The following is a 57,671-nucleotide window of genomic DNA, read 5'->3' as shown; positions in this document are numbered from 1 at the left end:
CAGCATCAGCAGCATGATGTTTTTGAACTGATCCCACAAAATTTCCCAGGGGCTGCGGGTGGCCCTCTCCTGAAGCTCGTTGGGGCCATAGACCTGCTGCCGACGCTCGGCTTCGCTGGGGCTGAGCCCCTGGGGGCTGGTTTCTAACAGCGCGATCGCCCGCTCGGGGCTGAGGGTATGCCAAAGGTTTGCAGACGCAGGGGCGGAAACGCTTTGGCCGGGGAGAGTACTGTGGGCCACGGGGGGAATTTTCCTCAAAAGAATGGGGTGCTACTATCCGAGAGTGCCTAGCTCTCACTTATAGCACTAAAAAATAGTGCTCATGCCAAAATGATTAATCCGTTTGTGCCCCAGGCCCTAGTTTGCCGAGAAAACGAACTGGAGCAAGTCTGCGCTCTGCTGCGTCAAGACAGTGATTTTGTGGTGATTGGGGTGCCGGGCATTGGCCGCCGCACCCTAATTCGCAATGCTGCCCGTCAGGAAAAATCACGCTGTCTCGAAATCGATTTGCTGCGCTGCCGCAATGCGAGTCAGTTTCTGCGATTTTTGGCCGATGGCATCATGGGGGCATTCTCAGAACCAGGCGAAATTGCTCAAATTCAGCAGTGGAGTCTGAATCAGCCCCTGAGTGTTGATTGCACCCTGGGGGCCGAGGCGCGGCTGGTGTGGCCTAAGCCCCCAGGCAAAGAGTGGCCCCTGTTTCAGTGCCTGCTGGCGCTGCCCCAATACCTGGCAGAATGGCTCGACTGCCAGGTGGTGATTATGTTTCACAACTTTCCCCACATGCGTTCGTGGGATCGTCAGGGCAAGTGGGAGAGTCATCTACGTCAGGAGGTTGAGTACCAGAGCCGGGTCAGCTACGCCCTGATTGCCACGGTAGCCGAACCCTGGATGATCGCCAGCCAGCTGCCGGTAATTGCCCTCACCCCCCTGAGCGATCGCGACCTGCAACCCTGGGTAATCAGCACCTTAGCCACGGCGGGCCTCAAGTTCGACCCTGAAAGCCAAGCCCTGGAGCTATTTCTCAGCTACGTGCAGGGTCACATGAAAGATGCCATTACCCTGGCCCAGCGCCTGTGGCTCACCTGCACTGCGATCGCCTCGCCAACGCCTGAGCTCATTCAAGCGCACCAGGTGCACAGCACCATGCTGGCCCTGGTGCAAGATATGGCGGTCACCTTTGAAGCGCTGCTGCTGTTGCTGCCCCCCACCCAGGCCCGCGTGCTCGAAAGCCTGGCCCTCGACCCCACCGGTAGCCCCCAGTCCAGCGCCTACATCAAAAAACACCAGCTTTCACGGGGCGGGGGCTTGCAGGGGGCGCTCACCAGTCTGGAGCAAAAGGGTTTGATCTATGGCCCTCAGTTTGGCTACCGAATTGCCCTACCGATGCTCCATTTTTGGCTGAGGCAGCGCCTCCGCTGAGGATCGATCGTCATCATCAACTCTGCCAAGTAGTCCCAAGTCAAAAGTTGTGCTGGGCCAATAGAATCGCGAAGCCATTGCTCTGATGGGGCTTGACTGCAGCAGAGACTTCCCAAAGAGCCATACCTGGAGGTGTAGCCTGTCTTGTTGGTGCAGACCATTGGGTCGATGGAAAGCCCAATCCAGGAAGAATGGCGGGAACTTCGAGATGAAAACGTTCTCATACAACCTTCACCTAGGCCTTAGAGACGGCCAATAGTCTAAAAATACTTAATCTTGACTTAACCAGAAACCTGCTGGCCTAAGGTTTTGGGGAGCCAGGGCAAAAGTCCCTGCCATGCTCTGAGCACAGTCAGTTTGTAATTTGGAGAGCCTTCTCCTTAACCTTACTTGTCCACTGAATGTCGAATTGCGGATAGTCCCCAAGCCATTTTGTCTACTGAGCCGTAAAGGAGCATCCCTTGTTTTCAATCAACTCGACTAGACTTTCCCTTGCCGGGTTGCTTCTTCGTACCGGGGAAAATCCTGACTCCTCACTGTTGTCAGATATTAAGGGGAAATCCGACGCTCCTTCGAGTGGCAATCAGGGGCGGCGGCGGTGGCGCATCGTGCTCTATTCCCACGACACGATGGGGCTAGGTCACAAGCGACGAAATTTACTGATTGCTCAAACCTTAGGCAGCTCAACCATTGACTCCGACATTTTGATGATCAGTGGCATGCGCGACGCCAGCGATGTACCCACGCCCGATGGGGTGGACTGCCTGACTCTGCCCGCGCTCCAGAAACGTGAGGATGGGCAGTATCAGTCCCGACGGCTGGGGTTGGAACTGAAGGAGATGATCGGGCTGCGATCGCAACTCATCCGCACCGCCGTCAAAAGCTTTCAGCCCGATGTGCTGATTGTGGACAATGTGCCTCGCGGCGCTATGCGAGAACTGGATCCCACCTTAGACTATGTGCGATCGCAGCCCCACATCCGCTGTGTTTTAGGATTGCGGGATGTGCTAGATACCCCTGACACCGTGCGACGAGACTGGCGACGGGCTGACAGTCTCGCTGCTCTGCGCCACTACTACGACGCCATCTGGATTTACGGCGACCCTAGCCTGTACGACCTGCGGCAAGAATACGACCTACCAGCAGATATCGTCGCCAAGATGCGGCCCCTGGGGTACCTCGATCAGCGCCCTCGCCTGAGCTATATGCGTCCCAACCTACGGGCTAGTCTAGAAGCGCTCAACCTGCCCCAAGACAATCTGGTGCTGTGCTTGGTGGGGGGCGGTCAGGATGGCACTGCCCTCGCCCAGGCGTTTGCCCAGACTACCTTTCCCGCAGGCATGACCGGTGTGCTGGTAACTGGGCCGTTTATGCCGCCCGCCGTTCAGCAAACTCTCTTCGAGAGAGCATCCCACAATCCCCAACTACGCATTGTAGATTACCTCGAAGAGCCAACCCTGCTGCTAGAACAGGCCAGTCGGGTCGTTGCCATGGGCGGCTACAATACCACCTGCGAAATTCTGTCTTTCCAAAAACCTGCCCTATTGGTGCCTCGTATCACCCCTCGTCAGGAACAGTGGATTCGGGCCGAGCGACTGCAACAGATGGGCCTGATAGATGTGCTACATCCCGATCACCTCAGCCCTACCGCGTTAACTGAATGGCTTCACCAGCCCGTTGCGCCTAACCAGGTGCGCCCCTCGGTAAACCTGAATGGTTTGGACAATCTGCTGGTAGAGATGCGACACCTGCTGAGCGCCCAACCGATATCCACCCCAAGGGCATCTTGAATTGAAACCATGACTACTCCCAAAATCGCCTACATCGTCAAACGCTACCCGCGTTACTCCGAGACCTTCATCGTCAATGAAATTCTGGCCCATGAGGCGGCAGGCTTAGACCTACACATTTTCGCCCTGCGCCCCCCGGCAGACACCCATTTTCAGGACAAAATTGCCCGAGTGCGAGCGCCGGTAAGTTACCTAAAAAAGCCTGTCCAGGGGCGCATGAATGCTTCGATCGCCACTCTGGCCCCCAATGCGGCCACCTACTTTTGGGCCGAACTGCAACAAGCGGCTAACGTGATGCCGGATTTATGGCCAAAGCTGGGCTATGCCGCAGGCGAGCGATCCAGTGTGGTGTATCAGGCGGCCTGGTTAGCTCAGGAAATTCGGCAGCGGGGCATCACCCATCTGCACGCCCATTTTGGCAGCGTCGCCACCAGCGTCGCCCGGTTGGCCGCCCACTTTGCCGATGTGCCCTACAGCTTTACAGCCCACGCCAAGGACATTTTTCACAATGACGTGGATCCGGAGGATTTGCGGCGAAAGCTGCGGGATGCGGCAACGGTGGTGACGGTCAGCGATTATAACGTGGCTTATTTGCGGCAGCAGTTTGGGCCAGATGCCAGGAACGTCCGTCGCATCTACAACGGTATGGACTTAAGTGAGCTGCACTACCAGCCCCCGGTGCAGCGGGCACCGCGCATCCTATCCGTATGTCGGCTGGTGGAGAAGAAAGGGCTGACCTACCTAATTGAGGCCTGCGGACTGCTGAAACAGCGGGGCTGTGAGTTTACCTGCCAGATTGTAGGCAGTGGGCCGATGGCGGAAGATCTGCGATCGCGTATTACTGCCCTTCACCTCAATGATTGGGTAGACATCGTCGGCCCCCGTCCCCAGGGAGACGTGTTTGCCTTGATGCAGCAAGCCGCCGTGTTTGCCGCCCCCTACGTGATTGGAACTGATGGCAATCGGGATGGTTTGCCCACGGCCCTGCTTGAAGCCATGGCCCTGGGCACTCCCTGCGTGGCCACCGAGGTCACCGGCATTCCCGAAATTATCCGAAACGGAGAAACGGGGCTGCTGGTAGCTCAGCGAAACGTGGAGGGGTTAGCAAACGCTTTGCAAACGCTGCTGACTCAGCCAGACCTGAAAACCGCGATCGCTACCCAGGCCCGACACCTGATCGAAACTCAATTCGACATTGCCCACAATGCAGCCGTGCTGAGAGATTGCTTTCAACCTTCCACCGCTGCCGCACCCGCACTACAGGAGGTCTAGAGTGATGCACATTGCCTACATCTGCGCTGATCCGGGGATTCCTGTGTTTGGCCAGAAGGGCTGTTCTATTCATGTTCAAGAGGTGATTCGTGCCTTCCAACAGCAAGGGGCAACGGTGGAGCTGTTTGCTGTGCGATGGGGTGATCAAACTCCGGCAGATCTGGCGGGCGTAAAGGTGCATCGCCTACCCCCCATCCCCAAAGGAGAGGCGGGGTTAAGGGAGCAGGTTGCCCTCACGATCAATCCCGATTTGCAGGTTGAGCTAGAACTCAGTGGCCCCTTTGATCTGATTTATGAACGCTACTCTCTCTGGAGCTACAGCGCCATGGAGTTTGCCCAAACTGCGGGAATTCCCGGCATTTTGGAAGTCAATGCGCCTCTGATTGAAGAGCAGGCCGAGCACCGTGGCCTAGTGCATCGGGAGCAGGCGGAACGCGTAGCTGAGTGCGTGTTTCGTGCTGCCCAGGGGATCGTGGCCGTATCTAAGGAAGTCAAAGGTTATCTGAGCCGTTGGGGCATGGCCGATAAAGTGCAGGTTATTCCCAACGGGGTGAATCACCAACGCTTTACCACCGATCTAGAACCTGCCATTCCCAAGGGTTCAGATGCCTTCACCATTGGCTTTATCGGTTCTCTGAAGCCCTGGCACGGGCTCTCCCATCTGGTGAACGCCTTCGCCAAACTGCATCAACGGGTTCCTCAGGCTCGGCTACTGATAGTGGGAGATGGCCCCCAGCGAGATACCCTGCAAACCGATTTGGAGCAAAGAGGCTTGCTCCCCTTTGCCCACTTGACTGGAGCAGTATCCCCTGAGCAGATTCCTGCTTTCCTAGCGTCGATGGATGTAGGCGTCGCGCCCTATCCAACCCATTTAGATTTCTACTTTTCCCCTTTAAAGGTAGTGGAATACATGGCGGCGGGGTTGCCGGTGGTGGTCAGCGATATTGGGCAGTTGTCCCATCTGGTCACCCACCGTCATACCGGGTGGCTGTGTCCTTCGGGGGATGAGGGTGCGTTGGCAGCTGCTCTAGAGGAGCTGTGGCAGTCTCCGGAACTGCGGCAACAACTCGGACAGGCGGGGCAGCAACACATCCTTGCCCATCACACCTGGGAGAAGGTGGCACAGCAAATTTTGGCCATGGCTTTTGGACAGGGGTCTCCTGAGCACCAAAATCAAATCCCAGAGCCAGAGCAAGCCCCTCTTGGGAGGGGCAGGGGTGGGTGCGCCCAGTCTCTGCAACCCACCCCGCCCTCGGGGCACCCCTCCACCAAGGGAATGGTTTACCAAGAGAACGTGAAACGATGAACCGAACGGCTCCGATTCAACAAGCGATTCCTGGGCTGTGGCGCGTTGTGCGTCATTTCTGGCCTGATATTCGTCCCCAGTGGCCGCTGCTGCTGGTCTCTGGCATAGCGCTGCTGGCTGAAGTGGGGCTGCGAGTCCTGGAGCCCTGGCCCCTGAAGGTCATCTTTGACTACGTGCTGATGTCGCCCCAGGGTGGTCGAGTGCCCTGGCCCCCGCTAGAAGCCCTGGATCCGGTGCTTCTGTTGACGGTAGCAGTCGCGAGCATGGTCGCGATTACTGGACTGCGGGCGATCGCAGCCTACTGGAGTACCGTCAGCCTAGCGATCGTGGGCAGTCGGGTGATGATGCGGGTACGCGATCGCATTTACCGCCATCTGCAGCGGCTTTCCCTGGGCTATCACCACCAGGCTCGCAGCGGCGATTTAATTATCCGAGTCAGCAGCGATGCCAGCCGATTACAGGAAATTTTGCTGACAGCCGCTCTACCCCTGGTGTCCAGCCTTCTGACCCTGACCGGCATGGTTATCGTCATGGTCTGGCTCGATTGGCAGCTGACCCTGCTCTCCCTGGTGACCTTTCCTCTGTTCTGGCTGACAGCCACCCGGTTGAGCCAACGGATTCGCCACGCCTCCTACCAGCAGCGACAGCAGGAGGGAGCCGTAGCGGCGACAGCGGCAGAATCGTTGGCGGCGATCAAGCTGGTGCAGGCGCTGTCTTTAGAAAATGCCTTTGCCGATATCTTTGCCCAGCAAAACCGCCGCAGCCTGGAAGACACTGTCGAAACCAAACGTCTCGCTGCCAACCTGGAGCGCACTGTGGATGTGCTGATTGCCCTGGGAACCGCCCTGGTGCTCTGGTACGGTGCCCACCTGGTGATTCAAGATGCCCTTACCCCAGGAGATGTGCTGGTGTTTATGACCTATCTGAAGAACGCCTTTAAGCCAGTGCAAAACTTTGCTAAATACACCGGCCGCCTGGCCAAAGCCGCCGCTTCCGGGGAGCGTATTTTGAATGTACTGGAGCAAACCCCAGAGGTGGATGACCTGCCCCATGCCCAACCCGCTCCCATCTTCCAGGGAGCGGTGCGGTTGGAAACTCTTCATTTCGGCTACGAACCAAGCCATGAGGTGTTGAAGGGCATCACCCTCTCGGTACGCCCCGGACAGCAGGTGGCGGTGGTGGGGCCTTCCGGCAGCGGTAAATCTACCCTGATGAGCCTACTACTGCGGCTCTACGATCCGACAAAAGGACGGGTGCTGATCGACGGGCGCGATATCCGCGACTACACCCTAGATAGCCTGCGCCCCCAAATCAGCGTCGTACTGCAAGAGAGCCTGCTATTTGCCGCCACCATTCGGGAGAACATCACCTACGGCATTGCCAGGGTCAGCGATGCCGACATTGAAGCGGCTGCCCGGTCAGCCAATGCCCACGAGTTCATTACCGCTTTGCCCCAGGGTTACGACACGGTAGTGGGGGAACGGGGGGCAACTCTGTCCGGTGGGCAGCGGCAGCGGCTTGCGATCGCACGGGCCGCCATCCGTCACACCCCCATCCTGATTCTCGACGAACCCACCACCGGCCTTGACAAAGCCAACGAGCAGGCCGTGGTAGATGCCCTGCGAAAACTGGCTCAAAATCGCACCACTTTTCTCATCACCCACGACCTCAACTTGGCGACTCAGGCCGATCAGATCCTCTACCTCGAACAGGGGCAGGTGCTGGAACAGGGCACCCACCAGGACTTGATGCGACGAAATGGGGCCTACGCGGCTTTGTTCAAAATGCAATCTGCAATTCGAGAGGACGCTGTGGGGACGTTTGGCCCAATGCCCCCACAAAACACCCACTTTGAATAGGGGTTTTTCCATGCCAGATTCGTCGCTAGATCCGAAGATTCCTTTTTTGCAGGACGCCCTCGACTCACACCAGGCTCAGGGGCAACTGCAATCCACCCTTCCTAACCTGCGTGCAGTCACGGCCTCCACCCTGGTTCGCCACAAGCCTGGACGACGCGCTTTGATCGAGTACCAGATCGACACACTAGATGGCCCCCTCACCCTCCTGGGCAAAATTCGCGCCAAAGGCACCGACTGGAAGAGCTACGAAGTCCAGCAAGCCCTATGGAATCAAGGCTTTGCCGCCGATAGCCCTGACGGTTTCTCCGTTCCCGAACCCCTGGGCGTCGTCCTTGACTGGCAGATGTGGCTACAGCGAAAAGTCCCCGGCATTCCCGCTACAGATATACTGCCCACGCCTGCTGGCATCCCCCTCGCCCGTAGCATGGCTACCTTGGCCCGCAAACTTCATCACACCGCCATCCCTACCACCCAAGCCCACACCCTAGCCGACGAACTCCGCATCCTTCACGATCGCCTTCCCCTGGTAGCTGACCAGCATCCCCAATGGCGATCGCGCATTGAAATCATCCTTCAGCACTGCGACACCTTCGCCACCACACTCTATCCAACCAGCCAGCCGCCCACCCTCATCCACCGCGACTTCTACCCCGATCAAATTCTCGTAGACCACCACCGTCTCTGGCTCGTAGACCTCGATCTCTGCTGCCAGGGAGATCCGGCCCTCGATATCGGCAACTTCATGGCTCACATCACCGAGCAGAGCCTGCGGCAGATGGGCGATTCAGCGGCCATGGATGCTCAAGTAGCCACATTGAGAGATACATTTATTCAAGCCTGGATTTCCTCCAGTGCGGCTGACCCTACTGCTGACCCAAACCAACTTCCTATGGCCATTGAGCTTTACAACGTACTGAGCTTAGTTCGTCACATTCATATCAGTACCCGCATCCCTTCTCGTCGCCATTTAACTGAAGAAATTTTGATTCTCTGCGAAATCCGGCTGCAAAAACTTGTGTTGGCCTAAACTCACCTTAAGTTTTGGCTGCAAACTCTTCAAAGGGACAATCGATGGGGCCAAGGGATGGGATCGTTAGACTAAATTCTACAGACTTCAAAGCAAGTCGACGGTGGCAAATTTTTGGAGCAGCCCGTACCCGCATTCTCATTTGGTACCTGGTGCTGATGTCTCTTTCTAGCTTCACCTCAGTACTAGTGGTTCGACAGATTTTGATTGCTAGACTGGAGGAACGGGTTCAGCAGTCTCTACAGCAAGAAATTGAAGAATTTCGCCAGCTTAGAGGTGGGAACAATCCGGGCACTGGACAACCTTTTAATGACGACATTGAAGCGATATTTGATGTCTTTTTATCTCGGAATATTCCTGAAGATGGCGAGTATTTAATCACCATTGCCAACGAAGAGTTTTACCGGGCCAGTTCTCTAGCATTACCAGCTGCCGTCAAACCCAATGCGCCCCTAGTACAACGGTGGGCAGGGTTGACCATGCCCAGCAAAGGGATCGAAATGACGCCCTCGGGCCTGGTGCTATACCAGGCAGAACCAGTACGGCTATATTCTGAATCTGAACTGAACTCGACAACCGGACAAATCGGCGGCGTTTTTGTCGTGGCCTACCTGACATCAAGAGCACGGAATGAAGTAGATGAGGCAGTGCAGATTGTCACTCAGGTATCGCTGATGGTGCTGGCGATCGCATCTCTGCTGGCGTGGCTTGCTGCTGGTAAAGTACTGGCCCCCCTGCGACTCCTCAGTCAAACCGCTAGATCTATCAGCGAATCAAACCTGACGGAGCGTATTCCAGTTCGCGGCAGCGGCGACATTGCCGAACTGGCCGTCACTTTCAACGACATGATGGATCGCATTGAAGCTATCTTCAACAGCCAGCGGCAGCTCCTCAACGATGTTGGCCACGAATTGCGCACCCCCATCACCATCATTCGAGGCCATCTAGAACTGATGGGCTCTACCCCTGAAGAGCAGCAAGAAACCCTCGATATTGTGCTAGATGAGCTGGATCGCATCAGCCGATTTATCAATGAGCTAATGCTGTTGGCTAAAGCCGAACGTCCTGATTTCTTAACTCCTGAGTTAATTGACCTGACCCTCTTCACAGAAGAACTCTTCACCAAAATCACGGCACTGGCGGATCGTCGCTGGCGGCTTGACTTCCTGGGAACTGGCCAGTTCATTGCCGACCGCCAGCGCCTGACGGAGGCAATCGTCAATCTGGCACAGAACGCCACCCACCACACCGAACCGGGGGATACGATTGCCCTCGGATCAGCGTTGCGCCAGGGACAGGTTTATCTCTGGGTGAAAGACACCGGTGAAGGCATTGACCCCGCCGACCAACAGCGGATCTTTGAACGCTTTGTTCGTGGCAACAGCCGCAAACCTCATCCAGAGGGCACTGGCCTAGGCTTATCCATTGTGCAGGCCATTGCCCAAGCCCATGGCGGTAAGGTTGATCTAAACAGCCAACCCGGCCAGGGGTCTACCTTTACCCTGGCTCTACCTGACAAGCTAGCCCGAGAGTTGCCATTGTGAGCCGAATCTTAATTGTGGAGGACGAGCCCCGGATCGTCTCATTTTTAGCCAAAGGGCTACAGGCCAACGGATTTACTACCACCCATGCGGTCAACGCAGCTCAGGCTACTGACTTTGCCCTCAGTGGCGACTTTGACCTGATGATTCTCGACCTGGGCTTACCTGATAAAGACGGCATGGTGCTGTTGAATGAGCTACGGGGACAGGGTTTTAGCCAGCCCATCATCGTGCTTACGGCAAGGGATGACATCCACGACAAAGTGAATGGGTTCGAAGCCGGAGCCGACGATTACGTCACCAAGCCCTTTCGGTTTGAAGAATTGCTGGCCAGGGTCAAAGCCCGGCTGCGCAATATTCAACCGGCAGGAACCTCAAACGACAACATTCTAACCATCGGCCCCATTGTGCTAGATCGGCTCACCCGGCAAGTGCAGGTTTCAGGCAAACTAGTCGATCTGTCAGCCCGAGAATTTATCCTGACCGAAACCTTCATGCGCCATGCCGGGCAGGTGCTTAGTCGAGAGCAATTGCTCGACCTAGTGTGGGGCTATGACTATGATCCGGGTTCTAACATTGTGGATGTCTATGTGGGCTATTTGCGCAAGAAGCTCTACAGCGATTGCATTGAGACCATACGGGGCATGGGATATCGGATGCTGACCTCTTCGATTAAAGACTAGCCCAGTTACATCTCTTGCTAAATCTGCTGCTCTAATGTGATTCTATGTATGATTATCCGCGCATCAGGGCAGCAGCACAATCTCTCGGCAGATCTTTCGTGCAACGTACCAAAATTTGTCCAACACTGCGCTGGACAATTACCACGCAGCTACGTCAGGGCCTCCTATGGGCATAGGTGTAAGGTAAGCCAGAAAGGGTAGTTGCGCGTGCAGGCAACTACTCAACCCACAAGCCTTCAGCAGGTTAAGCTCCTTGCGCACTCGGCTTAATCGATGTCACCTCAGCTACCTCCCAGCAGTGTCATTCTGTCCGTTCAAAGTTAAAACGCGTGAATTTGACGCCGTTTGATGCAGCAGCACCCTAGGCTTACTGACGATTGCCCTCAACCGGACGTAGCTGCGGTAGGCGGACGGTAAACGTTGTGCCCTCTGCCGCCGTCGAAGCGACCTCTACCGTTCCTCCGTGGGCAACGACAATTTCGTGCACAATGTACAACCCCAGCCCGATGCTACCCGGAACGCGCTGCGCTGTCGATTCTGGCATGATGTGGCGCATGAGCGGATCGAAGATTGTGTCCAGCATCTCTGGCGGGATTGGCGACCCTTGGTTATGTACGCTCAAGACCACGGTAGATCCTTCTGAGGTGACCGATAGTTCTACCGGTTCCTCAGCTGACCTGTGCTGCATCGCGTTACCCATCAGGTTGGAGACGACCTGGCGGAGCCGGGCCGCATCCCAGTCGCCTATGAGGTCGTCAGCCGAGTGAAAGCGCAGCGTACGCTGAGGGTAGGCAAGGCAGAATCCTTCAAAGACGTTGCGACAAAGTTTTTCCAGATCGACCGCATCGCGCGTTAGCGGCATTGCGCTGCCTATCCCCGTCGAGGCGAAGTCAATCAGGTCGTCCATCAACCGTGTGACCACCTCCGTGTTCTTCTCGATTATCGACAGCGTTTTGGCAGAGCCTGAGTCTTGATTTGCAGTGCGCAAGACAAGTTGTGTAGCCATGCTGATGCAGTTCAGCGGGTTGCGTAGGTCATGACTGAGGATTGCCAGAAACATGCGCCGTGACTGATCGACGCGATCGGTGTAACTGCCAACGGCTGCGGTGAGCGATTGATCGATCGACTCGTTGAATCGGGTGATGTCGTCGAGGTCGTTGATGTCGATCTGCGGGCAGCTCAAACGCCACAGGCGGAGCACGCTGGCGCGTAGGGCGCGGTATTCAGAGACGACCTCCATAATGTCAAAACCCGAGCCCACACGGGCCGCGCCGTGCAGTACCGAGGCATGGTCGAGCGGGTCGCTCTCCTCGCTACCAGCGCCGCCGTGGCCTTTAGACTTGCTCGACTGCTGGGCAAGGCTTTGGCCGGTCTGCATGTCCAGCGCCGTCCCCCGCAACATCCCCTCGGCGTCGTCACGCAGGGCGAGTTTAGTCATCTTCATCCCAGGCGCGAGACTACGTGCAAACGCTTCCCAGTCCACGAGAATGGGCTCGATGTTCCCAAGAATGAATTCTGCCAATCGCATCAATTGTTCCGTTGAGAACTTCTTAAGAATAGGGGCATGATACGGCTGGGGGTGGTCAAAAAAACGTCAGCCTAGGGTATTTCAGCTTTAGCTTGCTTTAGCGCCCTATTTTGAGCCCTCCGAGATTTCAAAGATCAAAATGAACTCACTACACTAATGGAGTGTTTGTTCCCCACGGCTCCAGCGCTTGGGAGTAGCCCTGATCAGGCCATATTGGCCTGGAGTAGCTGCCCCATGCTACAAAGCAGCATCACAATCTCTCTCGGCAGCCCTTTCGTGAAACGTTCCAAACTTTGTCCTACACCACGTAGGACAATTACCCTCTAGGTGCATCAGCGTAAGCCAGATCGGCGAGCTGCGCGCGCAGGCAACTAGCTTAGGCCACCATACCCTTAACCCGACATTCTGCAGCTTAACGAAATGAAGATTGAATAGAGTGTGCAGCTAGCATTGGGAACGCGCGTTAAAGATCGAGAAGCTGAAGCACTTGGGGTTGATGGTGGTGTTAGTGGAGAAGGTCGAGCTAGCCGAATTGGCACCGCTTGTGAAAATGCACCATCTCTAGACTCGCTTGGGCTTGAGCAGGGTTACAATCTCGCTGACGAATCGTTCTGGCTCTAACGGTTTCGTCAAGTGTGTTTGAAAGCCAACTTCGAGGGCTCTCTTTTGATCGATTTCGGCGGCATAAGCCGTGAGCGCGATCGCTGGCACCGTCCCTCCCTGAGCGGGTGGACGCGAGCGAATCTGCTGCATTAGCCTGTAGCCATCCATGTCTGCCATGCCAATATCGCTGACAATCACATCTGGAATAAGCTGCTCTAACGTTTGCAGCGCTTCTACACCTGAAGCAACGGCTGCTACGGTTGCCCCGTGCTGCTCCAGCAGGAAAGCCTGAAACTCACGAGCATCGGCATCGTCCTCAACGAGCAAAATTTGCACGTTGTCTAAGCGTGTTTCTGAAGCGGATTGAAGCTGGTTTTGTTCAAAAAGGATCGGCGGTGCCTGAGGCAGAGCCGGTAGCTGCACGATGAAGGTCGCACCTTGATGCTCACCGCTGCTCTCTGCGTTGACCTTACCGCCGTGCAATTCCGCAATTTGCCGCACGATCGCTAGTCCCAATCCCAGACCGCCAAATTTGCGAGTCGTGGAGCCGTCTTCTTGGCGAAAATACTCAAACACATGGGGCAGAAATTGCGGGCTGATTCCTTTACCCGTATCGATAACTCGAATTTGGGCCACCGCATTTCCCCTGCCTGCGGCAGCGACTTGCCGTAGTTGAACCGTTACCTGTCCACCATTGTCTGTGAACTTGACCGCATTGCTGAGCAGGTTCCAGACTATTTGTTGCAGTCGAGCAGCATCGCCCGAGACCGGAGCAACGTTTGGGTCAAGATCAAGTGTGATTTGAATATTTTTCGCGTCTGCCGCTAACCTCACGGTTTCAACGGCAGCAGCAATGACAAATGCCAAACTAACTGGAGCGGCTGTTAAAGTGAGCTTGCCCTGCATGATGCGGGAAACGTCAAGCAAGTCCTCAATTAGTTGCGATTGTAGTTTGGCGTTGCGCTCAATCGTGGCTAAGGCATCCATTTGACGGGAGGAGGCGAGTTTACCGTTTCGCAGCAGTTGTGTCCAGCCCAAAATTGGATTCAGGGGCGATCGCAACTCGTGGGACAGCACTGCCAAAAATTCGTCTTTGATCCGGTTGGCGCGTTCTGCTTCTTCTCGTGCCGCTTGTTCTCGCTTTAGCAGGTGCTCTTGTTCTGATTCAGCTTGCTTTTGCTTTGTGATGTCGCGCGAGATTGATAACAGTTGTGCAACCCTTCCCGATGCATCTCGGATGGGAGTGACGATGACATCCCACCACCTCAAGTTGCCCTTTGCCGTGGGGCAGCAGCCTTGAAGTTGACCGGCATTGCCTGCTTGGGCAGATGCAAGCGCGGCTTCTGCACTTTGGCGGTCTTCGTTTTTCCAGAAATCGAGCCATTGGCTGTTCAAAACAGAGGCCGGATCGTCAATTTCTAGGAGATCCAATCCGCCTACATTTAGGTAGAGAAGTCGTCCCTCTAACGTTAAAACTTTGATGCAGTCTTGACTGCTTTCTAGAATGCGTCGCTTCAGTTCTTCACTCTCTTGCAGGTTGGCTTCTGCCTGTTTGAGATCGGTAATATCAGTGTTCGTGCCAAACCAGCGCAAAATCTGTCCTTGCTCATCTCGGATCGGGATGGCACGAGACAGAAACCAACGATAGGTTCCGTCTCTGCTTCGGAGCGGAAAGGTGTCTTCCCATTGCTCACCCGTTTCAAGACAGTAGCGGAAATGCTCAACCACGCAATCGACATGATCCGGATGATGCACCTGTTGCCAGCCCCAACCCTGCATCTCCTCTAAGGTCGTTCCCGTGTAGTCGAACCAGCGCTGGTTGTACCAGAAGATCCAACCAGCCTCGTCTGCCATCCAGGCGAATTGAGACATATTATCTGCCAGAGTGCGGAAACGCTCCTCGTTTTCCCGCAGAGCAATCTCCATCCGTTTGCGTTCGCTGGTGTCGCGAGATGAACCGACAACAGATTCTACGGTGTCATCGGCGGCAAACACTGGGCTCAAAATATATTCAAAGTAGCCCTCGACTCCGGCTGGATTAGTGTAGGCAGCTTCGTTTTTAACGGTATCTCCGGTCTTAAAGACTCGTCGCATATCGTTCAGCACTTGCTGCTCAACGGCTGGGGGATAATCAAGTTCAGCCATTGTCTTGCCAATCGCCTCTGCTGCAGTGATTCCCCACAAGTCGAGCAATTCTTGATTGACGTAAAGAAACCGCCCATCTTGATCAAAGCTAAATATCAATTCAGTGAGGGTCGAAAGCGTTGCATCAAACTTTCGCACTTGACGTTCGAGGTCGGCTGAGGTTTGCCGCAACGCTGCTTCTGCCTGTTTGCGATCGGTGATATCTCGCGTTACTCCTGCGACGGCCTCGACTGCGCCAGTCGCATCAAACATTGGCGCAAAAATATACTCGTAGGCTCTGGTTTCAATCGCGCTCGTGTAAGGCATTTCATCTTTAAGCGGTTGGCGCGTCTCGATCACTTGCTGAATCTGATGTTGCAATCGAGCCGCTAAATCTTCGGGGTAATCTAACTCAAAAAAGTTTTTTCCCAGTGCTTCAGCCGATGCTTTTTGCCACAGGTCGAGTAACGCTTGACTAATGTAAGTGAATCGTCCAGACAAATCGAAGGTATAAATAAAATCGGGGACGGTAGCGGCGATCGCGTCCCACTTTCGCACTTGTCGTTCGAGTTCAGCAGAGGTTTGTTGCACCGTATTTTCCGCTCGTTTGCGAGCGCTGATATCAGTCGATACGATCGCTACCTGACGCATTGCGGCATCGCCGATCCGTGAAACCAAAACGTCGAACCAGCGATCAAGCGCGTCAGCTCGCTCTTCAGTGCGGATGGACTCACCGGTGTGAATGACTTGAGCGTAAAGGTCATTCCAATACTGTTCTTGCCCCGGTACCAGTTCGCTTGCCCTTTTGCCTTCTAGGTTAGCAATACCAGATTGCCGCTTGAAGGCAGGATTCGCTTGCAAAATCTGGTGATCAACTGGCTTGCCATCGGCATCGAAGAGCACTTCAATGGTGCAAAAGCCTTCGTCAATCGACTCGAACACCGTGCGATATTTCGCTTCAGATTTACGTAGCGCGGCTTCAGCACGGGCACGTTCAACCGTTGCCCAGGTCTGCTCTGCTGTCTCTTCAACCCATTTCACCTCGCCCTCTGTCCATTGCCGCGGGGTTGCCTGATGAACCGCCAGCAGCGCCACGAATTGATCCTTTTTGATCAGGGGAACATCGAGATGTGCCGCAATATCGATCGCCCGATACATGGCCTTTTCGCGGTTTGTATATCTGAGGGAGTTCGCTACATTGGGAACGATCGCCGTTCGCCCCGCTCGATGGTCATCGGTCAAATTACGTCCAAACTCGTCTAAACAATATTGCCCGCTCAGCTCGGCAACACCATTTATATAGTTTTTATGGACAATTACGTCCTTGCCGCCCGGCAATACTTCAGCATAGATGACGCGGCTAGCCCCTAAGTGTTCGCCCAGAATCCGGGCAGCGGTGGCTTGAATCTCATCAGCATCGGTTAGCGGGCGCAGTGCCTCGGCAAGGGTGACCCGAAACGCATTGGATTGGGCCGCTTGGCGTAAGGTAGCTGTTTGGGTGCAATTCTGTGATGGCAGAACCGATGCAGCCAGCATCGGTTCTGGGTTTTGAGCTTGATTGAGTTCAGTCAACAGAATTTGCGCTGCCGCTTTCAAGCTGTCCGTCCAGGTTTCGATCGCCCCTAGAGGCGTTTGTGACCAATCGTGCGATCGCAGGAGTGTTTCTATCTCATCACCGCCTTTAAAAGGCTTGTCGGGCATCGCCTGATGTTGCTCTGCCCTCATGCTTTTAGCATCCTTGAGGGCAAGTATTTTCCTTGGATTGCCCGACTGCGCTCCCGTAGGGCTCCATTAGGTGACTCTACTAACTGGTTCAGCAAAGTTTCAATTTGTCTGAGTGCTAAGGGAGAAGGGGTGGCATGTCCGTTTTCCCAACGATTGATGGTAGGAAAGGAGACTCCAAGTTGAGCCGCAAACTTCTCCTGGGTCAGTTTTAAGGTTTGCCGAAGCTCTCGAATCAGTTGACCAACGGCAGGCTGCTCAATCCCTAAATAGTTTTGATGAAAAGCCACAGCACTCACACTTTATAAAGTCCTTTACTGCTGTTAGCATAATTAGTCTCAGGAGGAATTCATCTATCTCTAGGCATAAGTTGTCCATAGTGTCCCTAAGTGAGTGCAATGTCGACAAGCAAGAACCAGGCGACAATTGTGGCGTGCACTCTCGGCTACGAAGAGCTTTAAGAATAGTAGAATTGCCTAGGCTAGTTGCCCGCGCCGCAGAGTGGCACCATAATCTCTCTCGGCAGCTCTTTCGTGAAACGTTCCAAAATCTGTCCAGTGCTGGACAATAACCACGCAGCTATGCAGGGTCTCCTGTGGCGATAGGGGTGGGGTAAGCCAGTTCGGCTAGTTGCGCGAGCAGGCAACTACTCAACCCACGCCGCCCTGATGCTTTTGCATCCCCACTGACCTCGTACTTGGTGAGTAGACGCGACAGAATGGTGGGGTTGTAGTAAGTGACAGAGTTCTCGGTAACCGTGCACATTGATTGCTGATCTCAGGGGTGAACCCCATAAAGCTGGGTACCTTTGATGCAAAGATGCCAACAGCATCCGTATCGTTGAGATCAAAAAGGTTTACCAATGGCCGATTTCGATGGCAGTGCTGACAGTCCGTTTGTAAACCAAATCTTGCAGGATCGCTATCAAATTCGAGCAATGCTAGGTCGCAAACCCGGACGGCAAACGTTTTTGGCGCACGATTTACAAAACCAATTGCCTGTTGTCATTAAACTCTTACTATTTAGCCCAGATTTTACCTGGGAGGATTTGAAATTATTTGAGCGCGAAGCAGAAACCCTTAAAGCTCTTGATCATCCATCGATACCCCAAAACCTTGATTTTTTTGAAGTAGAAATCGAGTTCGGCAAGGGTTTTGCGCTGGTACAAAGTTATATTGAGGCTCGCTCGCTCCAACAATGGGTACAGGACGGATGCAGATTTAGTGAAGCAGAATTAACGGCAATTGCTAAAGATTTGCTAGATATTTTGGAGTATCTTTACCGCCTTCAACCGCCTATCATTCACCGCGATATTAAGCCGAGCAACGTGTTGCTCAAAAACCGCAGCGGCAATAGCCCTGGTGAGGTTTATCTGATTGATTTTGGCTCGGTACAAACAGCCGCTCATGGTGGCACGGTAACAGTGGTTGGCACCTATGGTTATATGCCACCCGAACAATTTGGTGGCCGATCGTTACCCGCATCCGATTTGTATGGTGTCGGTATGACTTTAATTTATTTGGCGACAGGTCAACATCCTGCTGATTTGACTCAGAACGATTTACACGTCGAATTTAAGCATTTGACATCCCTCAGCGAGTCTTTCATTGATTGGATCGAGTGGCTAACGAACCCAAGTCTAGCTAAAAGACCGGAATCAGCACAAGACGCAAGGCTACACCTTCTCAAGCCTCATCAAGAGCCAAAAGCGGCATTGACCAAACAAAAAAACCACTTAGGGACAACAACACGTCCATCCTCATCCTCTATTTTCGTGAAAGCAACTCAAACCACTCTCCAACTAAAAGTACCATCAAGGCAAATCCAGTATATCTTTACAGCTTTAGATAGCAATAGAAATCAGGCATTATGGACTTATTTAGCACTAGCTTCAATGATTTTATTATCTTATCTAGAGCTAGTCTCACTGCCGTTTTTTGCAACACCTTTCAACAAGTTTTGGGTTACATTATTGTTTCTGGCTTTAGGTTTACTAGTAGGTTCTAGGATAACGTTTTTAATGCAACAACCTAGACGTCAAATTTCAAGTCAAGGCGAAGCGCTGGGTCATCGCTTTGCAAGTGCTAGAGTTTTACCCAATACTAGTACTAATATTACACTTCAAAAAAAGAATAGGGCAGTTATTGTTACTCTTAACCTGCTAGAAAGTGTGGAGTCGCCTGTAGTTTTTCAAGACAGACTAGTAGGTATTTCTGTTGACGCGGAGACCTTGACCCGCTATCGGCTCAGCTTAAAATTCCTATCTGATGACCAAATGATTGTCGTCGATGGCGATCGTCAGGAAATCGAATGGCTCTGCAATGGGTTAAGCGATTGGGCAGGCATCCAGGCCAAGTCTTGGACGTTATAGCAGAAGCTGGCTAGGGCAGCAGACTAGGGATCGGCAAGTCCCAAGGGCGCGTTGCGGGTAGGCAGTTTCGCTCCAGGTAAGCCAGTAGCTCACGCTGCAGCGACCTGGTCGATGGTGCTGTACTGGTCAGGGATGCGGGTACCAAAACTCTAGCGCCATTGCTGGCAGTCCTACTAAGGCTTTGGGATGGAATCCTTCAAAGCTTTTTATAAGCTCCACCATGCCGGGCGTGTCAATAGTGGGGCTAGACTGCGCGATCGCGGCATTAGGGTTGAGCGGTAGATGTAGCACGTCAGCATAATGCCTGACCCATTCACCGCTGGCCAACTCTTTTAACCCGGTAGTCGAGGTGAGCGCCTGTGCTGTGCTGTGATCTGTATTGCTAGTGATAGCAAATTGCTCACCGCTGCTGTAGCCCCCAGGTGTACTGCTGGCCAAGTGTAGCCAGAGGTGTGTCTGATTGCCCACGGGATAGGGCCCAAAGTAGTGAAGCTGCGATTTTGGCTCATTTAGTTTCTTTGTGTTGGCTGGATAGCTGCGCGCGCAGGCAACTACTCAACCCACGCCGCCCTCCCTGATGCTTTCGCATTCCCACTGACCTCGTACTTGGTGAGTAGGCGCGACAGAATGGCAGGGTTGTAGTAGATGACAGCGTTCGCGATCAACCGTGCATATTGATTGCTGATCTCGGGGGTGAGCCCCATGAAGTTGGGTACCTTTGATGCAAAGATGCCAAAGGCATCCGTAGTGTTCAGCTCAAAAAGGTTTACCAATGGCCGAGTTCGATGGCAGTACTGACAGTCCGTTTGTAAACCAAATCTTGCAGGATCGCTATCAAATTCAAGCACTCCTAGGTCGCAAACCTGGACGGCAAACGTTTTTGGCCCTCGATTTACAAAACCAATTGCCTGTTGTCATTAAACTCTTACTATTTAGCCCAGATTTTACCTGGGAGGATTTGAAATTATTTGAGCGCGAGGCAGAAATCCTAAAAGCTCTTGCTCATCCAGCGATACCCCAGTACCTTGATTTTTTTGAGGTGAAAATTGAGTTTGGCAAGGGTTTTGCGCTGGTGCAAAGTTACATTGAGGCTCGCTCACTTCAACAATGGATACAGGACGGATGCAGGTTTAGCGAAGCAGAATTAATGGCAATTGTCAAAGCCTTAATAGACATCTTGGAGTACCTTCATCGCCTTCAGCCGCCTGTCATTCATCGTGATATTAAGCCGAGCAATGTGTTGCTCAAAAACCGTAGTGGCAATAGTCCTGGTGAGATTTATCTGATTGATTTTGGTTCGGCACAAACAGCCGCTCATGGTGGCACGGTAACAGTAGTTGGCACCTATGGTTATATGCCACCCGAACAATTTGGTGGCCGATCGTTACCCGCATCCGATTTGTATGGTGTCGGTATGACCTTAATTTATTTGGCGACAGGTCAACATCCTGCTGATTTGACTCAGAACGATTTACACGTCGAATTTAAGCACTTGACAACCCTCAGCGGACCTTTCATCAGTTGGATTGAGTGGCTAACAGACCCAAGCATAACCAAAAGACCGGCAACAGCACAAGACGCAAGGCTACACTTTCTTAAGCCTCGCCAAGAGCCAAAAGCGGCATTGATCAGACAAACAAAACACTTGGGTATAACAACACATCCCTCCTCCTCTATTTCCCTGGAGATAACTCAAACCACTCTTCAACTAAAAGTACCATTAACGCAAATTCGATATTTCTTTCCGGGTATGAATGACATCATGCAGTTTTGGGCTTATCTACCACTAGTCCTCCTGATGTTCCCCGCTTATCTAGAACTAGTCTCACTGCCTTTCTTTGAAACACCTATCAGCAAATTTTGTCTTGCTTTGCCGTTTCTGGTTGTAGGCTTTCTGATATCTTTTTCTAAGATATTACCTACATTTCAAGTTCCAAGACTAGCGAAAGCGCTTGGCAATCGCTTTGAAAATGCTAGAGGTTTACCCAATACTAGTGCTAATGTTACATTTCAAAAAAAAGATAGGGAAGTTGTTGTCACTCTCAACCTGCTAAAAGGTGTGGAAAAAACTGTAATTTGTCAAGGAAGACTGATAGGCATTTCTAATGACGAACCGATCCAGACCAACAATAATTTTTATTTCAGATATCAACTCGGCTTGTACTTTCCAGATAATGATCAAATGATTACCATCGAAGGCGTTCATCGGGAAATTGAATGGCTCAGCAGTGAGTTAAGCAAGTGGACAGGTATTCAAAAAATGCCTTGGAGGCAACCTTTTTGAGTGGGTAAGGTTTGAGTAACCGCTGACATTGATCTACTTCAATCACCTCAAAAAGGTTTACCAATGGTCGAGTTCGATGGCAGTGCTGACAGTCCGTTCGTCAATCAAATCTTGTACGATCGCTATCAAATTCAAGCACTGCTGGGTCGCAAGCCTGGACGGCAAACGCTTCTGGCGCACGATTTAAAAAACCAATTGCCTGTTGTCATTAAACTCTTACTGTTTAGCCCAGATTTTACCTGGGAGGATTTGAAATTATTTGAACGAGAGGCAGAAACCCTCAAAGCTCTTAATCACCCAGCAATACCCCAACACCTTGATTTTTTTGAGATTAAAACCGAGTTTTGCAAGGGTTTTGCGCTGGTACAAAGTTACATTGAGGCACGCTCACTTCAACAATGGATACAGGACGGACGCAGGTTTAGTGAAGCAGAATTAACGGCAATTGCTAAAGACTTAATAGACATCTTGGAGTACTTTCATCGACTTCAGCCGCCTGTCATTCATCGTGATATTAAACCGAGCAATGTGTTGCTCAAAAACCGTAGTGGCAATAGTCTTGGTAACGTTTATCTGATTGATTTTGGCTCGGCACAAACAGCCGCTCATGGTGGCACGGTAACAGTGGTTGGCACCTATGGTTATATGCCACCCGAACAATTTGGTGGCCGATCGTTACCCGCATCCGATTTGTATGGTGTCGGTATGACTTTAATTTATTTGGCGACAGGTCAACATCCTGCTGATTTGACTCAGAACGATTTACACGTCGAATTTAAGCATTTGACAACCCTCAGCGAGCCTTTCATCAGTTGGATTGAGTGGCTAACAAACCCAAGCCTAGCCAAAAGATCGGCATCAGCACAAGACGCAAGGCTACATTTTCTCAAGCCTCGTCAAGAGCCAAAAGTGACCTTAACCGTACAGAAACTTTTCTTAGGTACAACAACACGTCCCTCCTCCTCCTCTATTTCCCTGAAGGCAACTCAAACCACTCTTCAACTAAGAGTACCACTAAATCAAATTCTATATACCTTTCCAGGCGTGAATGACAACTTACTGTTCTGGACTTATCTAGCACTAGCCTTAATAACGTTTGCAATGTTTTTTATAGATTTTCTGTTTACTTTGTTTCTTATGTTGCTTACTGCGGTTCTTCCATTTCTTCCATTTCTTCCAATTCTCCCAATTCTTATAGTTATAGTGCTCAAAGGGTCAAGCCCAAGGAAAGTGCTTGATGTGTTCTTGATGAACGTTAGAGGTTCATTCAATAATACTAGTGCTAATATTGCATTTCAAAAAAAAGATAGGACAGTCTTTGTTACTTTCGACCGGCTAAAAGGTGGGGAAAAAATTGTAATTCTCCAAGGAGAACTAATGGGAATTTCTGCTGGCGCGGCGAACCGAACCAGCTATCGAATCAACTTGAACTTCTCATCTAATGATCAAATGATTATCGTCTACAGTACTCGTCGGGAAATTGAATGGCTCTGCAACGAGTTAAGCGAGTGGGCAGGCATTCAGGCCCAGCCTTGGCCGTTATAGCCGACATTCCGCAGGTTGACAGGACTTAATTTAGGAGATAGTAGCGGCAGGCCGGGAAGCCCATGAGACGGATGATGTTGCGTCGTTCCTCAGATAGGTTGCTGACCTGCTGACCTGCGTTTATCGAAACGAGGTGAATCGCCTGGAACGTCTGCAAAATCCAGCGAAAGGTTGGGATGGACGTCGGGCGTTTCTTTTGGTCAAGCACCGTTTCACCCGCTTGAGCCAATTGGGCTCTGAGCTGGCGCTGACCGAGGCTGTAGACCAGCAGAGTCAAGGCCATCACGAGGGCGAGAGCTTCGACCCGTTGGGGCTTTTTGACAAAGACACTACTGGTGAAGAAGAGGGGGTCTTTGAGGAAACGAAAGCCGCGCTCGACCTGCTGCTGCTCCTTGTACTCGCGCAGCAGCCGTTCGGCAGGATAGGCCTGCGCGTCCAGGACATTGGTCGCCAGGATGAAACGACGATGGCGCTGTCGGCACTGGGCCTCGTACTCAGCGGTGCGCTCCAGGGTCGCTTGCCACTGATACCCTATCGTGGCTGGCTCTGACGGGTTAGCGCGCTTGGGCCGGCCGGGGGGGTGCTTGGCGGCAACCGGCACCAGCGCGACTTGAGTGAGCTTGTAGCCGGTGAGGGTGTCCTGAAAGCGCATCAGCGCCTCCATGGCATCGGGCTTACAGGCAAAGGTCTGGCTGCACAGCTGTTGCAACTGCCGTTGCAGCCCCTTTTTCTCCTTTTCGAGGGGCTTTAGCCAATCGTCCGACTCACGACGGTGTGGGCTTTCCACCAGAATCCAGCGCTGCTCCACCCCGCCGTAGGTCTGCCGTTGCTCCCATAGCCGATAGCCCTCCAGCTCACAGGGCATCTCCATCAAGGAGTCAACGCTACTATCGACCAGGGTTTGAGCAGCCTTGAGGGTCACAGGCACCCGGCTCAACCACGGCAAACTCCCTACTGCCTGGAGGTTAGGTTCGCTATAAAACGCTGCATCAGCCACCATCAGCGCAGGCGTCTCCCATTGCTCAGCAAACGCTGCCATCAGCCCCGCAAAGGTCTGACTGTCAGTCTCATTACCGCTGCCGACCTTAAACCACACCGGAATGCCACCTTCGGCCGTACAAATCAAATTGACCAAAAACTGCTTCAAGTCGGGGCGATGGTCTCTCGAATAGCCCCGACAAATCTCAATCGCCTGGGGGGCCTCGGAATCGGTCTCTGACGCTACGTTAGAGTAGCCCATGTAAATGATCATCCATTAGATTAGGCAAGACCTGTGCTGTTCTCCCACTTAGATGATGGATGATGCCCCTCTAGTGTTAACCGATAGCCTCAAGGCGTTATTGAAAGACACTGCAACCCGACTGAAAGGAACAGAGCGCCGACAGTTTATGGCGCAAGTGGTTCAATCGCTGGGTCGCGGCGGGGCCGTGAAAGCCGAACGGGAGTTGGGCTGGAATCGGGGCACGGTTCGAAAAGGCCTTTTTGAACTGAACCACGGCCCAATTGAGGATGCCTTTGCTCAGCGGGGTCGCAAGCCCGTAGAAGCTAAACTGCCCCAATTGCTGTCTGATATTCAGGCGATTGTCGAGCCTCAAACCCAAGCTGACCCAACGCTCACCAGTCAGCGGCTGTACACCCGTCTGAGTGCGCCTGAGGTGCGCCGCCAGTTGATGGCGCAAAAAGGCTATAGCGATGCTGAGCTACCGAGTGACGAAGTGATCCGCCAGCGATTAAATCAGTTGGGCTATCGCCTGAAGCGGGTTGCTAAGACCAAGCCTCAAAAGGTGATTGCTGAAACCGAGGCGATTTTTAGCGAAGTGAATCGGGTCAACCAAGCCGCCGATGCTGATGCCCACACCCTGCGGCTCTCCATTGATGCCAAAGCGACGGTCAAGGTCGGCGACTATGACCGAGGGGGGAAAAAGTCGGGTTAGCTCTCGAGCGGCTGACCACGATTTTAAGCCCACCGCCACCGTGACCCCGTTTGGCATTTTTCTGCCCCAATACAACCAACTTTCATTGGCGTTAGTGACGTCAAAACTGACCGCAGACTGCATCGTCGACCGATTAGAGGACTGGTGGCAGCAGGTTAAAGCTCAGTTCCCCCACATTCGTCGTTGGGTGATTAACGCGGATAATGGCCCCGAAAACAACTCTCGACGGACGCAATTCATGCACCGGTTGGTGGCGCTCGCTCAACGCGAGCAGATTACCATTCAACTCGCTTATATCAAGTCCGGCTAATCGACCTTAGAATAGTAGGGTTGAAAGACGAGGATAAGGGTGATGGGACGTCGTCTTACCCTGGCATCATATTTGAGCACCGAGGAACTCGAACAGCGTTATAAATCGGCTAAGAGCGGGATTGAACGAGGGCATTATCAGCTGATCTGGCTATTGCAATCGGGCAAGAGTACCGCTGAGGTCTCTGAGATGACCGGCTACAGCCGAGCCTGGATTTATGAAATCGTTAGAAGCTATAACCGTCAAGGCCCGGCGGCGCTTGGCGACCAACGGCAGCACAATCAGGGCAATGGGCAAGTCATTCTTGAAGATGAAATGCAAGCCTTACTGTACCAAGCCTTGCAAGAGGAGCCTCCGGATGGCGGCTTTTGGAATGGACGCAAGGTGGCCGACTGGCTCAGTGAGCACCTAGGCCGTTCGGTTCATCGCCAACGGGGGTGGGAGATTCTCAAACAGATGGAGTTCTCTCTCAAGGTACCTCGACCTGAGCATCAGCACGCCGCCACCGAAGAGGAGCAGTGGGTGTGGGAAAAAAAATCTGCACGCTCAACTGACGGAAATCAAAATGGCCCATCCCGACGCCGACGTGCAGCTATGGGCCATGGACGAACATCGCTTGGGGCTCCATCCCATCCTGCGTCGGGTGTGGGTCGATAACTGGCTTGGATCGCTCAGTGCTCCCGTCCACTGTCGCTATGACTGGTTTTGGCTCTATGGCTTTGTCCATCCTCGCAGCGGACAAACCTACTGGTGGCTGTTGCCTCGAGTCACTATCGACCTGTTTAATCGGGCCTTGGCTGATTTTGCCGAACACTTTGGCATTGGCCCCAAGCACCGAGTCGTGCTGGTCATGGATCAAGCTGGGTGGCACACCTCAGAGCAGGTGGTCGTACCCGAAGGTCTACACCTGGCCTTTCTGCCACCGTACTCCCCGCATATGCAACCGGCAGAGCGACTCTGGCCTATCCTCAATGAAGCTTTAGCGAACCGGGTGTTTGAGACCTTAGATGACCTCTTGGAACGGGTGGAGCAGCGCTGTGTACAACTCCTAAACCTCACCGATTTCATCTCGGGCTTGACTCAGTTCCACTGGTGGAAGGCGTTTCAATGCTAAGTGTGGTTCATTAAGCGGACTTGATATTACTACCCGCCCTATCACAGCAAATACAATCCTGTAGAGCGCACCTTTGGGTGGTTGGAGCAGCATTGGCGAGGCAGTTTATTGAACTCCATCGAGACGGTGGTACGGTTCGCTGAATCCTTGACCTTCAAGGGCAACCGCCCTACCGTCAGTCTCGTGACCCAACCCTATGAAACCGGCGTTAAGCTGACCCAATCAGCGATGGCAGACCTGGAAAAGCAGTTCCGTCGTTTACCAGGGTTAGATAAGTGGTTCGTCGAAATCACCCCACAGTCCGCTTAGTAAATGGATGTTTTATTTGTTGGAACACTCTTAGACCCGTTCGCAGACGGGTACTCGCCGTCGAGAGCAAAGGAGGTTGAGTCCAGGTGCCCCTGACTAACGCTGACCCCAAAGCGCTGAACCGCCTGCATCGCCACCTTCAGAAAAAACAGCGTCGTGCCGTACTCAAACAGGCGATCCAACACTCGCCCCAGGCGGTCATCGTTGAGATGCGCCGCTGTGATGCCAGGCCCCAACAGGTGCTCTACGGGTTTGCCTTCGAAAAACTCGCTGACTAGGTACAACGGCGCGCTGACAAACCCCAACCCATTGAGAATCATCGCTTTCAGCACTTGCCCTGGGCTGATGTGGTTCAAGCTATGCTTGCCGAGCAGCTCGTCGGCGAGGTCTACCATCCCGATCTCATCCACAAGCGCGGCGACTAAGCCTAAGTGATCCAGGTTCTCTATCTTCAACGCGCGATCCCAATGCGTGCCCTGAGCTTATCCTAACTGCCCTAAATATCCATTTCGTCAACCTGCGGAATGTCGGATAGAAGCTCTACCCCTACCTACGCCCCAGCCCTAGCGATCTGCCGCTTCAAGCGATCGCCTGGGTGCGACTCATCCAGGGCATGGTAAAAGCCATTAGCTAAATAGGAAGCTAGTAAAAAGGGAAATTCACCAAAAAGCCATTTGACTAATGTACCAAGTGATCTTTTAATTGTTTAGGAAACCATGGTATTTCTGAGGAAGCTTTTGGCTCTAATCCGATGCAGACCATAACGATCGCCTCCTTCAATGGGGGCCAGGGGAAGAGCAGCACGGTGCTGACACTAGGGAAGATGCTTTCGGAGGCTACCGAGTCCTGTTGGTGGACTGTGAGCCGCAGAGTTCGCTGACCTCCTGGCTGCTGAGGACGTATCTTGACCCCAACTTGAACAGTGTCCGGGTGATCTTGACTCAAGGAAGTGGACAGGTACTTTAGGCTGCGCTCAGGCTATTCAAAGAGCACCAATAGTTTTCTTCAAACTACACTGGGGACAGATATCCAAGGGTCGAGTGCAACCGTTGTCGGTTGTAAAAGACCTCAGTCCATTCAGCAACAACTGTGCGGGCCAGGGCACGCGTTGAGAAGATCCTAGGATGAATCAACTCGGTAGCGTTTTGTTCTTTTATAGGGTGTTCTACCGTTCTTGACAGTGCGCTCACTCTGGCAATAGGGACATCGCATTGGCTAAAAGGCCATCACTGCCTACATTCTAGCCGTCACCCGTTAGAAAACCAGTGCCCTTTGAAACCTGCTGAAGGAGGGTGTGGATGGTGTCAAAGGCAAAAATTTCAAGTTGCTGATGTAGAAGTGCTGCCAGAGGTCTGTTGTTGAGGGCGATTTGCTCGATGATCTCGGCCAGAGATTCGCTATCGAGTTTGAGTGTGGCATCGTAGAGCTGCGCCAAGAGTTTCTGGGGTAGGGTGCCTAGGGCCGCGATCGCATTGGTATCGTCCATAGGTGCAGTGGCCACCCTCTGGGACGCTGCGCGATAGACATAGTCAACACCAAGATGTTCGGCCATTTTCAGCAGTACGTGGTTGAGCTGAAAGGGTTTGCTGACAAAGTCATCGCAGCCCTGGGCCAAGGCCAGAGCGCGATCGTCTGCAAAGGCATTGGCGGTGAGGGCAATGATTTTGGTCGGTGCTAGGGCAGCCGCCTGTTCCTGGGCGCGAATGTAGTGAGCCACCTTGCAGCCGGTCATCATCGGCATTCGCATGTCGAGCCAGATCAAATGGGGGTGCCAACTTTCCCACAGGGCGATCGCCCCCTGGCCATCCTCGGCCTCATCGACCTCAAAGCCCACGGAACGCAGCAGTTGACTGAGCAGGTGGCGGTGGGCCGAGTCATCGTCGGCCACCAAAATGCGGTAGGTCGGTTGCCCGGGGACTAGCTCGGCGACCTGGGCCAGGGGCGCCTCTGGGGCCGGGACGGTTTTCCCTTCGGCTACCGCCATGGGGATGGTAAAGGTAAAGGCAGAGCCCAACCCCGGCTCACTCTCAATGGTGATCTCACCGCCCAGCAGGCGCACAAACTGGCGACTAATGGCTAGCCCCAGCCCAGTCCCTTCGTGGATGCCCGCACCCTGGTGAGCCTGGACAAACGGCTCCAGCAGCCGGTTGAGGTCTGCCGTGGCGATGCCAATGCCGGTGTCAGTGACCGTAAAGCTGATTGACAGACGGGAGCCTACCCCTGGGCGATTGAGCCAATCTTGGGTCGCAGCCACCCTGAGGCAGATTTGCCCCCGGGCAGTAAATTTAACCGCATTGCTGATCAAGTTGATCAACACCTGGCGCAGTTTAGCTTCATCGCTGTGCAGATAGCTCGGTAGAGCCGGATGGCGATTGACGATCAGCTCTAGCCCCTTGCCCCTGGCTCGCACATCAAACAGATCGGCTACAGCGTTGAGCAGGGCATCGAGATCGAAGTCAACCGGGTTGAGGCTGAGCTGCCCGGCCTCAATTTTGGCCATCTCCAAAATGTCGTTGATCAGCTCCAGCAGGTGTTCGCCACTGCGGTTGATGATCTCCAGTGACCGGTGGTTGGCGCTGCCTAGGTCGGCTTCGCGGGCCATCAGCTGCGAAAACCCCAGGATGGCGTTGAGGGGTGTACGCAGCTCATGGCTCATGTTGGCCAGAAACATGCTCTTGGCCTGACTGGCCGCTTCAGCCAGTTCCGTGGCCTGTCGCAGGGCCTGGGTGCGGTCTTGTACCCGCTGCTCTAGCTCTTGGTTAAGGGTCTTGAGGGCGTCTTCGGCCAGCTTGCGATCGGTGATGTCAAAGACAGTGCCCACCACCCGGAAGACGGTGCCCGATTGGTTGAGCAGCGGAGTATAGGTGCTGATTATCCAGTGGGGTTGCCCATGGAAGTTGATGTTTTCTTCAAAGCTAACGGCTTGCCGGGCGGTGATGCAGAACTGATGGCGCTGTAGAAGTTCGGCGGCTTCGGCGGGGGCAAAGACCTCGGCTAGGGTTTTGCCCGCGATCTCGGCGGTAGATTTACCCAGCAGAGCCTCCCCAGCAGGGTTCAGCCCGTCCATGCGCACGCTGCCATCGGCCCCGACTTGGGAGACAAAAATGGGCTGACTGACCCCTTCGTAAATGCTGCGCAGAAACTGCTCTTGCTCCCGTAGTCTGGCTTCAGCCTGTTTGCGGTCGCTGATGTCTTCATAGCAGCCCAGCACCCCGATCACCTCGCCGTTGGCGTTGGTCAGCGGAATTTTGCTAGTGAGAATCCACCGCTCCCCGTCACTACCCCCGCTCATGGGTTCTTCGTAGCCCAGTTTGGGGGTTTGAGTCGCTATCACCTGGGCATCGTCGGCTTGGTAGGCCTCAGCGTAGGCGGCCCAGGGCATGTCAGCGTCGGTTTTGCCCACAATCTGCTCTGGGGTGAGCTGAAAATCTCCCGAGAAGGTGGCGTTGCAGCCTAAAAAGCGTGACTCACGGTCTTTCCAAAACACCCGCTGAGGAATGGTGTCGAGCACCAGTTGCAGCATCTGACGCGATTCTTGCAGGGCGGTTTCAGCCTGTTTGCGATCGCTGATGTCTTCGTAGCAGCCCAGCACCCCAATCACCTCGCCGTTGGTGTTGGTCAGCGGCACTTTACTGGTGCGGGTCCAAATGTTGGGGTCGGTCGGCAGTGACAGAGGTTCTTCGTAGTTGATCTGGGGGGTTTGGGAAGAAAAAATCTGGGCGTCTTCTTGGTGATAGCGGTGGGCATGGACGAAACCGAGGTCGGCGTCGGTTTGGCCCACAATTTGGTCAGGGGTATGGGCTAGATCGCAGGCAAAAGCCGAGTTACAACCCAAATAGCGCGATTCACGATCTTTCCAAAACACCCGCTGGGGAATGGTGTCGAGCACCAGTTGCAGCATATTGCGCGACTCCTGGAAGGCTTGCTCAGCCCGTTTGCGATCGCTGATATCATTCACTACCCCCAGCAGGTACTGAGGCTGCCCCAGCCCGTCGCGCACCAGAGAGCCCGCTAGAATCACCCACAGCAGGCTGCCATCGGCCCGCAGGTAGCGTTTTTCCATCTCAAAACTGGTGACTTCGCCGCTCAGCAGGCGCTGTACATTGGCGTCGTCGTCGCCAATATCGTCAGGATGGGTGATGTCGCGGTAGGTTTTACCCCGTAGCTCTGCCATGGGGTAACCTATCATTTGACAAAACTTTTGGTTCACCTGCATCATTTGGCCGTCTAAGCTGGCTTCAACAATGCCCAGGGCCGACTGCTCAAAGGTGCTCCGAAAGCGGGCTTCGCTCTCCTTGAGGGCCAGCTCCGCCTGCTGGCGTTCGGCATCAAGGCGCACGCGATCGCGAATATCCCGACACATCGTGGCCAGGCACACGGGCTGTTGAGTATTTGGTTCATAGACAGTGAAAATGATTTGCTCAACGGCAATGGTTTCTCCGGTGCACTGGTGCTGTAGAGTGGTCTCGCCCCGCCAAAAGCCCTGCTGCATGGCTATGGGCAGAGCCTCTTGGGTTAGGGTGGCTGCCGCCGCCGGGTTGTGAAAGTTGGTCACGGGCTGGTCGATAGGCCCCTCTAGGGGCAGACCTAGCAGCTGCCGCCCGGCCCGATTGATGTAAGTGGCCTCGCCGTTGAGGCTGGCGGTGCCGATGAAGTCGGTGCTGTTCTCTACGATGGCGGCCAGTTTTTCGATCTCTTGGGTGCGCTGCTGCACCCGCTGCTCTAGCTCATGGTTGAGCTGCTGGAGAGCCTGCTCTGCCCGTTTGAGATCGGTGATGTCGGTGGTGGTGCCAACGATCAGGGTGGGCTGCCCCTGGTCGTCGCACTGAATCTGCCCCCGCGACAGCACCCAAACCTCTGAATTGTCCTGGTGGCACAGCCGGTACTCCGCCACCAGGTCGGGCCGGGCGGCGGGGTCAGCGATCACCTCAGCCAAAAAGGAGCGAAAAGTGGCGGTGACGAAGCCCCGATCTTCGGGGTGGATCAAGGCTAGGGTCTCGTTTAGACCGAAGGCCAGACTGACCTCAGCAAGATTTGCCGAGGTTGGTCGGGCCGGGTCAAGGTCTGCATTTTCTGGAAAAAGCAGGACGAATGATTCGGTTGAGTCATTGGCCAGGTCAGCTTCGGTGTAGCCTGCCAGGGCTTTGAATCTGGGGTCTAGATAGCCCCGGCCCGTTTTGAGATTTAACTCCCATACCGCCGATTTGGCGGCCTGGGTGGCCCGGCGGTAGCGCTCTTCGGCCAGGGCTAGGGCCTGCTCGGTACGCTTGCGCTCGTTGATGTCTTCCACCGTGCCGACAATCCGCACGATGTCGCCAACGGCATTGCTCACTGGAAATGCCTGGGATCGGATCCAGCGAAATTGGTCGTCGCGGCCCTGGAAGCGGTACTCCTGCTCAAACGAGATGCCCCGAAATAGCTGTTGGGCAGCGACGTCAACTCGATCGCGATCGTCGGGATGGATGTGATTGAGCCAGTAGGCCATGCCATTCTCAGCCAGGGCATCTAGGTCAACCAACTCGTTAAAGGCAGAGTTGGTGTACTCGTATTGTCCGGTCTGCCCATCAAAGACGTAAAAGCCCTCCCGCACGGTTTCGGCCAGCTGCCGGAACCGGGTTTCGCTCTCTTGCAGGGCGAGCTGGGCGGTTTTGCGCTGGGTGATGTCGTACATTACCCCGGCGGCACCGAGGAGTTGACCGCCTGGGGCATAGATGGTCTGGCCTGTATCGGCAATCCATCGATGGGTGCCGTCGGGCAACACCACACGATATTCGTAGGTCACCGCCCGCCGATCAGCCTTCGCCTGGCGCAGTTCATACTCCACAATGGCCCTGTCCTCAGGGTGAATTGCCTGGAGCCAGTGGTCGTGGGTCAGCGGTTCTATGCTGGGGTCGATGCCCCACAGGCGATAGCCAATGTCATTCCAGCGCAACTGGTCTGCAGCGGCATCCCAACTCCAGATGGCAATCTGGCCAAAGTTGAGAGCCATCTGCAACTGATCCTGGCTCTGCTTCAGGGCGATCTCCGCCGCCTTGCGATCGCCGATATCTACCATTACCCCTAGCATCTTCAGGGGCTGGCCCTGGTCGTCGTAGACGCCGTGGCCCCGGCTCAGCACCCAGTGGACGGTGCCATCGGGCCACACCACCCGGTATTCCATCTCTAGGGGGGTAGCCGTGGCCATCGCCTGGGCAAAGGTCGCCTCCGCACGATCGCGATCGTCGGGGTGTAGAGCATCGCGCCAGACGTGGTAAGAGACAGGCTGGGAGCTCGGCGGCAGGCCCATTAAGCGGTAGTGGCTGTCGCTCCACACCACGACGCTAGTGACCACGTCAAATTCCCAACTGCCGGTGTTGGTCAGATCGAGGGCCAGTAGGCGGCGCTGCTCACTCTCGCGCAGGGCAGCTTCGATCTGACGGGGGGCAGTGGTGTCCTGCACCACCCCGAGCACGTACTCCAGGTCGCCCGTCTCGCTGTAGTGGCCTTGGCCTTTTACCCAGCGCCAGCCGATGCTGCCGTCGCTCAGGCGGTAGCGGTACTCGTCTGCAAACGGCTGACGGTTGGCCAGGGCGGTCTGCATACTGGCCTCCACCCCTTCCAAATCGTCGGGGTGAATGCGATCGCGCCACTGTTGGTATATATCCGGTTGGGCCAAGTCGATCTCCAGCAGGTCGCCCATCGGCCCCGTCCACTGGTGCTCGCCAGTGGCGGGGTACCAGCGCCAGGTGCCAATGCCGGTAAAGGCCAGGGTGAGCTGGAGCTGCTGTTCGCTCTCCTGCCGGGCGATCTCGGCGGTTTTACGCTCGCTAATGTCGCGCACCAGGGACAGCACCAGGTCGTCCTGGTAGGGCACTATCCGCACCTCTTCGTACTGAATGCGATCGCCAAAGCACAACTGCTGCTCAAAGCCCTGGGGTTCCCCCGTCGCCAGGGCCTGCTCAATGCCCTCCAGCCACTGACGGGCGACCTCGGGCGGAAAAGCCTCAGTCACATTGACCCCCACCAAGTCAGCGCAGGCGACGGGCACTAACTTTCCGGTAAACCCGTTAAAGGAAAAATCGACGTATTGCCCCTGGGCATTCAGCACCGAGGTGATATCGGGCAGCGCCGAGAGCAGGGCTTGCTGTTGGGCTACATTGGCCCGCAGGGCCAGGTCGGTTTGCCAGTAGTCGGGCAGACCGACAGGGGCAGACGGGCGGGCACTGTCGGTGCAATCGGTAAAGTCGGCCATGAGCTGGTGGGCGGCCTCCAGCTCAGCCTGCAGCTTGGCCAGGGCCTGCTCGTGGCGGTAGCGCCGCAGCGCCTCCCCTAGGGTCAGCCGCAGATCAATTGGGTCTAGGGGTAGCGCCAGACAACGGTAGAGCTGCCCCGGGGGAATCAACCGCTCAACTGCTGCCAACTCGGCTGATTCGCCAAGGGACAGGGTCAGCGCCTGGGGAAACTGCCGGTACAATGGCTCCAGCCATGCCGCCTCGGTCAGCGCTTGGTGGGCGACCACCAGAGGTAGCTCTAGGCCACCAGCAGCCAGGGCTTGCAGTTGGGCGATCGCCGCCGCTACCGTAGAGGCCACCACCACGCTGACCTTTAGGTTAGTTTGGGCCAGTTGAGCCGCTAGTAGCTGCGGTGTCAGCGGGTCAGCATCGATACAGAGAATGGTGACCATACCTAGGGGAGAGGGGAAGTAGAGGGCTTAAATCAGGGGTGAGGCGGTTCAGACCGCATTATGCCAGGTGTAAAGTTATGTTGCCATTTTGGCTAAGGTTGCCCTGTAGGCGGGGCTCATACCAAACAGTGAAATCCTTTGACAGCTTGGTTTTGAGGACGTTGAATAGCGCCTTTTCGCCCTCGCTGGACTTGGATGGGATGGATTCGGGAATGGTGAGAGCCATAGATGCTGGGATGGGCCGGTGCAGTTAGTTATCCCCAGAACAGAGGCAAAGCTTAGCAAGCACACCGTAAACACACCAAAAAGCCTTTTTAGTTAAACCTCGGGTAATGGCAACCGCAACTAGATAGGAAGATGATCGCTCACCTCATGCTCAAATTTTCTAAAGAAGTCTTTCTTGTCTTGGTTAGTTAATCTCTCGATAGGCGGAACCGCAAGGACTTCACGAAAGAGTGCAACAAAATTCACGACATCATAATCTGGGCCTTGGGGTAGTTAAGGCCCCATCTCTGGTTTTTGTCATAAGAGGGAAAACGCGGATTATGGCTGAACAGGCCAATGTGGTCGAATGTTTCACTCAAACGTGCATTGGTACGGAATGGTTCAGTAAAGCCTTTGTGTATATCCAAAAAAGGAAAGTTTACGTTGATATCGCTGCCAGCGGCCTGCATATTTTGATTAAAGGTCTTAATGTGTCTCTCAATGCGAGGTCGATCTCTCTCTAGATTGCTGAAGCATAAATTGAGGTTGTCCATGAGAATAAAGTTTGGAAAACTTGTATTGTCTTTCTCCTTTACCCTACCTAGAATCTACTCCAGTAGGGTTCAAATTCTTGACGGCGATCTTCAACGGAATTACCAAAATAAAGATGGGTTAGTGCACTTTAGTGAAGGATAGAGGAAAAGATGAGTTCTTCCCGTTCTGCCAGCTTCTTTCTGACTTGGCGATTGTAGTCAAGATCAAACTGCGCCTGATTGGCAAAGACACTCGCGAGCTTGTCTACATTCACCTGATCGACGCGAAACAGCGCGACTAGAAAGAGGGCTAGAAACCTCAGTTGGGAACCGTGCCAAGGCAGGTGGGGTCGCAGAGCGGCTTGAATTCGGGTAATCTCGTTCATGAGGCGGGCGATGGTAGGGGTGTGGTAATTCCTAGCTCACCGCCTCTTCCCTTGATCTGTCAAATCCCCTTCAGCTCTAGCGTTCTGCTTTCATTCCAAGTTTTGTCCCTGTACCTTGGTGTGCTTTATCCACACGCTTACCTGGGGCTTTACTGAAAGCCCCTCTACTCGCCTATCCTTGCAAATTGCTTCGCAGCGGTGTTCTTTTAATCAGCTCCATCGAGAGAGGCCGCTTCAATAAAGATGCGGTTCACGTCTTGATGGGTGGTGCGAATGCTCTGCTCGATACGGCGTACCGCCGCTTCAATCTCATCGGCAGAGAGATGATCGCAAAATTCGATATTCATCGCCAGCATGATATCTCGAGGGCCGAGATGCAGGGTAATCGGTGGCCCCATGTCAGAGACAGACTGGTCAGCCTTGACGAGGGTTTTGATGCTGTCTCGCACCGCTAAAGAAGCGCTTTCCCCCATCAGTAGGCTTTTAGTTTCGATGACCAACAGAATGGCGACTACGGTGAGCAATAGCCCAATCAAGATGGACGCAGCGCCGTCATAGACAGCATTGTTGAACACCTGGGTGAGCACAATCCCGGCGAAGGCAATAGAAAGGCCAACCAGCGCAGCGGCATCTTCCACAATGACAATAAATGAGCTGGGATCTTTACTGTCGCGAATGGCCTGCCATAAACTCACCTCAGCTTTGCGGGGATAGTTTTTGTTAAACTCCCGGATAGACACGGTTAGGGCTAAGCTTTCAAACACGGCGGCAGTGGCCAGCACGATATAGCTGACTAAGGCATGATCACCGACCTCAGGGTGTTGAAAGCTATGCCACCCCTCATACATCGACACGCCACCCCCCAGAGCAAAAATCAGCACCGCGACCATCAGCGACCAAAAATACAGTTCTTGCCCACGACCCAGGGGAAATTGCTCGCTGGGCGGAGCTTCGCTTTGCTTCAGGCCATAGAGTAGTAGCAGCTCGTTAACAGAATCGACCACGGAGTGGATGCCCTCTGACAACATGGCCGAGCTGCCGCTGATGGCAGCACCGACAAATTTGGCAATGCCAATGGCGATGTTGGCTCCCAATGCGGCATAGATTGAAACTTTGGATGCACCACCAGCCATGCTTGTCTTCTCATACACGCTTAACTCATTGTAGGGGCGTGCTCACCTCAGCCAGAGGCCGTGGTGAATTGTAATCAGGCCAAATCTTATTGGTTCGGGGGGCTGACATCTGAGGTGCATGTCAGCCGCGGCGGCTAGAGCCGCCAATTCCTCCGTTAAGTTGGCAACGATGTCGTTTAACTACGTGAGAGGGAAATCACCCTGACGCGAAGCGACTGGGTGATGAGAGCGAACACGGGGGCTCAGCTTACTCACCCTCCACCCCCTCCTGGTTCTTGACGTACTCCATCACAATTGCCAGAGGTGCCCCTCCACAAGAGATGATGGCTTTTTGCCTGCCCCATAAACTGCGACCTTTCCAGTAAGTTTTCCTAAACTCAACTGGGAATTGAGCAATTACGTTCTGTATTATGGTCAGGCAGCTAGCATAATTTTTGACCCCTCAGATCTTTTTCAAACGTCCTCTAAACTAATTTTTGCTTCAGCCATCAAACACCAAGGTCTTCAGGGAATACTTTTACAATGTCCCGAGATCACCACGTCCAACAGCAACTAGAGGCAGCTCAAGCCCAGATTCAGCGTTATGCCCAACAGCTAGCTGCTGAGCATGCTGCTGCTCGCCAAACCCAGGCTCAACTACAGGGGCAGATTCAGCAACAGCAGCGACACATTGCCGAGCTTGAAGCCCAAACTTATCGGCTACAGTGGGTTATTAACACCAGCCCAGCGACCACCTACAGTTGTGAGGCTGTCCATCCCTACTCCTGCACCTATATCAGCCAAAGCATTGAGACTGTTTTAGGCTATACCGCAGACGAGTTCAAAGCAGAACCGGATTTTTGGGAGCAGCGTTTGCACCCGGACGATGCCTCTGGTGTGTTTGCTGCAATCCCTAAACTGTTTGAGCAGGGCAAGCTTCAACATGATTACCGGATTCGCCATCGGGATGGGCATTACGTGTGGATCCGTGACGAACTAGTTCTTTCCCGGGATACCCAGGGATTGCCCCAGGAGGTGGTGGGTTACTTTACAAATATCAGTAAACAGAAACGGTTTGACGTCGAACGAAAACAAGCGGAACAACGCATCGAACAAGAATGCCAGCGTATTGCTGAAAAAAATGGCAGGTTCCGAGAGACCTTAAAAGCCCAGGCAGCCACCTATCGCCACCTATTTAACTGCAACCCTCAGCCCATGTGGGTGTATGACCTGGAAACCCTGAGCTTTTTGGCGGTCAATGATGCTGCGATCGCCAAATATGGCTATGCCAGGGCAGAATTTTTAGCCATGACTATTGCCGACATTCGCCCTTTAGAAGACGTGTCCCGCCTGCTGGAAAATGTGACCCAAGTGGATTCAGGGCTTGATATGGCTGGCATCTGGCAGCACCGCCTGCGAGATGGCCGGGTCATTCAGGTCGAGATTGTGTCCTATGCCTCGGAGTTTGAGGGGCGACGGGCTGAACTGGTGATGGCTCAGGATGTAACCCAGCGGGTGGCAGCTGAACAAGCCCTCCAAGCCCTCAACCGATCGCTAGAGCAAAAGGTTGCCGAGCGCACCGCCGCCCTTCAAAAAAGCCAGACGGAGCTATACGACATCTTAAACAGTTCTCCGGCCAAGATTTTTGTTGAAGATCTGCAAGGGCGATACATCTTTATCAATCAAACATTTCTGAGGCTCTTTAACTGCCAGTCTGAAGACGTTATTGGCAAAACTACTCACGAATTTTTTCCTTCTGAGATTGCTGACACCTTTCGGACGAATGACCTGCTGCTGTTAGAACAGGGTGGTGTGCAGCAGTTTGAAGAAATCGTTCGAGTCAATGGTGAAGACTGGGTCTTTTTATCCAATAAGTTTTTGCTGCGGGATGAGCAGGGTGAGGTCTACGCGCTCTGTGGCATGTCTTCCGACATTACCGATCGCAAAACCATGGAAGTAGATCTGAAAGAGAGCCGGGCAAGGCTGCAAGCCATGCTGGTAGCCTTGCCCGATCATGTCTTCCGGGTTAACCGTGACGGGTTATACCTGAACTTCTACCCCTCCGACTCCACGCTGGAGATCACGGGCCTCGATATGTTGGTTGGGCGCACTATGACAGAAGTGTTGCCCCCTGAGGTTGCCCAAGCTCACCTGCATCGCATTACACAAGCCTTGAGTACGCAAACTGTCCAGGTGAGCGAACAGGTGGTTGAGATGGAAGGGATGCAACGGGTTAGAGAGGTGCGGGTGGCTCCTTGTGATGCCGATGAGGTGGTGTTTGTCATTCGCGATATTACCGATCGCAAACAGGCCGAACTTGCCTTGCGGAAATCAGAAGAAAGATACCGCCAACTGTTCAATTCCATTGAGGAAGGGTTCTGCATCGCTGAGGTGTTGTTTGATGACGCAGGCACTCCCTACGAGCACCGCTTCTTAGAAACCAACCCCGCCTTTAGTCGGCATTGTAGACTTGCTTCTGTTGATCCGGTGGGTAAAACTGCTAGCGAACTCATGCCGGGAATCGCGTCATTTTGGAACGACCTCTATGCCCAGGTACTTTCAACGGGTAAACCCATTCGTCAAGACATTCGATCAGATGTGTTTGATCGCTGGTTTGAAGTACTGGTTTGCCCCGTTGGCAAAGATGCACCCCGTCAGGTCTTCGTTCTCTTTGCAGATGTGAGCGATCGCAAACAGGCCGAAATTGCCCTGCAAAACCTAAGTGATCGTCTCTCCCTCGTCTTGGAGGCAGGCCAACTGGGCGTTTGGAGTTGGGACTTAGACCTGCAACTGTATTGGGATGCGGCGCTGTGTCGCATGTATGGCATTCCTGAAACCAGCCAGTTTACGCCTTGGCAAGCTTGGCGCAGCCAGGTTCACCACGACGATAGTGAGCGGGTTGAGGCGCTGCTGCAGGCCGCCATTGAGGGCGCACCTTACACCGGGATCGAGTTTCGCATTTGGCGCACCGATGGCGAATTGCGATGGATTCAGTCGTTTGCCCAGGTGCAGCACGATGCCCAAGGCAACCCCGCCCGCCTAGTGGGCATTAATTGCGACATCACCGATCGCAAACAAGCCGAACTTGAGCTGCGCGATCTGACCACTCGCCTCACTCTGGCGCTAGAAGCGGGAGCTTACGGCACTTGGACTTGGGATCTAGCCGAGACCCTTGATTGGGACGAGCAGATGTATCAGATTTTTGGTCTACAAGATCTGGATCACCCCATTACCTATGCCGAATGGATCGCCATGGTGTATCCTGACGACCTCGCTAGCATTGATGATCAGATCCCCGCTGTTCTTAAAGGAGAAAATAACCTCCACGCCGAATTTCGCATTCATCGACCCGATGGTTCACTGCGCTGGATTCAAACAACCGCTCAGGTGCAGCGAGATGGTCAGGACAACCCATTGCAGATAGTCGGCATTAACCGTGACATTACCTATCGCAAACAGGCCGAAACCGCTCTGCGGAATAGCGAAGAAGAACTCCGCGTATTTATCAATGCCAGCTCAGACGTCGTCTACAGAATGAGCGCCGATTGGCGAGAAATGCAACCGCTTGACGGCAAAGATTTTTTGGTCAGTATCGATAGCCCCAGCAAGTCATGGGTCGAGACCTATATTCCCCCTAGAGAACAGCTCCGAGTATGGACCGCTATCCAGAAGGCGATTCAAACAAAAAGCCCGTTTGAGTTAGAACACCAGGTTATTAAACAGAACGGCACCATTGGCTGGATTTTCTCCCGTGCGATCCCCATGCTGAATGAGCAGGGCGATGTTGTGGAATGGTTTGGAACCGCCAGTGATGTTAGCGATCGCAAGCAGGTTGAACTAGACTTGCAGCGCACCAACGCTGAACTAGTCCGCGCCACCCGCCTCAAAGATGAATTTCTAGCCAATATGAGCCACGAGCTGCGTACCCCCCTCAATGCCATCCTGGGCATGACCGAGGGACTGCAAGAAGAAGTCTTTGGCCCCATCACCGACCGTCAGCGCCGCAGCATGACCATCATCGAAACCAGCGGCAACCATCTGTTATCACTAATTAACGATGTGTTAGATGTGGCCAAAATTGAGTCTGGACAGTTCGAACTCGACTATGCTGCGGTCAATGTGGGTCTGCTCTGTAATTCCAGCCTTACCCTGGTCAAACAACAGGCCTACAAAAAATGTCTGCATCTTGAAACGCACGTTTCCAAACGCTTACCCGAGATCTATGGAGATGAGCGTCGCCTGCGCCAGGTGCTCGTTAACTTGCTTAGCAACGCCGTTAAGTTTACCCCGGAAGGGGGCCGTATCACTGTCTCGGCCTCTTACACCTCTCTGACACCGGAGGAGATCGCTCTCAATCGAGAACTCATTCATCCTGAGAGGGAGCCCTCCGCCACGGTGGGGATCTTGACTCTGTCAGTTGCCGATACGGGCATTGGCATCAGCCCTGAGAACGCGAACAAGCTGTTTCAACCCTTTATTCAGCTCGATAGCTCCCTCAACCGCCAGTACAAGGGCACTGGGTTGGGGTTAGCCCTAGTGAAACAGATTACCGAAATCCATGGCGGCAAAGTAACGCTGACCAGCGCAGTCGGCAGGGGTAGTTGTTTCACCCTGCAACTGCCCATCATCCCCACCGACAATTTCTTGGCAACAGCCCCCCCCTCCATCGGGGCCACTGCTCCATTAGATCCCGCTACAGCTCCCCTAATTTTGCTAGCCGAAGACAACGCCGCTAATGTCAGCACCATCACCGCCTATCTAACCGCCAAAGATTACTCTTTGATTGTTGCCCCCAATGGCCTGGAAGCGGTTAACCTAGCCACTAGCACCAACCCAGATTTAATTTTGATGGACATTCAAATGCCCCAGCTCGACGGGTTAGAAGCCATTCGCCAGATTCGCCAACAGCCAGCCCTGGCCAACGTGCCCATTGTGGCCCTCACGGCCTTGGCCATGCCTGACGATCGAGAGCGCTGCCTGGCTGCCGGAGCCGATGACTATATCAGCAAACCCATGCGCCTCAAGCATCTGGCCCAGGTGATTTCAACCCTGCTGGCAAAATCCTCTACAGAAGAGGCTGTCACGTTGCTCTAAACTTCTGTTATTTCTCCCTTGCGTTCCATTGACTAATGATGTCTCCCCCCCGCAACTCCCCAAAATTTGTTGTTGGCTTAGGGGCTTTTGCCGGGGGCCTGCCAGCCCTACAGCAATTCTTTGCGGCCATGCCTAGCGATAGCGGGGTCGCCTTTGTTGTGGTGTTGCAGCAGCACCCCGATTTTGAGAGTTTGATGCAAGAGCTGCTGCGTCCCCATACCAATATGGTGGTTCAGCAGGTGATAACGGACGTAACCCTGCAGCCCAACCAGGTGTACCTGATCCCGCCGGGGCAAAACCTGGTGTTGCAATCTGGACGGCTACACCTGGTTGATCAATCACCGAGGCCGCGATCGCAGGTCAACCTCTCCATCGACCTGTTTTTTGAATCCCTGGCTAGCGACTGTGGCGATCGGGCCATCGGTGTGGTGCTCTCGGGGGGAGGTCAGGACGGTAGCCAGGGACTGAGCGCCATTCGGGCCGCCGGGGGGGTTACCCTGGCGCATGCCCCGGCTACCGCCATCGTTCCGGCCATGCCTCAACACGCTATTGATAGGGGCGTCGTTAGACGAACCCTACCGCCTGACGAGCTGGCCCGTTTAATCTACGAATTTACCCAGCCGGGGGGGCAGAGCTATTTCCAAACAGGCAACCCTACGGATGCTGTGATTGAACCGGCTACGCTAAGGCAAATTCTAGATCTGCTGGACGCATCCGAAAATTTGGATTTTTCCCACTATAAAACCTCTACCCTCAGCCGTCGTACCTATCTGCGCTGCTCGCTGTCGGGCTGCAACACCATTGACGAATACCTCAACTGTCTGCGTCACTCCGCTGAGGAACGACAGCGGCTCAAGCAGGATTATTTGATCGGCGTGACGCACTTTTTTCGTGATTCTGAAGCCTGGCAGGTGCTAGAACACCGGATTTTACCCGACCTGCTGACCGCTCTCATTCAGGCCCAAACCGATACGCTTCGGGCTTGGGTATCGGCCTGTGCCACTGGGGAGGAGGCCTATTCCTTAGCCATTCTGCTCGACTACCTGATGGAACAGATGGAGCAGCGCATGCCCATCAAAATTTTTGCCACCGATGTCAATACCCATGCCCTGCAACAGGCCTCTGAGGGGGCCTACCCAGAGCAGGTTGCCAACGACTTACCTGCCTCCCTATTGAACAAGTACTTTACCTGGCGCAATGGACGGTTTCATGTGAAGCGTCGCATTCGGGAAAACATTATTTTTGCCCCCCATAACCTGCTCGAAAATCCTGGCTTTACCCAAATGCATCTGATTAGCTGCCGCAACATGCTGATCTATATGCGCCCAGACAGTCAACAGCAAGTCCTGCGGACCATTCACTTTTCCTTGGCGGCAAAAGGTGTTCTATTTTTGGGGGAATGTGAAAACTTAGGCGATTTGGAAGCAGAGTTCACCCCCCTCAACCAAAAGTGGAAGATTTTCCAAAAGCGGCGCGATGTGCGGCTGCCCTTGCTCAATCTGCCCAGTGTGGGGAGGTTCTCCCAAAGTTCAACTGCATCCTCCTCAAACTTTCGCTCTACAGAAAAGTCTCCGTCCCCCCTGAATCCTCTGCTTCAGCAAGCTCTGGTGAATGTTTACGCCAGCCGTCAGGCGACCTGTGTGCTGCTCGATAACCACCAAAACCTGTTGCACGTGGTGGTAGATGCGGCCCGGCTGCTGCAAGTTCCCCAGGGAAAAGTGACCCAGCAAATTACCGCTATGCTCCCCGACGATCTTCGGGTACCCGTTAGCACCGCCCTCAGCCGTGCCTATCGAGATGGAGAGCCCGTGACCTACATAGGCATTCCGGCCAAAACCATTGTAGGCGATCGCTCTCTACAGATCACCGCCACCTACACCTCCAGTGGCTCCAGCATTGATGGGTTTGCCACCCTGGTGCTCGAAGATAACCGTCCAGATCCACCATCTCCGGCGATAGGCAAATCCTTGCAGCTGGGCGAAGATACCACCCTGCGCATTATCGAGCTAGAACATGAGCTACAGCGGAGCCGCGAAAGCCTCCAGTCCACTATTGAAGAACTCGAAACCATCAACGAAGAGCTACAGTCTACCAACGAAGAACTGCTGGCCTCCAATGAGGAATTGCAAAGCACGAACGAAGAATTTCAATCCCAGGCGGAAGAACTCTACACCATCAATGCCGAGTACCAGGCTAAAATTGCCGAGCTCACAGAACTCACCGCCGATTTTAACAACCTGCTCCAGAGTATCGACATTGGCGTCATTTTCCTCGATCTGGATCTGAGCATTCGCAAATTTACCGAAGCGGCCACTGTCGCTGTCAATCTGGTGGAGACCGACATTAACCGCCCCCTAATGCATCTGACCCACAGTTTAGAGGGGATCAACCTTCTAGAGCCTTTACAGGAGGTGTTTGAAACAGAATGTCCTCTGGAACGAGAAGTCCGCCTTACCACCACCGGAGAAAACCTGTTAATGCGGGTACATCCCTATTGCCAAAGACGGGGCCAAGTAGATGGCCTGGTGATCACCTTTGTCAATATCAACGAGTTGAAGGAAACGGAGCGCCAGCTCTCCGAAACCCTGGAACTGCTAGAAACCACCTATACCACCACCCCCGTTGGCCTTTGCCTGCTGGATGCCGATTTATGCTACATACGCATTAATCCGGTGCTGGCGGCAATTGACGGGCTACCTGTCGCTGACCATTTAGGCAAAACTCCCGGAGAAATCCTGCCGGATCTGGCGGACACCCTGGAGCCTATTTTGCGCCAGGTGATTGAAACGGGGGAAGCCATCACCAACCTCGAAATTACCGGCACTACCCCCGCCGCCCCCGATGAAATTCGTCACTGGATCGCCAGCTACTACCCCGTCGGAGATAGGGTGGGCGCTGTTGTCACCGAGGTAACGGATCTAAAGCGCACCCAAGAGGCTCTGGTCAAAAACGAATCCCTGTTTCGTCTTACCCTCGACCAGTCCAACATCATGGTGTTTACCCAGGATTGTGACCTGGCTTACCAGTGGGTCTATAACCCACTCACCGGCTTCACCGAGGCCGATTTTCTCCACAAAACCGATCCCGAGATCTTTTCGGGCATCAATATCCAACCACTTACCAATGCAAAGCAGCAAGTGCTGGCCAGCCAAACTCGGCAGACCTTGCAGTTTCGGCTGGATCAAGCGGGGGGCGATCGCTACTTCAACCTCAAGCTAGAACCCCTGATCGACCTGGATGGCCGCCTTGTCGGTATTGCTGGAGCGGCTTACGAAGTGACTGAAGAAAAGCAAATTGCCCTAGCCTTGGCCTACGCCAACGACCAGGTCCGGGCCGCCAGCCAGGCCAAGAGTAGCTTTCTGGCCGTCATGAGCCACGAATTGCGTACTCCCCTCAACGCCATCTTGGGCATGACCGAAAACCTGCTGGAAGGCATTTTGGGGGAGGTTAGCGATCGCCAGATCCACGCTCTGGCCACCATTGAGCAAAGCAGCACCCATCTCCTAAATCTGATCAATGACATTCTCGACCTTTCCAAAGTCGAGGCCGGGCAGCTGGAACCAATCTGGGCCGTTGTCTCCGTCCCCGAACTTTGTCACCGCAGTTTAGAACTGGTCACCCAGCAGGCCCAGAAAAAACAGATTACCCTTGACCTCGACCGGCCCGCTGACCTTCCCAACCTGTGGGGCGATGCCCGCCGACTGCAGCAGGTGCTGGTGAATCTGCTCGACAACGCTGTCAAGTTTACCCCTAAGGGGGGCCAGGTGACTCTGGCTATTCGTGCTGAAGATGACCGGGTTAGCTTCAGTGTCACCGACACCGGCATTGGCATCGCAGCAGCAGATATTCCTACCCTGTTTCAACCCTTCACCCAGGTCGAGAGCGACCTCAGCCGCCAGTACGACGGCACCGGATTGGGTCTGGCCGTGGTCAAACAACTGGTAGAACTCCACGGGGGCGAAGTGTTCTGCACGAGCACGGTCGGTGTCGGCAGCAGCTTTACCATCGTGCTGCCCATCCAGTCGCCCACACTGGCCCCTCAGCTAAACCCTGAGCCCAGCCCAGCCCCTGCGATCGGCGCATCGACCCCAATTTCGGCCTCATCGGTGAATAGCTCTGCCCTGATTCTACTGGCTGAGGATAATGAGGCTAATATCGAAGCTACCACCAGCTACCTTGAGGCCAAGGGCTTTCGACTCATTGTGGCCCATAACGGCACAGAGGCCGTAGCGATGGCTCGCTCCGAAAAACCAGCGCTGATTCTAATGGATGTGCAAATGCCCGGGGTAAATGGCCTGGAGGCTATTCGACAGATTCGCCAAGATCTTGAAGGAAATGTTCAAAATATTCCCATTATTGCCCTCACCGCTCTATCGATGGCAGGCGATCGGGAACGTTGTTTAAGGGCGGGGGCAACTGAGTACATGAGTAAGCCGGTTAAGCTTAAAACGCTGACGGCTAAGGTTCAGGAATTATTGGCTGGCCCGTAGTGCGTTAATGGTCTGCATCAGACACAGCCTTCCCTTGGCCGATAGCTTCGGCTTCTCTTCACGCAACGAGGTTGTCTCCATCATGGCCAGTCTGGATGCTTCGAGCCCATCATACTCGGGGCAGTCTGGGGAGCGATCGCTCATGCGAATCTGTGACTGTACAAGGCCAGTTCCAGGTAACCCAGAAAAGCCGAGAATACTGACTCATACCAAATCCGACTTGTATACCTCCGGAATAGTGTAGGGTTGAGGGATGCCTAGACCCCTCCATCTCGAACCTCATTTTTCAGCCGACGAGCTTAAAGCGCGTTATCGAGCTAGCGTTGACCCGGTCGAGTCTCGACGTTGGCATCTGCTGTGGCTGGTTCACACACAAACGACGCTGACTGATGCCGCTAAAGCTGTGGGCTTTCACTACGACTACGCCCGAGTTGTCGTGAAAGATTACAACCGTGATGGCGCTGATGGGCTGCGCAATCGCCGCAAAGACCAGCGACCGCAACAGTCACGGAGTCTGCTCAACCCCAAGCAGCTCGAAGCCTTGGAAGCTCGATTGCAATCGCCCCCGGACGATGACGGGGTCTGGAGTGGGCCCAAGGTGGCGCGCGTCATCGCTGAGGTCACTGGGGTAACGAAGGTCTGGCCCCAGCGAGGGTGGGACTATCTCAAGCGCTTGGAGCAATCGCTGCAAGTGCCTCGTCCTCGGCATCGCAAAGGTGATCCGGAAGCCCAAGAGGCGTTTAAAAAAACTCCCGGAGCGTAAGGCTGAACTAGAACAGCAATATCCTGACGCGCTGGTCGAAGCGTGGTCGTTTGATGAGCATCGCTTGGGATTGAAACCGATTATTCGCAAGGTGTGGGCCAAAGTCGGGCAACGACCGTTGGCCCTGGTTGACCCACGCTATGAGTGGACGTACCTCTACGGGTTTGTTCATCCCACGACCGGCGATACCGAGTGGCTCATTCTGCCTCGGGTGAATAGCGATTGGTTTAACCAAGCCCTGGCTACCTTTGCAGATCAAGTCGGGGCTGGCCCTCACAAGCGGATTTTGTTGGTCATCGATGGGGCTGGATGGCACACCTGCAAAGACCTGGTGATACCCGACGGCATTCATCTAGAGGTCTTGCCGCCTTACTCACCCGAGTTACAGCCGGCAGAACGGCTCTGGCGACTCGCCGATGAGCCCTTAGTCAACCGCTGCTTTGACGCCCTCAGTGATCTCGAAGATGTCCTTGAGGCCCGCTGCCGCACTCTGCTGTCGATGCAATCCGAGATTAAGGCCCTAACTAACTATCATTGGTGGCCCTGGGCTGACCGGCAGGGCGATCGCCAGCGAATAACTGAGAGCATCCCCCCCGGTAGGGGTATCCACGTAAGGCGGGACGTAATATGCACCTGTAGCTCTGTGCCGTAAACCCAGGTGATGCCCTTCGACAGGTTGCTCCAAAGGAGCCGCTGCGCGAACAGGGCGAATGTTCGCCCTGAGCTTGTCGAGGCCCATTAGTGACTTGATCCCCATGCCCTAGGGTCTAGTTTCGCGTTGAAATTACTCCTCAAATTGCAGTCGCTTTAGCAGCATCGAGTTGCCAATCACCGAGAGGGAGCTGGCGGTCATGGCCACCACCCCCAGCATCGGATGCAGCAGACCCAAAGCCGCAATGGGGATCGCTAACAGATTGTAGATCGAGGCCCAAAACAGGTTCTGCACAATTTTGCGGAAGGTGGCGCGGGAGAGCTGAAAGACTTCGTTCACCTTGGAGAGTTCTCCTTGTACCAGGGTGACATCGGCGGCCTCAATTGCCACATCGGCCCCCGCCCCAATGGCAATGCCCACATCCGCCTGGGTCAGGGCCGGGGCGTCGTTAATGCCGTCTCCTACCATGGCCACCTTGTCGTGTTTGCTCTGTAGGTGCTTGATGGCGTCTACTTTACCCTCGGGCAGCACCCCGGCCAGCACCCGGTCGATGCCGACTTCGGTGGCGATCGCCTGGGCGGTGCGTTCGTTGTCGCCCGTCACCATCACCGGGGTAATGCCCTGGGCTTTGAAGCGGGCAATGGCGGCTTTAGAGTCAGCCTTGACCGTATCTGAGACGGCGATTACCCCAGCGGCTTGGTCGCCAATGGCCACGGCCATGGCGGTTTTGCCCTGGGCTTCTAGTGCTGCTAGGGCGGCTTCCAGCGGTTGGGGCGAGATGCCAGCCTCTTGCAGCAGGCGGCGACTGCCGACCCGCACCAGTTCACCCTCGACCCGTCCCTGCACCCCTCGGGCGGTGAGCGCCTGAAACTCACTGACGGCAGGAATCTCTATCCCTTCGGCTCGGGCTCCTTTGATAATGGACTGCCCCAGGGGATGCTCAGAACCCGCTTCTACACTGGCGGCGGCCCGCAGCAACTGCTGCCGGGACAGGTTCGGCCCCATCACCTGCACATCGGTGAGGGCTGGTTTGCCCTGGGTGATGGTGCCGGTTTTATCCAACACCACAGTGCGAATATCCTTCATCACCTGAATCGCGTCTCCAGATCGAATCAGCACCCCCCGTTTGGCCCCCATGCCAGAACTCACCATTAGGGCGGTAGGAGTGGCTAACCCGAGGGCGCAGGGGCAGGCAATCACCAAAACTGCGATCGCAGCCAAAAGTCCCAGCAGCCACGAATTCAACGTCGGATCTACCCAGGGCAGAAAGCCTGCGCCCCACACCAGAATTGGCCGCAGGGTCTCGGCAAAGAACCACCAACCCAGCAGGGAGACTAGGGCAATCACGAGCACCACGGGCACAAAATAGGCCGTGGCCTGGTCGGCAAATTCTTGAATCGGCACCTGGGAACCCTGGGCTTCCTTCACCAGGCGAATCACCTGGGACAAAAAAGTATCTGAACCCACCCGAGTCGCCTTGATCTGCATCAGCCCTTCCTGGTTCAGAGTAGCCCCCATCACCATCTCCCCCGGCCCCTTTTCCACGGGCACCGATTCCCCGGTGGCCAAAGATTCATCGATGTGGCTCGTGCCCTCGACAATCTCCCCATCGGTGGGGATTTTCTCGCCGGGACGCACCACCATTACATCCCCCACGGCCAGCTCCTGCACCGGCACTTCTACCTCTTCTCCATGGCGCAGCACCTGCGCCGTCTTGGCCCCCAAGGTCAGCAACGCTCGAATCGCCTGGGATGCCTGCCCCTTGGCCAGAGTTTCTAGATAGCGCCCCAGCAGGTGAAAGGTCATGATGGTGGCGGCCATCTCCATAAAGGAGGTCATGGGATAGACAAACCCCAGCAGGCCAATTAAGTAGGGGGGCAAACTGCCCATGCTGATCAACACATCCATATTGGCGGTGCGATTGAGCAGCGATCGCTTGGCGGAGCGATGGGTGCTGGCCCCGGCCACAAACACGACCGGAAAGGCCAGCACCGCCACGATCAACAAATACCCCGGAATCTCGACCCACAGCATATGCACCAGCATCAGCCCCATGATGATCGCGGTGGGAACCGCCGCCAGGGTGAGCTTGCGCTTGGCCGCCCGGAGATAGTTGGCCTCAATGTCGTCATCTGCTGCCTCGGGTTCTCCTACCGAGGCCACCTGGGCCACTTCATAGCCCGCCTGCTCTACCGCCTGGCGCAGGGCATCGGCCCCCACCTGTTGGGGGTCAAAGCTCACCAGCACCTGCCGGTCGGGCACCCGAGGTTGAACCTCACTCACCCCCGCTAAGCGCTCCAGGGATGTCCGCACTAGCCCGGCGCAGTGGTTGCTGCCCATCCCCGGCACCGTCAAAACCAACTGCTGGCTGGCTTGACCTGAGGTGCTGCGTACCTGGGCCACGTCATAGCCCGCCTGCTCTACCGCCTGGCGCAAGTCTTCAGGAGCCAACTGCTGAGGGTCAAAGGTCACCGTAACCTCGTGGTCAGCAATTTGCGTATGCACCTGGCTCACCCCATCAAGGCGATTCAGAGAGGTGCTGACCAACCCGGCACAGTGGTTACTGCCCATTCCCGGCACGATCAATTGGGTCGTTTGGGTAGCTGACCCCATGGTGATGCCCTTATAAATATCAATGGCCTTTGCTTCACCCTAGACCCTCTAGTGCGCTAGAGAGTCTAGGGGGCTGTCGAGAAATCTGGAATCGGTCTTGCTTCTAGCTCAGATTGTGCAGCAACCAAACCATTTTCCCGAATGTCAGAAATTAGCCACTCCATCTCTCTGATCTCTTGCCACTGGGCTTCGATGATTTCATCGGCCAGTTCACGCACACGAAGATCTTGAATCTGGGCTCGCTCACTGGTCAAAATAGCAATTGAGTGGTGAGGAATCATGCCTTCTAGATAATCGACGTCGCTCACCGTAATCTGACTGCGCACCAGCCACAGTGAAGCGCCAAACAGCACAAGGGCGCTTAGGTAGATGGCGATGTTAATGTTGCGGCTCTTATACATATGCAGCATGTATGACAGCATAATTACCATCATGGCAGCACCCATGATCAGTGCCATGAAGAGTCGTGTTTCACTAAGCCGGGCATGATCAAAAATGTGGTACGAATGCAGATACATCAAGAAAAACATCACAACGATTGAGGTGCCAATCATTGCAAAGTATCTAATGTAACTACCCTGCATTCCTTGGTGCTGATCAGCACCCGCATGTTCTGCGGTAGTTTGTTTGCTGCTATCCATCAGTCTTCTCCGTAGTAATAGTGGCGATACAAAAATTAAAAATAATCTTTACAAGCTAATCAAGCTAATAAATAAGTTCTACTTGGAAGATCGCTGTACTTGGTCGTTCTGCTTAGAAGTTTTTCTATTGGCGTAGGCGCATGCGCTTCACCATTTCAGCTTGCCCATACAGATTTCAGTATAGTGTTTACATTTCACTGCACAGGCCATGGCTGCATCGAAACTAGCTTGATATTTTTTGCAATTGAGAAGCACAAACGCTCTCGATTAATTTTTGCTTGACAATAGAAACCTATATAAAAATGCCCCCATCCACACCTATCCAGGGGATGAATCTTAATGGCTGACGCTTAATTTCTGACAGAATGTCGGTTGCCGTTGCTTTACCCTAGACTCTCTAGCTAACTAAAGAGTCTAGGGCGGAGTTACAAACCGTTGCGATCGCACATTTATCAACACAACTATGAATACAAATACCCATCCAAATAGGGATACGCGTATGGTACAGCAGCAGTACAACCAGATGGCCAGCCGCTACGATCGCCGCTGGCAGAACTATACTCACCAGACCCTTCAGTTTTTGTTGCACTGGGCCGATCTACAGCCCCACGAACGGGTGTTAGATGTGGGCTGTGGCACGGGAGAACTCGAATGGTTGCACCTGCAAGACCACCCCCAGCAGATTATCGACGGCATCGATCTGGCTGAGGCTATGGTTGCGGTCGCTCGCCAAAAATGTCGCCCCTTTCCCCAGGTCTCGTTTCAGGTGGGTACCGCTGAGGCGTTACCCTACGGCGATCACACCTTCGATGTGATTGTCTCTGCCAGTGCCTTTCACTATTTTCCCGACCCGCTAGCCGCCCTCAAAGAGATGAAACGGGTGATCAAGCCAGGCGGACGGCTGGTGATTTTAGACTGGTGTCGCGACTTTCTGTGGTGTCGGCTGTGCGACCTCTGGCTGCAATGGCGGGATCCAGCCCATCAGCAGTGCTATAGCCAACAGGAACTACACCAGTTCTTGCGTCAGGCTGGTTTTCAGGTCAAGGCCTCCCAGCGGCAGCGGTTTGGGCCATTCTGGGGGCTGATGATCGTCACCGCTTAGCCGATAGATCCCGCTGTCAGTGCTAAAAGCTCCTTCCAGGGTTGACTCTCCATTCCACTGGAGTGTTTAGAGTAGAGGAAAGAGCGATCGCCCCGAAATGCCAGCCCTGGCGGACGACATCATCAGTGCCCAGCAGGCCGAAAGTGACCAGATTGAAGCTTGGCGACAGGTCTGGTACGGTCAATAGAATGTCCGACTTTAGATAAAACCCGATGTCTTTATAACTGCTGATCAGACCATGCCTCACTTCAGCCGCAGAAAGTTTTTGGCCCTCAGTACCGTTAGCACAGGGTCACTGTTGCTGTACCAATGTGCGCGGCATCCCCACCCGATATCCTCGTCTAGCCCGGTAGGGTCTAGTACTGCGATCGCTAGTCAGGACGGCCTGCTAGACGTCAGCCTAGCCGCGACGCGAGGCACCGTCACCGTGGGCGGCAGGGCAATTGAGCTGATGAGCTATAACGGCCAAATCCCTGGGCCTCGCCTAGAGGCATATCCTGGGGATACGGTCGGGCTGAGGCTAAATAATCAGCTAGGAGAGGCCACGAATCTGCATTTCCATGGTTTGCATGTTTCTCCATCGGGCCATGCCGACAACATCTTCTTGGATATCCCTGACGGGGAAACCTTTACCTACGAATTCACCATTCCTGAAGATCACCCCGGTGGCACCTTTTATTACCATCCCCACCGGCATGGGCTGGTCGGTCGTCAGGTCTTTGCCGGGTTGGGCGGCATTTTTGTGGTGCGCGGCGCGTTGGATCAAATCCCAGAAATTCAAGCCGCAAAAGAGATCTTTGTCTTTTTGAAGGATATCGACTCTAGCAACCCGCTGGGGCAAGCCCACCCGATGCAGGCCATGCTGGGGCGCGAGGGCGACCTGGTCACGGTGAATGGGCAGCAAACCCCTAGTTTCACCCTTGAGGCTGGGGGGCTGTTGCGGCTGCGCTTGGTGAATGCGTCGGCGGCCCGCTTCTATCGCCTGAGCCTAGATGACCACCCCATGTATCTGATTGCAACGGATGGGGGTGCGATCGCAGCCCCCCAAGAACTCCCAGAGCTATTGCTGGCCCCTGGGGAACGAGCTGAGGTGCTGGTCAAGGGCGATCGCCCTGGGGGCACCTATCGATTAGTGAATTTACCCTACGACCGGGGTTCCATGGGCATGATGGGGCGAGGCGGTATGGGCCAAGGAAGAATGGGTCAAGGGGGAATGGTCGGCATGGGCCGTGGCCCGATGGGACAATCCCCAGCTGATTCTCCCCAAACCCTGGCTACCCTCACCTATGCCAGTGAATCCGCCTCAGTTCCCTTACCTCAGCAATTGATTCCTGTGATCGCCCTGCCGGAGCCCCAGCAGACCCGAGAGTTCCGGCTCCATCACGGTATGGCCCCTGGACAAAGGATGGTATTTCTGATTAACAATCGGGCCTATCACCACGACCGGATTGACACCCAGGTGACGCTCAATACCACCGAAGACTGGGATTTAGTGAACACCGACAGCATGGGTCATCCCTTCCATGTGCACACCAACCCCTTTCAAGTGATCCACCAGAATGGTCAGACAGAAGCCTATTGAGCCTGGAAAGACACCGTTTTAGTGCCTGCCGGAGCAACAGTCCGCCTTCGTATCCGCTTTGACACCTTTACGGGAAAGTCTCTGTACCATTGTCACATTCTTGATCATGAAGACTTGGGCATGGCCGGTATTCTAAATATCCAGGCTTAACTAAACTTACCCATGGATATCAATCAGGTTCCGACCAAACGGGCTGTCGCCCAACCGGTCGCGGTCTGTCGCCCCACCTGTTGACTAGCATAAACTGGTTGACTGCTATATATAAACCTTTGGCAACAGCTAGAGCAATTCTCAGTATGACTTGGCCGATTGAAGGAAAACCGCTCAGGCTGAGCTTGTCGAAGCCCGTTCACCCTTCGACAGGTTGCTCCACAGGAGCCGCTGCGCGCACAGGGCGAATGTTCGAGCTGAGCTTGTCGTTCGCGAAGCGTCCCCAGAGGGGAAAGCTCATTACTGACGCAACCTATCCCGGCTTAAGTTGATACCCCTCGGTAGATTAACCCACTGCCGGGGGGGGGCTCTTTCCGTTGGGGGGTCTGTCTGGAACTCACACAGTCCCCCCGACTCCGCCAAACTAGCACAGCTGCCGAAGAGCCCGGTAGGGTGCAATCACCACCAATCTCCCAAGACTCTGTGAATCCATTGCGCTATCGCCACTAAACCCCTGCCCCACGGGCACACTGAGAGCAATCACAGGGTTTTAGACCATGGCCACTCTCATCCCCTCCTACAGCAGCTGCGCCGGTCGCATGACCGGGGGAGAGAAGCGCCTGGCCCAGCGCCTGGAGGCCAAACTAGAGGATGACTACATGCTCTGGTATGACGTACCCGTCGGCCCCAAAGCCCTGTATCCTGATTTCATCCTCCTGCACCCCTCACGGGGTCTCTGCGTGCTGGAGGTCAAAGACTGGCGGCTAGACACCATCAAGTCTGTGAACCCGGATGAGTTTGCGATCGCAACCCCACCCCAGGGCTCAATCAAACACGTTAAAAACCCTCTCCACCAGGCGCGAGATTACGTCCTGGCGATGTGCTCACTACTGGAGCAAGACCCAGAGCTGGTGCAGGCCGATACCAGGGCAAGCTCATCTGCCCCTACGCCTATGGTGTGGTGCTGCCCAACATCACCCGCCGCCAGTTCGACGCTGAGCCGGTGCTGGCCCAGGTCATCGATCCTCACCTGGTCATCTGCAAAGACGAAATGACCGAGGCCGTAGATCCAGGAGCCTTTCTAGAACAGATCTGGGCCATGAGCCACTACAACTTTGGCACCACCCTCATCAACGAGCAGATCGATCGCATCCGCTGGCACCTGTACTCCGAGATGCGAATCTCCGCCAAGCAGCTCTCTTTCTTTGACGACGAGCCCGCCGACACCCTACAGACCGCTATCCCGCAGGGTAATTGCTCAACTCAGTAGCCAATCAGACTGCTGTGAGGTAAGGGCACGAGAAAGAGCATCGAAGGCAGAGATACCCTGCCGGCGAGCCGTATTCACCAGTGAGCGCACCTGGGCAAACAACTCTGCACCCCAGTCGGGGCGAAAGCCATGGGTGACCTTGCGAAAGACCACACTCCATCGCAGCGCCTGTTCACTGGAATTGTTGGTCGGCGGCACCGTCTCATCATCTAGAAAAAGCAGCAGATGCTCCCGAATCTTCAAGTAGCGTTTGAGCAGTTGCTGACCCTCAGGGGACTTGGGCCTCAAATTCAAGATCTCCCGTAGGCTGCCTCTCAATCGAGACCGGTACTGCTGAAGCGTGGATTCAGCTAACTGATGTCGTCGTCGATTCACGGCAATGGCGCGCAGTAACAACCGCTTCATCCGAGGGGCAAACAGGTCATCGCCCGCATCAATGGCATACTGGCAATCCCTGAGTTGATGGGCCAGACAGACTTGCCACTGCTCGGCGGGGTGGGCCTTTTGCGCACTGAATAAATCGGAGACCCAGACCTGGGGGCGGTGCCCGGCCATCGTCTCGTCAATGACGGCCTTCCCTCGACTAGGGCGAATCACATGCAGGCACACCTGCTCATTCTGGAACACCCACTCCCACTGGTTGCGACCGTTGATGCGGGCACTGGTTTCATCGCTGCATACCAGACGGGCACGGCGCAGACGTGCGACAATTTGCGCCACTGGTGCGGCAAGTTGGGTTTGAACCCGTTTTAGGAGGTTGGCAATTGCCCCTTCTGATATGGCCACCCCGTACAGGTCTCCCATCAGTTGGCTCAGCCGCTGATAGCTCACCGCATGACCGTACCTCAGATACGTCAGTACGCTGGCGATACTCTGACCAAAGGGTGAACCGGGCTCTAACCCAACTGGCACGGGGGCTTCATAGCTCTGCTGACAGCACGCACATTGCCCACCGTAGCGTTCGACCCGAGTCACTTGGGGTCGAACCTGAGGCAGTTCAATCCGTTCATACACCGCTTTGAGTTGTTGATGAGCACGCTCTACCGCGTTGCCGCAGTGAGGGCAACGGTTCACTCGCGCTACCACCACTGGGTCGGGCGATGCGCTCAGGTCTCGGCCACCTCCCGCACGACCCACACTCGCCGTTCGCTCGCTTTGGCTTGGCTTAGAATCCTCTGAGTTAGGCTTAAATCCTTTCGCCGGTGGCAAACTCGAATTGCGCGACGTTTTCTTGGTGCGTTTGCCTTTAAGCCTCTCGACGTCTGCCTGCAACGCTTGCACCATCTGCCACAGCTCTCGGATTAGAGCATCTTTCTCCTCAGAACTGAGGCCTTCTAGTGGCGGCAGGTCTCTCATGCCAAAAGTTTACCACCCTCTCCTATCCGTCGGTACCCGTCAACCTAGTTGAGCAATTACGAATGTCATTTGCCCATTAACTTTACCAAGTGCTTCTCTCCAGGATGAATGGTTCAATCCAAATTCCACAAGTCCAATAGACGGACAAGCAGTTGTGATTCTAGTGGCAAGAATTGTCATGAACTGGCCTGAAACTAAAATATCTTCCGTGCACGACCTTCGAGTACATATAGCACTGCATGTGGTGTTTCTCTGGGATAATTTCTATAGGTTCCTGCCAGTTCATAAGAACGTAAATCAACAACATTCACATTTCGATCATTTTCAATCACCGAAAAAGCATCGGCCAATGCAATTGCGCAAGTAACCTCTGATGCCTGAGCTGATGCTTTTTCTGAAGAGATGCTTAATCCTGAAATAAGAAGAAAGCTAGACAGAGCTAGTGATGTAAATCGCTTTATTTTCATAGAAGCCCTTGCAGTCATCCTTGAAATAGAAGAAACACGACACCCTTGCCTCAATCGAAACTCTACCAATCTTTTGAAAGTTGATGTTGCACTAACCTTCTGCCTATCGCTGGATAGTTCTTTCACAAATAAAGTTGAAATTGCTCTGCAAGAATTCAGCGGCCACATATCCATACTCCTTTAACTCTGGGATATATACATAGACCCAGAGATGTCCCATAGTATATTCCTCACAGCTGATTACATAAACACTGTCACCAAGATCTAGACGAGCAAAAATAAATCCTCCTCTACCCGATTCTAGAGGTATAGATGAACGTACATTTACGCTTTCAGATACCACAAGTGTAGGAGATAGGCCAGAAGAATAATATAAACTCATGTTGAAAGAATGTTCTCTTGGATTAGCAAGCATTTCAGCAGATTGTACGGCTGTTGGAAATGAGAGTGCTAAAGCAATAGATAGGACATTCATCATTGGTTTCATTGACTATTTCCTTTTTTCGACTTTTTACACGGCGACAAAGCTAGCTGCACCCTCAGACCTGGGGAGATGGAGGTTGCCAAGTAGAACAGTGTCCGCATGATGAGCGACGGCAGTTTCAGGGATAAAAACCCATGACAACTTAGAGAGAAGCAGTCAGACCGCCCCTCTACTCTAGATTTCCCGGTTTTCTAGCTGTCCTATAAGACGGTCTCGTAAGACAGTCTTGTTGATTTATGGGATTCTGTTTGCCAAGCCTTCACAGTTGGGATCTCCCCCCAGTGGGTCGTGTAGCGTTGCGAGAAATACTCTGACCGCATAGTCCAGGTGGGCTTCAGGCCCATCGCGCCAAACTTGACAGCGTC

Annotated in this window: 35 protein-coding genes and 5 pseudogenes (2 of these 40 cut by a window edge); 23 read left to right on the top strand and 17 right to left on the bottom strand. The window is 54.2% G+C overall.

Annotated elements, in window-relative coordinates:
* Positions 1–240, bottom strand: partial view of a cation-translocating P-type ATPase gene (locus RRF56_RS00670; protein WP_317033484.1) — the beginning only. It extends 2,613 nt beyond the left edge of the window; 240 of the gene's 2,853 nt are visible here — the first part of the coding sequence; its start codon is at positions 238–240; the stop codon falls past the left edge of the window.
* Positions 241–330: 90 nt separating this feature from the next.
* Here RRF56_RS00670 and RRF56_RS00665 point away from each other — a divergent pair, with 90 nt between their 5' ends.
* The 8 genes from RRF56_RS00665 (at position 331) to RRF56_RS00630 (ending at position 10,900) form a co-directional block, all read left to right on the top strand.
* Positions 331–1,422, top strand: coding sequence for an ATP-binding protein (locus RRF56_RS00665; RefSeq protein WP_317033483.1), 1,092 nt, complete (start codon positions 331–333; stop codon positions 1,420–1,422).
* 500 nt (positions 1,423–1,922) lie between these two features.
* Positions 1,923–3,212 (top strand): glycosyltransferase family protein, encoded by a 1,290-nt coding sequence (locus tag RRF56_RS00660; protein WP_317033482.1) that lies wholly within the window; start codon positions 1,923–1,925, stop codon positions 3,210–3,212.
* Positions 3,213–3,221: 9 nt separating this feature from the next.
* Positions 3,222–4,484, top strand: a complete 1,263-nt coding sequence (locus tag RRF56_RS00655) for a glycosyltransferase family 4 protein (protein WP_317033481.1) — start codon at positions 3,222–3,224, stop codon at positions 4,482–4,484.
* Positions 4,485–4,488: 4 nt separating this feature from the next.
* Positions 4,489–5,790, top strand: a complete 1,302-nt coding sequence (locus tag RRF56_RS00650; RefSeq protein WP_317033480.1) for a glycosyltransferase family 4 protein — start codon at positions 4,489–4,491, stop codon at positions 5,788–5,790.
* Positions 5,787–7,649, top strand: a complete 1,863-nt coding sequence (locus RRF56_RS00645) for an ABC transporter ATP-binding protein (RefSeq protein WP_317033479.1) — start codon at positions 5,787–5,789, stop codon at positions 7,647–7,649. The genes RRF56_RS00650 and RRF56_RS00645 overlap by 4 nt, the downstream gene beginning before the upstream one ends.
* Before the next feature lie 10 nt (positions 7,650–7,659).
* The gene (locus RRF56_RS00640) at positions 7,660–8,676 is read left to right on the top strand and encodes an aminoglycoside phosphotransferase family protein (protein ID WP_317033478.1); all 1,017 of its coding nucleotides are present in this window, start codon (positions 7,660–7,662) and stop codon (positions 8,674–8,676) included.
* A 188-nt stretch (positions 8,677–8,864) separates the two neighbouring features.
* Positions 8,865–10,220, top strand: a complete 1,356-nt coding sequence (locus RRF56_RS00635; RefSeq protein ID WP_317033477.1) for a sensor histidine kinase — start codon at positions 8,865–8,867, stop codon at positions 10,218–10,220.
* Positions 10,217–10,900 carry a response regulator transcription factor gene (locus RRF56_RS00630; protein WP_317033476.1) on the top strand — a complete coding sequence of 228 codons (684 nt, stop codon included), beginning with the start codon at positions 10,217–10,219 and terminating at the stop codon, positions 10,898–10,900. Before RRF56_RS00635 ends, RRF56_RS00630 begins: the two co-directional genes overlap by 4 nt.
* A 367-nt stretch (positions 10,901–11,267) precedes the next feature.
* On the opposite strand, the gene RRF56_RS00625 is transcribed toward RRF56_RS00630, so the two are convergent.
* The 3 genes from RRF56_RS00625 to RRF56_RS00615 form a co-directional block, all read right to left on the bottom strand.
* Positions 11,268–12,428 (bottom strand): HAMP domain-containing sensor histidine kinase, encoded by a 1,161-nt coding sequence (locus RRF56_RS00625; RefSeq protein WP_317033475.1) that lies wholly within the window; start codon positions 12,426–12,428, stop codon positions 11,268–11,270.
* Between the two features lie 561 nt (positions 12,429–12,989).
* The gene (locus RRF56_RS00620) at positions 12,990–16,856 is read right to left on the bottom strand and encodes a PAS domain S-box protein (RefSeq protein WP_317033474.1); all 3,867 of its coding nucleotides are present in this window, start codon (positions 16,854–16,856) and stop codon (positions 12,990–12,992) included.
* 20 nt (positions 16,857–16,876) lie between these two features.
* Positions 16,877–17,167 carry a helix-turn-helix transcriptional regulator gene (locus RRF56_RS00615; RefSeq protein WP_317033473.1) on the bottom strand — a complete coding sequence of 97 codons (291 nt, stop codon included), beginning with the start codon at positions 17,165–17,167 and terminating at the stop codon, positions 16,877–16,879.
* Between the two features lie 572 nt (positions 17,168–17,739).
* On the opposite strand from RRF56_RS00615, the gene RRF56_RS00610 reads away from it, so the two are divergent.
* Positions 17,740–19,248 (top strand): serine/threonine-protein kinase, encoded by a 1,509-nt coding sequence (locus RRF56_RS00610; RefSeq protein WP_317033472.1) that lies wholly within the window; start codon positions 17,740–17,742, stop codon positions 19,246–19,248.
* Positions 19,249–19,374: 126 nt separating this feature from the next.
* Here the strand turns inward: RRF56_RS00610 and RRF56_RS00605 are convergent, their stop codons facing one another.
* Entirely contained in the window at positions 19,375–19,716 is a 342-nt protein-coding gene (locus RRF56_RS00605) for a hypothetical protein (RefSeq protein ID WP_317033471.1), read from the bottom strand.
* A gap of 304 nt (positions 19,717–20,020) precedes the next feature.
* Between RRF56_RS00605 and RRF56_RS00600 the strand changes: the two genes are divergently transcribed.
* Positions 20,021–21,532, top strand: coding sequence for a serine/threonine-protein kinase (locus tag RRF56_RS00600; protein WP_317033470.1), 1,512 nt, complete (start codon positions 20,021–20,023; stop codon positions 21,530–21,532).
* Positions 21,533–21,595: 63 nt separating this feature from the next.
* On the top strand, positions 21,596–23,077 hold the full coding sequence (locus tag RRF56_RS00595) for a serine/threonine-protein kinase (protein WP_317033469.1): 1,482 nt from the start codon (positions 21,596–21,598) through the stop codon (positions 23,075–23,077).
* A gap of 25 nt (positions 23,078–23,102) precedes the next feature.
* Here RRF56_RS00595 and RRF56_RS00590 read toward each other — a convergent pair whose 3' ends face one another.
* Entirely contained in the window at positions 23,103–24,317 is a 1,215-nt protein-coding gene (locus RRF56_RS00590; protein WP_317033468.1) for an IS1634 family transposase, read from the bottom strand.
* 148 nt (positions 24,318–24,465) lie between these two features.
* Between RRF56_RS00590 and RRF56_RS00585 the strand changes: the two genes are divergently transcribed.
* From RRF56_RS00585 to RRF56_RS00570, 4 genes and pseudogenes are all read left to right on the top strand, one after another.
* Entirely contained in the window at positions 24,466–25,011 is a 546-nt protein-coding gene (locus RRF56_RS00585; protein ID WP_317033467.1) for an ISAzo13-like element transposase-related protein, read from the top strand.
* Between the two features lie 40 nt (positions 25,012–25,051).
* On the top strand, positions 25,052–25,321 hold the full coding sequence (locus RRF56_RS00580) for an ISAzo13-like element transposase-related protein (protein WP_410510477.1): 270 nt from the start codon (positions 25,052–25,054) through the stop codon (positions 25,319–25,321).
* A 42-nt stretch (positions 25,322–25,363) separates the two neighbouring features.
* Positions 25,364–26,435 (top strand): annotated as a pseudogene (locus RRF56_RS00575) (IS630 family transposase).
* 39 nt (positions 26,436–26,474) lie between these two features.
* Positions 26,475–26,744: pseudogene (locus tag RRF56_RS00570) on the top strand (ISAzo13-like element transposase-related protein); the annotation flags it as partial.
* A 5-nt stretch (positions 26,745–26,749) separates the two neighbouring features.
* Here the strand turns inward: RRF56_RS00570 and RRF56_RS00565 are convergent.
* From RRF56_RS00565 to RRF56_RS00545, 5 genes and pseudogenes are all read right to left on the bottom strand, one after another.
* Positions 26,750–27,199, bottom strand: a pseudogene (locus tag RRF56_RS00565) (DUF4277 domain-containing protein); the annotation flags it as partial.
* 555 nt (positions 27,200–27,754) lie between these two features.
* Positions 27,755–27,880, bottom strand: a pseudogene (locus RRF56_RS00560) (integrase core domain-containing protein); the annotation flags it as partial.
* 104 nt (positions 27,881–27,984) lie between these two features.
* Complete coding sequence (locus tag RRF56_RS00555; RefSeq protein ID WP_317033465.1) at positions 27,985–34,407, bottom strand: PAS domain S-box protein; 6,423 nt, start codon at positions 34,405–34,407, stop codon at positions 27,985–27,987.
* An 886-nt stretch (positions 34,408–35,293) separates the two neighbouring features.
* Complete coding sequence (locus tag RRF56_RS26255; RefSeq protein ID WP_410510476.1) at positions 35,294–35,530, bottom strand: hypothetical protein; 237 nt, start codon at positions 35,528–35,530, stop codon at positions 35,294–35,296.
* A gap of 206 nt (positions 35,531–35,736) precedes the next feature.
* A complete protein-coding gene (locus RRF56_RS00545; protein WP_317033464.1) occupies positions 35,737–36,663 on the bottom strand; it encodes a cation diffusion facilitator family transporter in 927 nt (308 codons plus the stop codon).
* Between the two features lie 522 nt (positions 36,664–37,185).
* Here RRF56_RS00545 and RRF56_RS00540 point away from each other — a divergent pair.
* From RRF56_RS00540 to RRF56_RS00525, 4 genes are all read left to right on the top strand, one after another.
* Positions 37,186–41,736, top strand: a complete 4,551-nt coding sequence (locus RRF56_RS00540; RefSeq protein ID WP_317033463.1) for a PAS domain S-box protein — start codon at positions 37,186–37,188, stop codon at positions 41,734–41,736.
* Between the two features lie 35 nt (positions 41,737–41,771).
* Positions 41,772–46,226, top strand: a complete 4,455-nt coding sequence (locus tag RRF56_RS00535; protein WP_317033462.1) for a CheR family methyltransferase — start codon at positions 41,772–41,774, stop codon at positions 46,224–46,226.
* A gap of 253 nt (positions 46,227–46,479) precedes the next feature.
* Positions 46,480–46,989 carry a winged helix-turn-helix domain-containing protein gene (locus RRF56_RS00530; RefSeq protein WP_317033461.1) on the top strand — a complete coding sequence of 170 codons (510 nt, stop codon included), beginning with the start codon at positions 46,480–46,482 and terminating at the stop codon, positions 46,987–46,989.
* Positions 46,943–47,641, top strand: coding sequence for an IS630 family transposase (locus RRF56_RS00525; RefSeq protein WP_317033460.1), 699 nt, complete (start codon positions 46,943–46,945; stop codon positions 47,639–47,641). The genes RRF56_RS00530 and RRF56_RS00525 overlap by 47 nt, the downstream gene beginning before the upstream one ends.
* A 132-nt stretch (positions 47,642–47,773) precedes the next feature.
* On the opposite strand, the gene RRF56_RS00520 is transcribed toward RRF56_RS00525, so the two are convergent.
* Positions 47,774–50,254 carry a heavy metal translocating P-type ATPase gene (locus RRF56_RS00520; protein ID WP_317033459.1) on the bottom strand — a complete coding sequence of 827 codons (2,481 nt, stop codon included), beginning with the start codon at positions 50,252–50,254 and terminating at the stop codon, positions 47,774–47,776.
* Between the two features lie 65 nt (positions 50,255–50,319).
* On the bottom strand, positions 50,320–50,838 hold the full coding sequence (locus tag RRF56_RS00515; RefSeq protein ID WP_317033731.1) for a DUF305 domain-containing protein: 519 nt from the start codon (positions 50,836–50,838) through the stop codon (positions 50,320–50,322).
* A 520-nt stretch (positions 50,839–51,358) separates the two neighbouring features.
* Here RRF56_RS00515 and RRF56_RS00510 point away from each other — a divergent pair.
* The 4 genes and pseudogenes from RRF56_RS00510 to RRF56_RS00495 all read left to right on the top strand — a co-directional run bounded on the left by RRF56_RS00510 (position 51,359) and on the right by RRF56_RS00495 (position 54,999).
* The gene (locus RRF56_RS00510; RefSeq protein WP_317033458.1) at positions 51,359–51,997 is read left to right on the top strand and encodes a class I SAM-dependent methyltransferase; all 639 of its coding nucleotides are present in this window, start codon (positions 51,359–51,361) and stop codon (positions 51,995–51,997) included.
* A 238-nt stretch (positions 51,998–52,235) separates the two neighbouring features.
* Positions 52,236–53,729 (top strand): annotated as a pseudogene (locus tag RRF56_RS00505) (multicopper oxidase family protein).
* Positions 53,730–54,286: 557 nt separating this feature from the next.
* Positions 54,287–54,784 carry a nuclease-related domain-containing protein gene (locus tag RRF56_RS00500; protein ID WP_317033457.1) on the top strand — a complete coding sequence of 166 codons (498 nt, stop codon included), beginning with the start codon at positions 54,287–54,289 and terminating at the stop codon, positions 54,782–54,784.
* Positions 54,781–54,999: a hypothetical protein gene (locus RRF56_RS00495; RefSeq protein WP_317033456.1), complete on the top strand. Its 219-nt coding sequence runs from the start codon at positions 54,781–54,783 to the stop codon at positions 54,997–54,999. The genes RRF56_RS00500 and RRF56_RS00495 overlap by 4 nt, the downstream gene beginning before the upstream one ends.
* Here the strand turns inward: RRF56_RS00495 and tnpC are convergent.
* From tnpC to RRF56_RS00475, 4 genes are all read right to left on the bottom strand, one after another.
* Positions 54,988–56,355 (bottom strand): IS66 family transposase, encoded by a 1,368-nt coding sequence (gene tnpC, locus RRF56_RS00490; RefSeq protein WP_317033455.1) that lies wholly within the window; start codon positions 56,353–56,355, stop codon positions 54,988–54,990. The genes RRF56_RS00495 and tnpC overlap by 12 nt on opposite strands.
* Positions 56,356–56,549: 194 nt before the next feature.
* Entirely contained in the window at positions 56,550–56,948 is a 399-nt protein-coding gene (locus tag RRF56_RS00485) for a hypothetical protein (RefSeq protein ID WP_317033454.1), read from the bottom strand.
* Positions 56,926–57,309: a hypothetical protein gene (locus RRF56_RS00480; protein ID WP_317033453.1), complete on the bottom strand. Its 384-nt coding sequence runs from the start codon at positions 57,307–57,309 to the stop codon at positions 56,926–56,928. The genes RRF56_RS00485 and RRF56_RS00480 overlap by 23 nt, the downstream gene beginning before the upstream one ends.
* Positions 57,310–57,506: 197 nt before the next feature.
* Positions 57,507–57,671, bottom strand: the end of a protein-coding gene (locus RRF56_RS00475) for a DUF4113 domain-containing protein (protein ID WP_317033452.1). 447 nt of this gene lie beyond the right edge of the window; the window shows 165 of its 612 coding nt (coding positions 448–612); its start codon lies off the right edge, out of view; the stop codon is at positions 57,507–57,509.

Source organism: Nodosilinea sp. E11 (assembly GCF_032813545.1).
GTDB lineage: Bacteria > Cyanobacteriota > Cyanobacteriia > Phormidesmidales > Phormidesmidaceae > Nodosilinea.
This window is presented reverse-complemented; position numbering and strand designations above follow the sequence as displayed.

Bases quoted from the DNA above. Each gene is read 5' to 3' on its own strand.
- RRF56_RS00665 (WP_317033483.1), top strand. From the start codon at position 331: ATGATTAATCCGTTTGTGCCCCAGGCCCTAGTTTGCCGAGAAAACGAA.
- RRF56_RS00655 (WP_317033481.1), top strand. From the start codon at position 3,222: ATGACTACTCCCAAAATCGCCTACATCGTCAAACGCTACCCGCGTTAC.
- RRF56_RS00650 (WP_317033480.1), top strand. From the start codon at position 4,489: ATGCACATTGCCTACATCTGCGCTGATCCGGGGATTCCTGTGTTTGGC.
- RRF56_RS00645 (WP_317033479.1), top strand. From the start codon at position 5,787: ATGAACCGAACGGCTCCGATTCAACAAGCGATTCCTGGGCTGTGGCGC.
- RRF56_RS00640 (WP_317033478.1), top strand. From the start codon at position 7,660: ATGCCAGATTCGTCGCTAGATCCGAAGATTCCTTTTTTGCAGGACGCC.
- RRF56_RS00625 (WP_317033475.1), bottom strand. From the start codon at position 12,428: ATGCGATTGGCAGAATTCATTCTTGGGAACATCGAGCCCATTCTCGTG.
- RRF56_RS00620 (WP_317033474.1), bottom strand. From the start codon at position 16,856: ATGCCCGACAAGCCTTTTAAAGGCGGTGATGAGATAGAAACACTCCTG.
- RRF56_RS00610 (WP_317033472.1), top strand. From the start codon at position 17,740: ATGGCCGATTTCGATGGCAGTGCTGACAGTCCGTTTGTAAACCAAATC.
- RRF56_RS00600 (WP_317033470.1), top strand. From the start codon at position 20,021: ATGGCCGAGTTCGATGGCAGTACTGACAGTCCGTTTGTAAACCAAATC.
- RRF56_RS00595 (WP_317033469.1), top strand. From the start codon at position 21,596: ATGGTCGAGTTCGATGGCAGTGCTGACAGTCCGTTCGTCAATCAAATC.
- RRF56_RS00590 (WP_317033468.1), bottom strand. From the start codon at position 24,317: ATGGGCTACTCTAACGTAGCGTCAGAGACCGATTCCGAGGCCCCCCAG.
- RRF56_RS00585 (WP_317033467.1), top strand. From the start codon at position 24,466: ATGGCGCAAGTGGTTCAATCGCTGGGTCGCGGCGGGGCCGTGAAAGCC.
- RRF56_RS00555 (WP_317033465.1), bottom strand. From the start codon at position 34,407: ATGGTCACCATTCTCTGTATCGATGCTGACCCGCTGACACCGCAGCTA.
- RRF56_RS26255 (WP_410510476.1), bottom strand. From the start codon at position 35,530: ATGAACGAGATTACCCGAATTCAAGCCGCTCTGCGACCCCACCTGCCT.
- RRF56_RS00545 (WP_317033464.1), bottom strand. From the start codon at position 36,663: ATGGCTGGTGGTGCATCCAAAGTTTCAATCTATGCCGCATTGGGAGCC.
- RRF56_RS00540 (WP_317033463.1), top strand. From the start codon at position 37,186: ATGTCCCGAGATCACCACGTCCAACAGCAACTAGAGGCAGCTCAAGCC.
- RRF56_RS00535 (WP_317033462.1), top strand. From the start codon at position 41,772: ATGATGTCTCCCCCCCGCAACTCCCCAAAATTTGTTGTTGGCTTAGGG.
- RRF56_RS00530 (WP_317033461.1), top strand. From the start codon at position 46,480: ATGCCTAGACCCCTCCATCTCGAACCTCATTTTTCAGCCGACGAGCTT.
- RRF56_RS00520 (WP_317033459.1), bottom strand. From the start codon at position 50,254: ATGGGGTCAGCTACCCAAACGACCCAATTGATCGTGCCGGGAATGGGC.
- RRF56_RS00515 (WP_317033731.1), bottom strand. From the start codon at position 50,838: ATGCAGGGTAGTTACATTAGATACTTTGCAATGATTGGCACCTCAATC.
- RRF56_RS00510 (WP_317033458.1), top strand. From the start codon at position 51,359: ATGAATACAAATACCCATCCAAATAGGGATACGCGTATGGTACAGCAG.
- RRF56_RS00500 (WP_317033457.1), top strand. From the start codon at position 54,287: ATGGCCACTCTCATCCCCTCCTACAGCAGCTGCGCCGGTCGCATGACC.
- RRF56_RS00495 (WP_317033456.1), top strand. From the start codon at position 54,781: ATGACCGAGGCCGTAGATCCAGGAGCCTTTCTAGAACAGATCTGGGCC.
- tnpC (WP_317033455.1), bottom strand. From the start codon at position 56,355: ATGAGAGACCTGCCGCCACTAGAAGGCCTCAGTTCTGAGGAGAAAGAT.
- RRF56_RS00480 (WP_317033453.1), bottom strand. From the start codon at position 57,309: ATGAAACCAATGATGAATGTCCTATCTATTGCTTTAGCACTCTCATTT.